The organism is Microbacterium sp. AC035 (genome assembly GCF_979258485.1).
The window spans coordinates 1,359,866-1,417,536 of sequence record NZ_OZ409858.1 but is presented as its reverse complement, the minus strand read 5'-3'; the positions used below and the strand labels follow the sequence as shown (position 1 = coordinate 1,417,536).

51 protein-coding genes, 3 rRNA genes and 1 riboswitch (1 of these 55 cut by a window edge) are annotated in these 57,671 nt (G+C 66.8%); of the genes, 48 read left to right on the top strand and 6 right to left on the bottom strand.

The window, feature by feature from the left end:
• Positions 1–69: 69 nt before the first annotated feature.
• The 24 genes from infC to argH all read left to right on the top strand — a co-directional run bounded on the left by infC (position 70) and on the right by argH (position 25,282).
• Positions 70–720 (top strand): translation initiation factor IF-3, encoded by a 651-nt coding sequence (infC, locus tag ACZ0AA_RS06870; protein ID WP_079113185.1) that lies wholly within the window; start codon positions 70–72, stop codon positions 718–720.
• Between the two features lie 72 nt (positions 721–792).
• Positions 793–987, top strand: coding sequence for a 50S ribosomal protein L35 (gene rpmI / locus ACZ0AA_RS06865; RefSeq protein WP_036278714.1), 195 nt, complete (start codon positions 793–795; stop codon positions 985–987).
• Between the two features lie 32 nt (positions 988–1,019).
• Positions 1,020–1,406, top strand: a complete 387-nt coding sequence (rplT, locus tag ACZ0AA_RS06860; RefSeq protein WP_029262486.1) for a 50S ribosomal protein L20 — start codon at positions 1,020–1,022, stop codon at positions 1,404–1,406.
• Between the two features lie 102 nt (positions 1,407–1,508).
• Entirely contained in the window at positions 1,509–2,321 is an 813-nt protein-coding gene (locus ACZ0AA_RS06855; protein ID WP_400864885.1) for a TrmH family RNA methyltransferase, read from the top strand.
• Between the two features lie 76 nt (positions 2,322–2,397).
• Positions 2,398–3,066, top strand: a complete 669-nt coding sequence (locus ACZ0AA_RS06850; protein ID WP_463512491.1) for a response regulator transcription factor — start codon at positions 2,398–2,400, stop codon at positions 3,064–3,066.
• Positions 3,067–3,072: 6 nt separating this feature from the next.
• Positions 3,073–4,449, top strand: a complete 1,377-nt coding sequence (locus ACZ0AA_RS06845; protein WP_463512490.1) for a sensor histidine kinase — start codon at positions 3,073–3,075, stop codon at positions 4,447–4,449.
• Positions 4,446–5,426, top strand: a complete 981-nt coding sequence (locus ACZ0AA_RS06840) for a TAXI family TRAP transporter solute-binding subunit (protein ID WP_463512489.1) — start codon at positions 4,446–4,448, stop codon at positions 5,424–5,426. Before ACZ0AA_RS06845 ends, ACZ0AA_RS06840 begins: the two co-directional genes overlap by 4 nt.
• Positions 5,427–5,778: 352 nt before the next feature.
• Positions 5,779–6,528, top strand: a complete 750-nt coding sequence (locus ACZ0AA_RS06835; protein ID WP_400864873.1) for an amino acid ABC transporter ATP-binding protein — start codon at positions 5,779–5,781, stop codon at positions 6,526–6,528.
• 46 nt (positions 6,529–6,574) lie between these two features.
• A complete protein-coding gene (locus tag ACZ0AA_RS06830; RefSeq protein WP_042536552.1) occupies positions 6,575–7,483 on the top strand; it encodes a glutamate ABC transporter substrate-binding protein in 909 nt (302 codons plus the stop codon).
• Positions 7,484–7,543: 60 nt separating this feature from the next.
• Positions 7,544–8,200 (top strand): amino acid ABC transporter permease, encoded by a 657-nt coding sequence (locus ACZ0AA_RS06825; RefSeq protein WP_042536554.1) that lies wholly within the window; start codon positions 7,544–7,546, stop codon positions 8,198–8,200.
• The gene (locus ACZ0AA_RS06820; protein ID WP_400864868.1) at positions 8,197–9,123 is read left to right on the top strand and encodes an amino acid ABC transporter permease; all 927 of its coding nucleotides are present in this window, start codon (positions 8,197–8,199) and stop codon (positions 9,121–9,123) included. The genes ACZ0AA_RS06825 and ACZ0AA_RS06820 overlap by 4 nt, the downstream gene beginning before the upstream one ends.
• A gap of 21 nt (positions 9,124–9,144) precedes the next feature.
• Positions 9,145–9,780: a hypothetical protein gene (locus tag ACZ0AA_RS06815; protein ID WP_463512488.1), complete on the top strand. Its 636-nt coding sequence runs from the start codon at positions 9,145–9,147 to the stop codon at positions 9,778–9,780.
• Between the two features lie 50 nt (positions 9,781–9,830).
• Positions 9,831–10,871: a phenylalanine--tRNA ligase subunit alpha gene (pheS, locus tag ACZ0AA_RS06810; protein ID WP_463512487.1), complete on the top strand. Its 1,041-nt coding sequence runs from the start codon at positions 9,831–9,833 to the stop codon at positions 10,869–10,871.
• Positions 10,871–13,375 carry a phenylalanine--tRNA ligase subunit beta gene (gene pheT, locus ACZ0AA_RS06805; RefSeq protein ID WP_463512486.1) on the top strand — a complete coding sequence of 835 codons (2,505 nt, stop codon included), beginning with the start codon at positions 10,871–10,873 and terminating at the stop codon, positions 13,373–13,375. Before pheS ends, pheT begins: the two co-directional genes overlap by 1 nt.
• A 128-nt stretch (positions 13,376–13,503) precedes the next feature.
• Positions 13,504–14,220: a DUF402 domain-containing protein gene (locus ACZ0AA_RS06800; RefSeq protein WP_463512485.1), complete on the top strand. Its 717-nt coding sequence runs from the start codon at positions 13,504–13,506 to the stop codon at positions 14,218–14,220.
• Between the two features lie 64 nt (positions 14,221–14,284).
• Entirely contained in the window at positions 14,285–15,250 is a 966-nt protein-coding gene (locus tag ACZ0AA_RS06795; RefSeq protein ID WP_463512484.1) for an NAD-dependent epimerase/dehydratase family protein, read from the top strand.
• A gap of 23 nt (positions 15,251–15,273) precedes the next feature.
• A riboswitch (TPP riboswitch) is annotated at positions 15,274–15,367 on the top strand.
• Complete coding sequence (gene thiM / locus ACZ0AA_RS06790) at positions 15,358–16,206, top strand: hydroxyethylthiazole kinase (RefSeq protein WP_463512483.1); 849 nt, start codon at positions 15,358–15,360, stop codon at positions 16,204–16,206. (Overlaps the previous riboswitch by 10 nt.)
• Positions 16,203–18,353, top strand: a complete 2,151-nt coding sequence (locus ACZ0AA_RS06785) for a bifunctional hydroxymethylpyrimidine kinase/phosphomethylpyrimidine kinase (RefSeq protein ID WP_463512482.1) — start codon at positions 16,203–16,205, stop codon at positions 18,351–18,353. Before thiM ends, ACZ0AA_RS06785 begins: the two co-directional genes overlap by 4 nt.
• Positions 18,354–18,597: 244 nt before the next feature.
• Positions 18,598–19,650: an N-acetyl-gamma-glutamyl-phosphate reductase gene (argC, locus tag ACZ0AA_RS06780; RefSeq protein ID WP_463512481.1), complete on the top strand. Its 1,053-nt coding sequence runs from the start codon at positions 18,598–18,600 to the stop codon at positions 19,648–19,650.
• Entirely contained in the window at positions 19,647–20,804 is a 1,158-nt protein-coding gene (gene argJ, locus ACZ0AA_RS06775) for a bifunctional glutamate N-acetyltransferase/amino-acid acetyltransferase ArgJ (protein ID WP_463512480.1), read from the top strand. Before argC ends, argJ begins: the two co-directional genes overlap by 4 nt.
• Positions 20,801–21,718 carry an acetylglutamate kinase gene (gene argB / locus ACZ0AA_RS06770; RefSeq protein WP_400864837.1) on the top strand — a complete coding sequence of 306 codons (918 nt, stop codon included), beginning with the start codon at positions 20,801–20,803 and terminating at the stop codon, positions 21,716–21,718. The genes argJ and argB overlap by 4 nt, the downstream gene beginning before the upstream one ends.
• Positions 21,715–22,926, top strand: coding sequence for an acetylornithine transaminase (locus ACZ0AA_RS06765; protein ID WP_463512479.1), 1,212 nt, complete (start codon positions 21,715–21,717; stop codon positions 22,924–22,926). The genes argB and ACZ0AA_RS06765 overlap by 4 nt, the downstream gene beginning before the upstream one ends.
• The gene (gene argF, locus ACZ0AA_RS06760; protein ID WP_400864831.1) at positions 22,923–23,852 is read left to right on the top strand and encodes an ornithine carbamoyltransferase; all 930 of its coding nucleotides are present in this window, start codon (positions 22,923–22,925) and stop codon (positions 23,850–23,852) included. The genes ACZ0AA_RS06765 and argF overlap by 4 nt, the downstream gene beginning before the upstream one ends.
• On the top strand, positions 23,852–25,282 hold the full coding sequence (gene argH / locus ACZ0AA_RS06755) for an argininosuccinate lyase (protein WP_463513830.1): 1,431 nt from the start codon (positions 23,852–23,854) through the stop codon (positions 25,280–25,282). Before argF ends, argH begins: the two co-directional genes overlap by 1 nt.
• A 123-nt stretch (positions 25,283–25,405) precedes the next feature.
• Here argH and ACZ0AA_RS06750 read toward each other — a convergent pair whose 3' ends face one another.
• The gene (locus ACZ0AA_RS06750) at positions 25,406–25,993 is read right to left on the bottom strand and encodes a DUF1349 domain-containing protein (RefSeq protein WP_463512478.1); all 588 of its coding nucleotides are present in this window, start codon (positions 25,991–25,993) and stop codon (positions 25,406–25,408) included.
• 59 nt (positions 25,994–26,052) lie between these two features.
• On the opposite strand from ACZ0AA_RS06750, the gene ACZ0AA_RS06745 reads away from it, so the two are divergent.
• The 4 genes from ACZ0AA_RS06745 to ACZ0AA_RS06730 all read left to right on the top strand — a co-directional run bounded on the left by ACZ0AA_RS06745 (position 26,053) and on the right by ACZ0AA_RS06730 (position 29,830).
• Positions 26,053–26,697 carry a SatD family protein gene (locus tag ACZ0AA_RS06745; RefSeq protein ID WP_400864825.1) on the top strand — a complete coding sequence of 215 codons (645 nt, stop codon included), beginning with the start codon at positions 26,053–26,055 and terminating at the stop codon, positions 26,695–26,697.
• Complete coding sequence (locus tag ACZ0AA_RS06740; protein WP_463512477.1) at positions 26,694–27,584, top strand: hypothetical protein; 891 nt, start codon at positions 26,694–26,696, stop codon at positions 27,582–27,584. Before ACZ0AA_RS06745 ends, ACZ0AA_RS06740 begins: the two co-directional genes overlap by 4 nt.
• A gap of 53 nt (positions 27,585–27,637) precedes the next feature.
• On the top strand, positions 27,638–28,939 hold the full coding sequence (gene tyrS, locus ACZ0AA_RS06735; RefSeq protein WP_463512476.1) for a tyrosine--tRNA ligase: 1,302 nt from the start codon (positions 27,638–27,640) through the stop codon (positions 28,937–28,939).
• Positions 28,940–29,032: 93 nt separating this feature from the next.
• Positions 29,033–29,830, top strand: coding sequence for a DUF4184 family protein (locus ACZ0AA_RS06730; protein ID WP_463512475.1), 798 nt, complete (start codon positions 29,033–29,035; stop codon positions 29,828–29,830).
• Here ACZ0AA_RS06730 and ACZ0AA_RS06725 read toward each other — a convergent pair.
• Entirely contained in the window at positions 29,731–31,143 is a 1,413-nt protein-coding gene (locus tag ACZ0AA_RS06725) for a CoA transferase (RefSeq protein WP_463512474.1), read from the bottom strand. The genes ACZ0AA_RS06730 and ACZ0AA_RS06725 overlap by 100 nt on opposite strands.
• 595 nt (positions 31,144–31,738) lie before the next feature.
• On the opposite strand from ACZ0AA_RS06725, the gene ACZ0AA_RS06720 reads away from it, so the two are divergent.
• The 3 genes from ACZ0AA_RS06720 to rrf all read left to right on the top strand — a co-directional run bounded on the left by ACZ0AA_RS06720 (position 31,739) and on the right by rrf (position 36,998).
• A 16S ribosomal RNA gene (locus tag ACZ0AA_RS06720) occupies positions 31,739–33,263 on the top strand.
• A gap of 408 nt (positions 33,264–33,671) precedes the next feature.
• Positions 33,672–36,775, top strand: a 23S ribosomal RNA gene (locus tag ACZ0AA_RS06715).
• A gap of 106 nt (positions 36,776–36,881) precedes the next feature.
• A 5S ribosomal RNA gene (gene rrf / locus ACZ0AA_RS06710) occupies positions 36,882–36,998 on the top strand.
• Together the 16S, 23S and 5S rRNA genes form the textbook arrangement of a ribosomal RNA operon.
• A 45-nt stretch (positions 36,999–37,043) precedes the next feature.
• Here rrf and ACZ0AA_RS06705 read toward each other — a convergent pair.
• Positions 37,044–38,507, bottom strand: a complete 1,464-nt coding sequence (locus ACZ0AA_RS06705; protein WP_463512473.1) for a hypothetical protein — start codon at positions 38,505–38,507, stop codon at positions 37,044–37,046.
• Between the two features lie 102 nt (positions 38,508–38,609).
• On the opposite strand from ACZ0AA_RS06705, the gene ACZ0AA_RS06700 reads away from it, so the two are divergent.
• The 17 genes from ACZ0AA_RS06700 (at position 38,610) to ACZ0AA_RS06620 (ending at position 55,157) form a co-directional block, all read left to right on the top strand.
• Entirely contained in the window at positions 38,610–39,464 is an 855-nt protein-coding gene (locus ACZ0AA_RS06700; protein WP_463512472.1) for a hypothetical protein, read from the top strand.
• Positions 39,464–40,501: an HAD-IIA family hydrolase gene (locus ACZ0AA_RS06695; protein WP_463512471.1), complete on the top strand. Its 1,038-nt coding sequence runs from the start codon at positions 39,464–39,466 to the stop codon at positions 40,499–40,501. The genes ACZ0AA_RS06700 and ACZ0AA_RS06695 overlap by 1 nt, the downstream gene beginning before the upstream one ends.
• 63 nt (positions 40,502–40,564) lie before the next feature.
• The gene (locus ACZ0AA_RS06690; RefSeq protein ID WP_290161889.1) at positions 40,565–40,741 is read left to right on the top strand and encodes a hypothetical protein; all 177 of its coding nucleotides are present in this window, start codon (positions 40,565–40,567) and stop codon (positions 40,739–40,741) included.
• Positions 40,738–41,535, top strand: coding sequence for a TlyA family RNA methyltransferase (locus ACZ0AA_RS06685; protein WP_463512470.1), 798 nt, complete (start codon positions 40,738–40,740; stop codon positions 41,533–41,535). Before ACZ0AA_RS06690 ends, ACZ0AA_RS06685 begins: the two co-directional genes overlap by 4 nt.
• Entirely contained in the window at positions 41,532–42,446 is a 915-nt protein-coding gene (locus ACZ0AA_RS06680; protein WP_400859589.1) for an NAD kinase, read from the top strand. Before ACZ0AA_RS06685 ends, ACZ0AA_RS06680 begins: the two co-directional genes overlap by 4 nt.
• On the top strand, positions 42,443–44,134 hold the full coding sequence (gene recN, locus ACZ0AA_RS06675) for a DNA repair protein RecN (protein ID WP_463513829.1): 1,692 nt from the start codon (positions 42,443–42,445) through the stop codon (positions 44,132–44,134). The genes ACZ0AA_RS06680 and recN overlap by 4 nt, the downstream gene beginning before the upstream one ends.
• A gap of 17 nt (positions 44,135–44,151) precedes the next feature.
• Positions 44,152–45,849 (top strand): CTP synthase, encoded by a 1,698-nt coding sequence (locus ACZ0AA_RS06670; protein ID WP_400859591.1) that lies wholly within the window; start codon positions 44,152–44,154, stop codon positions 45,847–45,849.
• An 80-nt stretch (positions 45,850–45,929) separates the two neighbouring features.
• On the top strand, positions 45,930–46,508 hold the full coding sequence (locus tag ACZ0AA_RS06665) for an NUDIX domain-containing protein (RefSeq protein ID WP_400859593.1): 579 nt from the start codon (positions 45,930–45,932) through the stop codon (positions 46,506–46,508).
• Between the two features lie 2 nt (positions 46,509–46,510).
• Positions 46,511–47,413, top strand: a complete 903-nt coding sequence (gene xerD / locus ACZ0AA_RS06660) for a site-specific tyrosine recombinase XerD (protein WP_463512469.1) — start codon at positions 46,511–46,513, stop codon at positions 47,411–47,413.
• A 160-nt stretch (positions 47,414–47,573) separates the two neighbouring features.
• Complete coding sequence (locus ACZ0AA_RS06655; RefSeq protein WP_463513828.1) at positions 47,574–48,407, top strand: ParA family protein; 834 nt, start codon at positions 47,574–47,576, stop codon at positions 48,405–48,407.
• Between the two features lie 91 nt (positions 48,408–48,498).
• Entirely contained in the window at positions 48,499–49,302 is an 804-nt protein-coding gene (locus ACZ0AA_RS06650) for a segregation and condensation protein A (RefSeq protein ID WP_463513827.1), read from the top strand.
• Positions 49,292–49,906, top strand: coding sequence for an SMC-Scp complex subunit ScpB (gene scpB, locus ACZ0AA_RS06645; protein ID WP_400859597.1), 615 nt, complete (start codon positions 49,292–49,294; stop codon positions 49,904–49,906). Before ACZ0AA_RS06650 ends, scpB begins: the two co-directional genes overlap by 11 nt.
• A 73-nt stretch (positions 49,907–49,979) precedes the next feature.
• The gene (locus tag ACZ0AA_RS06640) at positions 49,980–50,768 is read left to right on the top strand and encodes a pseudouridine synthase (RefSeq protein ID WP_400859599.1); all 789 of its coding nucleotides are present in this window, start codon (positions 49,980–49,982) and stop codon (positions 50,766–50,768) included.
• Positions 50,765–51,910 carry a prephenate dehydrogenase gene (locus ACZ0AA_RS06635; protein ID WP_463512468.1) on the top strand — a complete coding sequence of 382 codons (1,146 nt, stop codon included), beginning with the start codon at positions 50,765–50,767 and terminating at the stop codon, positions 51,908–51,910. The genes ACZ0AA_RS06640 and ACZ0AA_RS06635 overlap by 4 nt, the downstream gene beginning before the upstream one ends.
• Positions 51,903–52,577 (top strand): (d)CMP kinase, encoded by a 675-nt coding sequence (gene cmk / locus ACZ0AA_RS06630; protein ID WP_463512467.1) that lies wholly within the window; start codon positions 51,903–51,905, stop codon positions 52,575–52,577. Before ACZ0AA_RS06635 ends, cmk begins: the two co-directional genes overlap by 8 nt.
• On the top strand, positions 52,570–54,090 hold the full coding sequence (der, locus tag ACZ0AA_RS06625; protein WP_311259174.1) for a ribosome biogenesis GTPase Der: 1,521 nt from the start codon (positions 52,570–52,572) through the stop codon (positions 54,088–54,090). Before cmk ends, der begins: the two co-directional genes overlap by 8 nt.
• Before the next feature lie 89 nt (positions 54,091–54,179).
• Positions 54,180–55,157 carry an NUDIX domain-containing protein gene (locus ACZ0AA_RS06620; RefSeq protein WP_463512466.1) on the top strand — a complete coding sequence of 326 codons (978 nt, stop codon included), beginning with the start codon at positions 54,180–54,182 and terminating at the stop codon, positions 55,155–55,157.
• A 144-nt stretch (positions 55,158–55,301) separates the two neighbouring features.
• On the opposite strand, the gene ACZ0AA_RS06615 is transcribed toward ACZ0AA_RS06620, so the two are convergent.
• The 3 genes in view from ACZ0AA_RS06615 to ACZ0AA_RS06605 are tightly spaced (at most 38 nt apart) and all read right to left on the bottom strand, a layout consistent with a single transcriptional unit that may run on beyond the window.
• Positions 55,302–56,759, bottom strand: coding sequence for an HNH endonuclease signature motif containing protein (locus ACZ0AA_RS06615; RefSeq protein WP_463512465.1), 1,458 nt, complete (start codon positions 56,757–56,759; stop codon positions 55,302–55,304).
• Positions 56,760–56,797: 38 nt separating this feature from the next.
• Entirely contained in the window at positions 56,798–57,184 is a 387-nt protein-coding gene (locus ACZ0AA_RS06610) for an RNA-binding S4 domain-containing protein (RefSeq protein ID WP_463512464.1), read from the bottom strand.
• Positions 57,184–57,671: the 3' portion of a lysoplasmalogenase family protein gene (locus ACZ0AA_RS06605; RefSeq protein WP_463512463.1), read on the bottom strand. The gene runs 181 nt beyond the window's last position; the window shows 488 of its 669 coding nt (coding positions 182–669); its start codon lies beyond the right edge, outside the window; it ends in the stop codon at positions 57,184–57,186. Before ACZ0AA_RS06605 ends, ACZ0AA_RS06610 begins: the two co-directional genes overlap by 1 nt.

Sequence of the window (57,671 nt, the reverse complement as noted above, 5' to 3'; positions counted from 1 at the left end):
GTCTGAATGCCGGTGGGTGGGGGACGATTCTGATTTCGCCCGGGATGCTGACTGCGTCCTGGTGGCTGAATCCCATCGTCTAAGGAGTTACGCATCAGCGATCCCCGCACCAATGAGCGCATCCGCGTCCCCGAGGTCCGCCTCGTCGGTCCCGCGGGTGAGCAGATCGGCGTCGTCCGCATCGAGGCGGCGCTGCGCCTTGCGCAGGAAGCCGACCTCGACCTCGTCGAGGTCGCACCGAACTCGAAGCCGCCCGTGGTCAAGATCATGGACTACGGCAAGTTCAAGTACGAAGCCGCCCAGAAGGAGAAGGAAGCTCGCCGCAACCAGGCGAACACCATCCTCAAGGAGGTTCGCTTCCGCCTGAAGATCGAGGCGCACGACTACACGACCAAGCTCAAGCGCGCCGAGGGCTTCCTCAAGGCCGGTGACAAGGTCAAGGCAATGATCCTGTTCCGCGGTCGCGAGCAGTCGCGGCCCGAGCAGGGCGTCCGCCTCCTCCGCAAGTTCGCCGAGGATGTCGCCGAGCTCGGAACCGTCGAGTCGAACCCGACCATCGACGGTCGCAACATGGTCATGATCGTGGCTCCGCTCAAGAGCAAGTCCGAGGCCAAGCAGGAGCAGAACGCGGTTCGCGACGCGCAGCGCGCAGCGAACAAGCAGGCCGCCCGCGAAGCCAAGAGCGACACTGACGCACCGGCCGAGGCCGCAGCGGAGTAACTCCCGCCCCCAGACTCCCGCACCGCGGGTTGACACCGTCGCCTGAGAAGGCGCCATACGAAGGAAGAGAAGATGCCGAAGCAGAAGACCCACTCGGGTGCTAAGAAGCGCTTCAAGATCACCGGCAGCGGCAAGCTGAAGAAGCAGCAGGCCGGTATGCGCCACAACCTCGAGCACAAGTCGAGCCGGCGCACCCGTCGTCTGAACCAGGACCAGGTGCTCTCGAAGGCTGACACCAAGACGGCCAAGAAGCTTCTCGGCCGCTGACGCGCCCGACGCACGAATAGGAACACAGGAAAATGGCAAGAGTCAAGCGGGCGGTAAACGCCCACAAGAAGCGCCGGGTCATCCTCGAGCGCGCAAAGGGTTACCGCGGTCAGCGTTCGCGCCTGTACCGCAAGGCCAAAGAGCAGGTCATCCACTCGCTGGTCTACTCGTACCGTGACCGTCGCAAGCGCAAGGGCGACTTCCGTCGTCTCTGGATCCAGCGCATCAACGCCGCTGCACGCCAGAACGGCATCACGTACAACCGCTTCATCCAGGGCCTCGGTCTCGCGGGTGTCACTGTCGACCGTCGTATGCTCGCCGACCTCGCGGTCAACGACGCAGCGACCTTCACGACGCTGGTCGAGACGGCGAAGAAGGCTCTGCCCTCTGACGTCAACGCTCCGAAGTCCGCTGCGTAAGCAGCTCTTCACCACAGAGGACGCTCTCCTTCGGGAGGGCGTCCTCTGTCGTTCGCCGGGCGTTTGCGCAGGAACGGCCCTGCCGTTCTCTAGACTGTGAACGTGCTGGAGAACCCCCGTTCGCCCCGAGTCCGTGCCGTCGCCAAGCTGACCAAGCGCAGCGCGCGAGCGGAGACAGGGCTGTACCTCCTCGAAGGGCCTCAGGCGGTTCGAGAGGCGCTGATCTACAGCCCTGAGGCGATAGTCGAGCTGTTCGCGACGCCGACAGGCTGGGAGAAGCACCCGGACATCCGCGCGAAGGCAACGGATGCCGGCATCGATGTCGAGTACGTGACCGAGTACGTGCTGAACGCGATGGCCGACACGGTCACGCCGCAGGGACTCGTCGCCGTCGTCCGGCAGGCGCCCACCTCCGTCCGCGACATCTTCGCGGGCTCTCCGCGTCTCGTGGCGATCTGCGAGGAGATCAGAGACCCGGGAAATCTCGGGACGATCATCAGGGCCGCCGATGCCGCGGGGGCCGACGCCGTCGTGCTCACCGGACGCACGGTCGACCCTTACAACCCGAAGGTCGTGCGTGCCACGACAGGGTCGCTGTTCCACCTGCCCGTGTCGGTGGGTGCCGAGCTCGCGGATGTGGTCGAGAAGGCGCACGCCGCAGGTCTCCGCATCCTCGCTGCCGATGTGAAGGGCGACGACCTTCTTCGCGCACGAGCCGACGGAGTCCTCGCCGAGCCGACGGCGTGGCTGTTCGGCAACGAGGCGCGCGGACTCGAGGATGATGCGCTCGCCCAGGCCGATCAGGTGCTGAAGCTGCCGATCTTCGGCCGAGCAGAGTCGCTGAATCTGGCCACTGCGGCGAGTGTCTGCCTCTACGAGAGCGCGTTCGCACAGCGGGCGGCAACCTCGGCCTGATCGCGGCCGGCCAGGCGGGCTTTCGCTCTGCTGGTAGGTTTATGCCTGCTCGAGCGGAGAAGGGGACCCAGGGTCGATGCAGATTCTGATCGTGGAGGACGACGAGCGCGTCGCCGCTGCACTCGAGGCGTTCCTCGCCCGATCGGGATACGCGACCGTGCGCGCGGCGGACGGCGCATCCGCCCTCCAGCAGCTGGGTGCGGACACCGAGGTGGTGCTTCTCGATCTCGGTCTGCCCGACGTCGACGGCATCGATCTCTGCCGCCGGATCCGCGGTCGCTCGGAGGTGCCGATCGTCATCGTGACAGCACGGAACCAGGTCACGGAACGCATCAGGGGACTGCGGGCCGGAGCTGACGACTTCGTCATCAAGCCGTACGACGTGCACGAGCTCCTGGCTCGCATCGAGGCCGTCACCCGCCGTTCGCGACCGGTGCGACCGGAGTCCGAGGCGCGTGTGCGGCTGCAGGACGGCGATGTGGAGTTCGACCTCGTGGGCCGGCAGGTGCTCATCGACGGGGCTCCGATCGAACTCACCCGCAAGGAGTTCGACATCGTCGCCGTGCTCGCCCGATACCCCGGCGTGGCCGTGCCGAAGGAGAGACTCATCCGTGAGGTGTGGAACACCGACTGGCGCGGCTTCGGACACTCTCTCGAGGTGCATGTCGGCGCGATCCGCAAGAAGGCGGGCCGTCGACATCTGATCGAGACCGTGCGCGGTGTCGGCTACCGGCTGGCTGGGTAGCCGTCGATGCGCAGACGTCTGGTCGTCGTGTTCCTCGTGCCTCTCGTCGCGATCCTGCTGTCGCTCGGCGGTGCGACGGCGTGGAGTGCGACCCGCAGCATCCAGCAGGCGTTCTACACCGAGCAGCTCGGAGACCTCGGGTACTTCGTGACGAGCGCGCGACAGGCGCTGCGGTCGGGGAGCGCGACGGTGATCGACGCTGAGGTGAGGCGCTTCCACGAGGTGTACGGGATCGACGTCGTCGTCTTCGATCTCGCCGGCGGCGTGTGGGCGTCGGGAGCGGACACGGCCGAGGTGCTGCCCGACGACGACGCCGCACGAGTCGGCCTCGCTCTTTCCGGGCGGCGTGCTGAAGCTCCTGAACCGGTGTTCCCCTGGATCGCGGCGGAGTCCTCCCTCGTCGAGCCGGTCTTCGATGACGGCGACGTCATCGGCGCTGTCATGCTCTCCGCAGACGTCGAGGCGCCGAGGACCGAGATCCTGCGACAGATCCTCGTGCTGACGGCGGTGTCGACGGTGTCGATCGGGTTGGGCGTGCTGCTCGTGTTCCAGCTCGCTCGCTGGGTGCTCTCTCCGGTGCGCCGTCTCGATGAGGCGATGATCGCGATCGAGCGCGGCGAGATGGACGCCAGGGTCGCGGAGGACACCGGTCCACCGGAGCTGCGCCGGATGACCCGCGTCTTCAACGGCATGGCGGATGAGATCGAGCGCGTCATGACGCGGCAGCAGGAGTTCGCTCTGAACGCCTCGCATGAGCTCCGCAATCCCCTCAATGCCCTTCTGCTGCGTGTCGAGCACCTCTCGACCGGCCTGGACGACGACTGGAAGGACGACATCGAGGAGACCAGGGAGGAAGGGCGCCGCATGGCGCGCATCCTCGAGACGCTCCTCGGACTCGCGCGAGGCGGACGATCAGACACCACGATCTCGGCTGTCGACCTCACGACTCTCGCGGCCAGACGCGCCGATGCCTGGAGTCAGGTGGCGTCCCACCGGGGGATCCGGACAGTCTCGATCGGGGTCGACCCGGTGATGAGCATCACCGATCGTACGATCGTCGAGAGCGCGCTCGATGCTGTCATCGACAACGCGGTGAAATTCTCTCCCCCCGACTCCGTGGTCGAGATCGGATCGCACCGCGGCGACGGACTGTGCGCGCTGACCGTCCGCGATCACGGCCCAGGCCTCACACGGGAGCAGGCCGCGAACGCCGCCGATCGATTCTGGCGGAGTGACGACAGCGGCGGGGTGCCCGGCTCAGGCCTCGGCCTGGCGATCGCGACCGACCTCCTGGAGGTGATCGGCGGGGAGCTGAGGGTCGACACACCGGAGGACGGCGGACTGCTGGTCTCACTGCTGCTGCCGGACGGAGCTGCGGAATGAGCCGGCATGGCATGCGCGGCGCTCGCTGGCGCAGGATCGCGGCCGCGGCGGCGGTACTCGTGCTCGCGGGCACGGGCAGCGCCTGCAGTGCTCGATCGGCCGAATGGGGCGACTCTCAGTACGAGATCGCCGGAGGGGGATCGAACGGGGTGTACTACGCCTACGGTGCGGAGGTCGCTCGCGAGCTCTCGGAGTCGCTGGGCGTCAGCGCGGCCGTGGTCGAGACCGCCGGGTCGGTCGACAACCTCGTGCGAGTGAGCTCAGGGGAGGCGCTCCTCGGCTTCGCGCAGGGGGATGCCGCGGCAGACGCGGTCGCGGGTGCCGGGGCCTTCGACGAGGCGCTGCCGGTGCAGGCCGTCGCGCGCCTGTATGACGAGTACCTCCACGTGGTCGTGCGCGCCGATTCGGACATCGTCGAACTCGGAGACCTCGCAGGGAAGACCGTGTCGCTCGGCGCGGAGAACTCCGGCGTCAACGTCATCGCCGCACGAGCCCTGGATGCTGCAGAGGTCGACATCACGTCGATCGAGGATCCCCAGCTCGACCTCAGCGAGTCGATCAGTGCGCTCGAGGGATCGAGCATCGACGGATTCTTCTGGGTGGGCGGCATCCCGACGCCCGGCATCGCCGAACTGGCGAAGACGGCCCCCGTGCGCCTGGTGCCGGTGGAGCAGAGCTGGGTCACTGCGATCAACACGCGCTACTCCGACGCGTACCGTCCGTCCGACTTCCCCGTGGGCCTCTACGGACTCGACGAGTCGGTGCCGACGATGGCGGTCCCGAACTATCTGGTCACCTCCTCCGACACTCCGGACGGCGTCGTGCGAGACGTGCTCACGAGCCTCTTCGACGCCCGCACGGAGATCGCACAGCGGGTGCCGGTCGCTTCTCTGCTCGACCGCAGGCAGGCGATCTTCACCGGGCCGGTCGACCTGCACCCCGGCGCGATCGAGTACTACCGAGACCAGCGCGACTGAGGCCTCAAGAAATCCTCAAGAAGTGTCATGCCGGCATGCCGCTCTGCCAATCTGGGGGTCGATCGCGCACGATTCGACGGAGAATTCAGATGCCACAGAGCCCACGCCCTTCACTCGGGCGCGCTCGCGGTCATTCTCGGGGATCGTCGTGCGATCGGATCCGGTCGGAGGCTTGCTGCCACGTTCTACTCGGGGGAGGAACGGAGCAGCAGGGACGCCCCCACGGTCCGCGGGGGCGGACCGTGGGGCACTCCGGCGTTCGGGCTGATTCGGCCCCTTCGCGTGGTTACGAACGTGTAAATGTCGACGCATCAATGTGGAGCCACGTGATCGACCTGGCTAGTTTGGAGAAATGATGACCTCTGGTAAGCCTCTCGTCGTGGTCGACAACGTCCAGAAGCACTATGGCGACTTCCAGGCACTCACGGATATCGACCTCACCGTGAACGCCGGCGAGGTGGTCGTGGTGATCGGCCCCTCCGGCTCCGGCAAGTCGACGCTGTGTCGCACGATCAACCGGCTCGAGACGATCACGAGCGGCACGATCAGCATCGACGGCAAGGCGCTGCCGGCTGAGGGCAAGGGGCTCGCGAACCTGCGAGCCGACGTCGGCATGGTGTTCCAGTCGTTCAACCTCTTCGCGCACCTCACGATCCTCGAGAACGTCACGCTCGGCCCGATCAAGGTCCGCGGCATGAAGAAGGCCGATGCCGACAAGGAGGCGATGATGCTGCTCGAGCGCGTCGGCGTCGCCCAGCAGGCGTCCAAGCTCCCCGCCCAGCTCTCGGGCGGACAGCAGCAGCGCGTCGCGATCGCCCGTGCGCTCGCCATGCAGCCCAAGGTCATGCTCTTCGACGAGCCGACCAGCGCGCTCGATCCCGAGATGATCAACGAGGTCCTCGACGTCATGGTCGAGCTGGCCCGCGACGGCATGACGATGATCGTCGTCACCCACGAGATGGGTTTCGCGCGCAAGGCCGCCAACCGAGTCGTGTTCATGGCGGACGGGAAGATCGTCGAAGAGGCGACCCCCGAGGAGTTCTTCACCCACCCGAAGAGCGACCGCGCCAAGGACTTCCTCTCCAAGCTCCTCACGCACTGACGAGCTTCACAGACCTTTGCACACACAGCACACGAAGGAGACGCACATGCGACGCACACGCACACTGGCAGGAATCGGGATCGCGACGGTGGCACTGTTCGCGCTGACCGCCTGCAACAGCGGCAGCCCGTCCGACCCCGGCGCCGGAACCGGCGGCGACGAGGGCGAGGACTCCACCTGGTTCGAGGTCGCCGAGGACGTCCAGCTCGAGGGCAGCCCGACGTTCGACGCCATCCAGGAGCGCGACAAGGTCGTCGTCGGCGTCAAGGAGGACCAGCCAGGTCTCGGCTACCTCGACGTGACGACGGGGGAGCGCACCGGCTTCGACGTCGACATCGCCCGCTGGATCGCCGCCTCGCTCGGCTACGACGAGGACAAGATCGAGTTCAAGCCGATCGCTTCGGCGAACCGCGAGCAGGCGATCACGAACGGTGACATCGACTACTACGTCGGCACCTATTCGATCAACGACAAGCGCAAGGAACTCATCGACTTCGCCGGTCCGTACTTCATCACCGGCCAGGGACTCCTGGTCGCCGCTGATGCTGACGACGCCGAGGCGCTCGAGGACTTCAACGGCAAGACCGTCTGCTCTGCGACCGGCTCGACGCCGATCCAGAACATCAAGGCGAACTTCCCCGAGATCAAGACGCAGGAGTACGACCTGTACTCCGCGTGCGTCCAGGACCTCATCGACGGCAAGGTCGACGCGGTGACCACCGACCAGGCGATCCTGATCGGCTACGCAGCGCAGTACCCGGACGACGTCAAGGTCACCGGCGGCCTCTTCACCGAGGAGCGCTACGGTGTCGGCCTCACGAAGGGCGACGACGCGCTGCGCACGCACATCAACGAGCTCTTCACCGACAACGGCGACATCTGGCAGGCGATCTTCGACGCGAACCTCGGTTCCAGCGGCATCGAGGTCGAGCAGCCCGAGGTCGACGCGTACTGATCGACATGGGCGGCCCTCCTCGGGAGGGCCGCCCACCCATTCTGAAGAAGGGAGGGTGGCGTGGACGTCATCTTCGGCAACCTCGACCTGTGGGGACAGGCGATCAGCAACACGCTGATCGTGTTCTTCGCCGGCGGGATCATCGCGCTGATCCTGGGCCTCATCGTCGGGGCGATGCGTGTCTCCCCGGTGCCCATCGCGCGCGGCGTCGGCACGGTGTACGTGAACACCGTGCGCAACACCCCGCTCACCCTCGTCTTCTTCTTCTTCATCTTCGGTTACCCGCAACTCGGGCTTCCCGATCTGTCGAACCTCGTGCTCGGCATCCTCGCCATCGGCATCTACACGGCGACGTATGTCGCCGAGGTGCTGAGAGCCGGAATCAACACGGTGCCGGTCGGCCAGGCTGAGGCCGCTCGAGCGATCGGGCTGCCTTTCGGCCAGGTGATGGGCCTTGTGATCCTCCCGCAGGCCTTCCGATCGGTGGTTCCGCCGATGATGAGCGTCTTCATCGCTCTGCTCAAGAACACGACCGTCGCAGCCGGATTCTCGGTCGCCGAGCTCGCGGCGCTGCGGTCGACGATCAACGACTCGGCCGACCGCCCCGGCAACCCTATGGAGGTCCTCCTCTGGGTCGCGGTGGTGTTCGTCGCCCTGGTGCTGCTGTTGAGCTGGCTGCAGCGATATCTCGAGAACCGATGGAGGATCGCGCGATGAGCTCTGTACTGTACGACGTCCCCGGACCCCGGGCGATCGCCCGCAACCGGGTCATCGCGGTCGCCACCATCGTCCTCGTCCTGGTCGCTGTCGGCTTCATCGTCCTTCGGATGGTGGAGACGGGGCAGTTCTCGGCTGAGAAGTGGTTCGTGTTCACGTTCTCCAACGTCTGGATGGGCATCTTCAAGGCGCTGGGCAACACGCTCGCCGCGTTCGCCCTGGCGGCGGTGCTCAGCATCGTCGTCGGGTTCGTGCTCGCGATCGGGCGCCTCTCGGAGCACGCCTGGGTACGGATCCCGGTGACTGCGATCACCGAGCTGTTCCGTGCCGTGCCGGTGCTCGTCTTCATGATGCTGCTCTATTACGGGCTTCCCGTGGTCGGCATCAAGATGGACCCGTATTGGGCGGTCGTCATCGCGCTGATGGCATACAACGGCTCCGTGCTCGCAGAAGTGCTCCGGGCCGGTATCGAGTCCCTGCCCCGAGGGCAGAAAGAGGCCGGTTACGCGATCGGACTCCGCAAGAGCGGAGTCATGCGTCTCATCCTGCTGCCGCAGGCGATCCGGGCGATGCTCCCGGTGATCGTCGCCCAGCTGGTCGTGACGATGAAGGACACCGCGCTCGGATTCATCATCACCTACCCCGAGCTGCTGTACTACGCGAAGCAGCTGACGTCGCAGCAGGGTCGCCCGATCCTGCAGTCCGCCTTCGTCATCGGCGGCATCTACATCATCATGTGCCTCATCCTCTCGGGCATCGCGAAGTGGGTGGAGATCAGCACCCGTCGTTCGCCGAAGGTCAAGGCGATCCAAGCGGCGGCAGACCCCCGTCAGCACGGAGATGGCACCGACACCGAGCTCATAACTCTGCAGCGTCGCGGCAGCGGTCTGGATGGCACCGCGGGCGGGGGCGGCGCGATCTGATCGTCTGACAGGCTTGTGGCCGTGAAAGTCGAACCCGTCTCCGCCTATCCGTCTGCGACGAGCCGAACGCTCGCGGAGTGGCTGGATGCCGATCTGGCCGCGTTGCATGGGTCGGAGTGGCGGTCCCGGCTGCGTGAGATCGCCGATGCACGAGCGATGCGTCGAGGCATGTGGGCATCGTTCCTGGCGATCGGCTCGTCAGCCGTGGTCCTCGGTGCGGTCCTGCTGGCGGTAGGCGCCCCGCCGTCCGCGTATGTGCCGACGATGATCGTCGGCGGCCTCATCGCCGCCGCCTCCGGTCTGTTCCTCGCACGCGTGAGACGCTGGCTCCCGAAACCCGGCACGTCGTACACGACCCGGGGTGCCGGCTCGCTCGGAGGCGGCCTCGTCGCCGCAGCGAGCCTCTTCGGTGCGATCAACGTCTTCCTGATTCCCGGGATCGTCTCCTCGGTCGATCCGGTGCCGCTCCTCGTGCTCGACGCCGGCGTCGCACTCGTGCTCGTCTCGGCGTTCGTGATCCCGGCCGCGATCATCGGTCGGGGACGGCAGACGCTGCGCCGCGAGGTGAAACGAGACCAGCAACTCGCGGCGGCGCTCGAGCGCGATCGGGTCACCTGGGTGCCCCGGACCGCGGTGCCGATGTTCGGCCCGCTCTGACCCTGGCACTGAGGTAGGAGCAGTCCACGGCCCCGGTAGACTCCTGTCTCGTGTCTGAGTCTCCCGAAATCACCCCGGAAGCGGTCGAAGCCGCCGTCGCGGCCGCGCTCGAAGCGATCGCCGCGGCAGCCGATACCACCGAGCTGAAGGCGGCGAGAGCCGCTCACGTCGCTGACGGCTCTCCGCTCGCCGTCCTGAACGCCTCGATGCGGCAGGTGGCTCCTGAGAACAAAGCGGCCTTCGGCAAGCTCGTCGGCCAGGGGCGCGGCCAGGTCACCAAGGCTCTCGCGGCGAAGGAGGACGAGCTGGCCGCCGCCGAGGTCGCCGCGCGTCTCGAATCCGAGCGCATCGACATCACCGCTGTTCCTTCCCGCACGCGCGTCGGTGCTCGGCATCCGCTGACCCTGCTCAGCGAGCAGATCTCCGACATCTTCGTCGGCATGGGCTGGGAGATCGCGGAAGGGCCTGAGCTCGAGCACGAGTGGTTCAACTTCGACGCCCTGAACTTCGACGTCGACCACCCCGCTCGTCAGGAGCAGGACACCTTCTACGTCGACCCGCCCTCGCGGCACCTCGTGATGCGCACGCACACGAGCCCCGTGCAGGTGCGCTCGATGCTGGAGCGTGACGTGCCGATCTACGTGCTCTGCCCTGGTCGCGTCTACCGCACCGACGAGTTCGATGCGACGCACCTCCCCGTCTTCACGCAGTTCGAAGGCCTGGTCGTCGACAAGGGCATCTCGATGGCGCACCTCAAGGGCACGCTCGACCACGTCGCGCGCCAGCTCTTCGGACCGGAGGCCAAGACGCGCTTCCGCACGAACTTCTTCCCCTTCACCGAGCCGTCGGCAGAGCTCGATCTGTGGCACCCGACCTTCAAGGGCGGCGCCCGGTGGATCGAGTGGGGCGGCTGCGGCATGATCAACCCGAACGTGCTCCGCGCGGCCGGGATCGACCCCGACGTGTACAGCGGCTTCGCGTTCGGCATGGGCGTCGAGCGGGGACTCATGTTCCGCAGCGATGTGCAGGACATGCGGGACATGGCAGAGGGCGATGTCCGTTTCAGCGAGCAGTACGGGATGGTGGTGTGATGCGCGTCCCGCTTTCGTGGCTGCGTGAATACGTCGATCTGGCAGCGGATGCGACGCCCGAGGACGTTCTGGCGGCGATGGTCACCGTCGGATTCGAGGAAGAGGACATCCACCGCTTCGAGATCTCGGGTCCCGTGGTGGTCGGACAGGTGGTCTCCCTCGAGGGCGAGCCCCAGTCGAACGGCAAGACGATCAACTGGTGCCAGGTCGACGTCGGCGAGGCGAACGGCGGCATCCGCGGGATCGTCTGCGGAGCGCACAACTTCGTCGCCGGCGACAAGGTCGTGGTGACCCTGCCGGGTGCTGTGCTGCCCGGGCCGTTCCCGATCGCCGCACGCAAGACCTATGGTCATGTGTCCGACGGCATGATCGCCTCCGCGCGTGAGCTGGGTCTGGGCGACGAGCACAACGGCATCCTCGTGCTCGCTGATCTCGGAATCGACGCCCCGGTGGGCACCGACGCGATCAGCCTGCTCGGTCTCGACGATGTCGCGGTCGAGATCAACGTGACGCCCGACCGCGGGTACGCGTTCTCGCTCCGCGGCGTCGCGCGCGAATACTCGCATGCGACCGGAGCGACATTCCGCGACCCGGCGGAGCGAGACTTCGCCGAGCTCCAGCCCGGAACCGGTCACACCGCGATCGTCGACGACGCCGCCCCCGTGCGCGGCCGCGTCGGCGCGAGCGAGTTCGTCACCCGTGTCGTCCGCGATGTCGACCCGTCGCGCCCGACCCCGCCGTGGATGATCGCGCGCCTGTCGCTCGCCGGCATGCGCTCGCTCGGCATCCTGATCGACATCACCAACTACGTGATGCTCGAGCTCGGCCAGCCGCTGCACGGATACGACCTCGACAAGCTCGCCGGTGGCATCACGGTGCGCCGCGCGACCCCTGGCGAGAAGATGACGACTCTCGACGGCCAGGAGCGAAAGCTCCATGTCGAGGACCTGCTCATCACCGATGGGTCGGGACCGATCGGTCTCGCCGGCGTGATGGGCGGCGGCACCACCGAGATGAGCGACACCACGCACAATGTGCTGATCGAGGCGGCGACGTTCGACCCCGTGACGATCGCTCGCACCGCACGTCGACACAAGCTCCCGAGCGAGGCGTCAAAGCGCTTCGAGCGGGGCGTCGACCCGCTCGTTCCCTTCGTCGCCGCTCGTCGGGCCGCCGACCTGATGGTGGAGTTCGCCGGGGGCACGCTCACCGAAGAGGGCGGCGCGCTGTTCGCCGAGATCTTCGTCGCCGACATCGAGCTGCCGAGAGGATTCGTGCAGGGGCTCATCGGCGTCGACTACTCCGACGACGAGATCGTCGGTGCGCTCACGACGATCGGCGCCGAGGTCACCGAGGCGGATGCCGGCTGGACCGTGATCCCGCCGACCTGGCGCCCCGACCTCACCGACAAGTGGTCGCTCGCTGAAGAAGTGGCGCGCATCCACGGCCTCGACCGCATTCCGTCGGTGCTGCCGACGCCTCCCTCCGGCCGTGGCCTGACGCCGCACCAGCAGGGGCGCCGTCGCGTCGCCGACGCACTGGCGGCTGCGGGGCTCGTCGAGACGCCCTCGTTCCCCTTCACCACCGAGGTCGAGAACGACCTGCACGGTTCGGCGTCGGGAGAGCACCTGCCCAGCATCCGGCTCGCGAACCCGCTCGATGGCTCTGCTCCGTTCCTGCGTCGCTCGCTCATCCCCGGGCTGCTGCAGACCGCGCACCGCAACATCTCGCGCGGCCTCACCGACCTCGCGCTGTTCGAGACCGGAGTCGTGTTCCTGCCCGAGCCCGGTGTCGAGTACGGCACCGATGAGGTTCCGCCGCTCGGCGTCCGTCCGTCGGACGAGACCCTCGCCGCACTGAACGCGTCGATCCCGCCGCAGCACCGCCACGTCGCGGCACTGTTCACGGGCAACATCGTCGCACGACAGCCCGGCCGCCCCGCCGAGCCGTCCGGACTGTCGGAGGCGCTGGACGCCGCTCGTGTCATCGCGGCTGCTGCCGGCGTGGACATCGATGTGGCACAGAGCGAACGCGCGGCACTGCACCCCGGCCGCACCGGCGTACTCGTGGTCGGCGACGTCGAGGTCGGATACGTCGGAGAGCTTCACCCCGACGTCGCAGCGGGTGCCGACCTGCCGGGTCGCGCGACCGTGCTCGAGCTCGACCTCGACGGCATCCTCTCTCTCGGGGGAGGCCGTGCTGTCGCCGCGTCACTGTCGACCTTCCCCGCGGCGACGCAGGATGTGTCGCTGGTGCTGGGCGCCGATGTGTCCGCGGGCGCCGTCCGTGCCGCACTCGAAGAAGGCGCCGGCGCTCTCCTCGAGGCGATCCGACTCGTCGACGACTACCGCGGCGACGGCGTCGCAGAGGGCCAGAAGAGTCTCACCTTCGCACTGCGGTTCCGCGCGGACGACCGCACGCTGACCGCGGCGGAGGCGACAGAGGCGAAGCTCGCGGGCGTCGCTGTCACCGCCGAGCGCTTCGGCGCGACTCTGCGCGACTGACCCATCGTTTCGCGAGCCGCACCCCGAGGGGAGCGGCTCGCGAAGCGGTGGTCGCGGCGTCGGATCTGGATGCGATCGCCCCGCCGAGCCGACCCGAATCCTGCGGGTGCCCGAGGTAGCGTGTCGTGATGAGCATCCTTCCCCACAGCACGCCTGCGGCGGTTCCCGACGGTGTCCGCCCGATGGGCGAGGCGCCCTTCCTCGAACCGGGCGATCAGATCGCCTGGCACTACAGGAAGCCGGGCTGGCAGCCCGGAGACGCGTCGACGATCACGCCCATGCGAGTGGTCCGCGACGATGAGCACGGCCTCGTCGCCTGGCTCGCGCCCGGAACCCTCCAGGAAGGGCAGGGCACTCCTGCAGGCGAGCGCGTCCGGACGGTTCCGCTCGATCGACGATGGCTGGAGCCGCGGACGCGAATCGTGGAGGAGTGGTGGGGCAACGGCATCCTGAGGATCGCCCCCGCAGGCGCCGCGTGGTCGGTGTGGCTCTTCTGGAGCGACGTGAGCGGTTCGGACTGGGAGTTCGCCGGCTGGTACGTGAACCTCGAGAACGCGCATCTGCGCACCGACCACGACACCTATTCGTCCGACCACATCCTCGACGTGGAGATCGAGCCGGACGGTCGAGTGCATCTGAAAGACGAGGACGAGCTGATCGCGGCCGTCGAGCAAGGCCGCCTCACATCCGAGCAGGCGGCGCAGATCGAGCGGCACGCGGACGCGGCGATCGAGTCGTTCCGTGATGCAGACTGGCCGTTCGCCGAGGAATGGCGCGAGTGGCGCCCGGATCCCTCGTGGACCGTCCCGGAGCTGACAGGGCTGTCCGACCTGCGCACGCGCTGAACCAGGTATCCGCCGTGAGCGGAAGCCACTTCCCCTCACGGACGGATGCTGATGCCATGGGTGCATGACAGATGTGCTGATCCTCGGTGGAACGGGCTGGTTGTCGAGCCGGATCGCCCGACGGATGCTGGTGAACGGAGCGACCGTGATGTGCCTCGCCCGGGGCGGACGTCCGTCTCCCGAGGGAGCGAGCCTCGTGCTGGCCGACCGGGACGATCCCACGGCGTACGATGCCGTGTCGGGTCGGGACTGGGACCACGTGATCGACATCTCGTCGACTGCCGCTCACGTCGAGGCGGCGGTGGCCGTGCTCGGGGAACGGGCCGCCCGCTGGACCTACGTCTCATCGATGTCCGTGTACTCCGACGACACGACGGTGGGAGCCGATGAGACGGCGGCCGTGCACTCGTCGGCGGAGCCCGGTGACGAGTACGAGTACGGTGCGCAGAAGGTCGCGGCCGAGAACGCCGTGCGCGGGCTGGGCGAGCGAGCGCTGATCGTGCGCCCCGGGCTCATCGTCGGCGAGGGCGATCCGAGCGATCGTTTCGGATACTGGGCTGCGGCTTTCCTGCGCGCGGTCGATGGACCCGTTCTGCTTCCGCGCACCGAGGGGCGCGACGTGCAGGTGATCGACGTCGACGATCTCTCGGAGTTCGTCGCCACCACGCGCGCCATCGGGGTGGTCAACGCGATCGGCGACCGGCATCCGCTCGCCGAGGTGCTCGCGACCGTGCGGCGGAGCACCGGACACGGAGGCGACGCGGTGATGGTCGATGACGAATGGCTGATTGAGAACGGCGTCGAGTACTGGGCGGGGGAGCGTTCGCTGCCCCTGTGGCTGCCCGCCGACATGACCGGCTTCATGACCCGCGCCAACGCCCGGTATCGCGCCGCAGGCGGCACCCTGCGACCGCTCGACGAGACCGTCGCGGCCGTCGTCGCCGACGAACAGGAGCGAGGGATCGATCGCGACCGGCGCGCCGGCCTCACCCGCGCCGAGGAACTCGAGCTGCTGCAGCGACGAGGATGACCGTGGGGCGTCGCTAGACTTCGAGCAGTGACACGGGGTGCCGCATCCGCGGCTGAGAACAGACCCGTCGAACCTGATCTAGTTCGTACTAGCGAAGGGATGTCGCATTGAGCGATCGTCTGCGTCCAGAATCCGAATCGACCCTGGTGGCCTCGGCCGCCGAGCTGCTGTCCGCGCTCCGTGAGTCACCACCGCTGACCCACTGCATCACCAACACCGTCGTCACGGGCTTCACAGCCAACGTGCTGCTGGCTCTCGGGGCAGCACCCGCGATGGTCGACATCGTCGACGAGGCGGGTCCCTTCGCGGGCGTCGCATCCGGAGTGCTGATCAACCTCGGGACTCCGACCCCCGAGCAGCGGGCCGCGAGCCTCGAAGCCGTCGCCGGTGCCGCCGCCGCGGGTACTCCCTGGGTGCTCGATCCGGTCGCGATCGGTTCGCTGCCCGTGCGCACCGCGCTCGCGCACGACCTCGTCGCCTCGCGCCCCACGGCGATCCGCGGGAACGCCTCCGAGATCCTCGCCCTCGCAGGCCTCACTGCCGGAGGTCGGGGGGTCGATGCCACCGACACCACGGATGCCGCCTCCGACGCCGCCCTCGCGCTCGCCGCCCGTCACGGCTCGGTCGTCGCCGTCTCGGGACCCGTGGACCTGATCACCGACGGTCGCCGTGTCATACGGATCGCGAACGGCGACGAACTGCTCACCAGGGTCACCGGCGGCGGGTGCGCACTGGGTGCCGTCATGGCCGCGTTCCTGGGGGTCGCGCGCACAGCCGGGACAGATGCGCTGACCGCGGTCGCCTCCGCGAGCCTCGTCTACACGATCGCCGCCGAGCACGCCGCCGCACGGGCTTCGGGTCCCGGCAGTTTCGCGGTCGAACTCCTCGACGCGCTCGCGTCGGTGGTGCCCGCCGACATCGCTGCCGCGGCACGCGTTGAGGAGCGTGTGCTGTGATCGCGGATCTCTCGCTGTATCTGGTCACCGACCCGGACCTCTGCGGGGAACGCGGTGTCGTCGAGACCGTCCGTCGTGCCGTCGACGGGGGTGTGCGCATCGTGCAACTGCGGGACAAGACGGCGACGGATGCCGAGACCACGGCGCAGCTCGTCGAGCTCTCCCGCGTGATCGACGGTCGTGCACTGCTGGTCGTGAACGACCGCCTGGACGCTGCCCTCGCCGCGCGGGAGCAGGGCGCGCGGGTCGATGGCGTGCATCTCGGGCAGGGGGATGCGTCGGTGCTGCGCGCGCGCGAAGCTCTCGGCGCCGAGGCGCTCATCGGCCTCACGGCGAACAGCCGGAAGCACTTCGAGGCTGTGCGCGCGCTGCCGCCCGGCACAGTCGACTATCTGGGCGTCGGCGTCATCCGCCCCACCAGCACCAAACCCGACCACCCGCCGGCCCTCGGCGTCGAGGGCTTCCGTGCCCTCGTCGCGACGACCGTGCTCCCGTGCGTGGCGATCGGAGGGGTGGGCATCGACGACACCGAGCGGCTGCGGGCTGCGGGGGCGGCCGGCCTCGCCGTGGTCTCGGCGCTGTGCGCGGCCGCGGACCCGGCCGAGACCGCAGAGGCGTTCGTGCGTCGCTGGCGCGCGGCGGGTACACCGCGGGTGCTCAGCATCGCCGGGAGTGACCCGTCCGGCGGAGCGGGGATCCAGGCCGACCTCAAGTCGATCGCGGCGAACGGCGGCTACGGCATGGCTGCGCTCACCGCGCTGACCGCCCAGAACACCACCGGCGTGCGGGGTGTTCACGTGCCACCCGCGACCTTCCTGCGGGAGCAGCTCGACGCGATCTCCGACGACATCGTCGTCGATGCGGTCAAGATCGGGATGCTCGCGAACGCCGATGTCATCCGCACTGTCGCCGACTGGCTCGATGCCGTTCGGCCGCCGATCGTCGTCCTCGATCCCGTCATGGTCGCCACCAGCGGCGACCGGCTGCTCGACCAGGATGCCGAGGCGGCACTGCGCGAGCTGCTCCGGCGTGCGCACGTCGTGACTCCCAACCTCGGCGAGCTCGCCGTGCTGGTCGGGCGGACGATCTCGGGATGGGGCGACGCGCTCGCCGCAGCGGAGGACCTGTCGACGGCGACCGGGGTGGCGGTTCTCGTCAAGGGCGGGCACCTCGACGGGGACGACGTCCCCGATGCGCTCGTGGACGCCGCACGGGGCGTGCGGCGCGAGTTCCCGGGCCGTCGGATCCGCACCGCGAACACCCACGGCACGGGGTGCTCGCTCTCGTCGGCGCTGGCCACACTTCTGGCTCGCGGCGAGACGGCCGTCGACGCCGCCGCCTCGAGCCGAACGTGGCTGCGCGAGGCACTGCACGAGAGCGCGGCGCTGCGCGTCGGGCGTGGTCACGGACCGGTCAGCCACTTCTCGGGTCTGTGGGAGCGCGGCGGGCTCGAGACGAGACCGACGCCGGAGCAGGTCCGTGCCGCGTGGTGGGCACGCACGGCCGACGTGAGGGCGGGGATCGACGACCTTCCCTTCATCCGCCGCTTGGCCGACGGCACTCTCGCCCGGGAGCCGTTCCTGTTCTACCTCGCGCAGGACGCCCTGTACCTCCGTGAGTACGCCCGTGTGCTCGCCGAAGTCTCACGCCTCGCTCCGACTCCTCTCGAGCAGGCGTTCTGGGCGCGCTCCGCCGAGGGGGCGATCATGGGCGAACTCGAGCTGCATGCATCGTGGCTGACCCCGGGTGAGGGTGTGGATGCGGCGATGTTCTCCGTCGCTCCCGCTCCGGCGACCGTCGCGTACCTCGACCACCTGCGCTCCGTGGCGTTCGGCGGTGATTACGCCGAGCTCGTCGCCGCGGTGCTGCCGTGCTTCTGGCTCTACACCGACCTCGGGCAGCGGCTGCACGCGGGGGAGTTCGGCGAGTACGCGCAGGATCCCCGGCATCCGTACGCGTCCTGGCTCGCGACATACGCGGACCCGGCGTTCGAGGATGCGACGGATCAGGCGATCGCCCTGGCTTCGGCGGCCGCGGCGACCGCCGCCCCGGCCGCACGGGATCGGATGCTCCGCGCCTTCGAGGTGTCGAGCGCCCACGAGCTCGCCTTCTTCGCCGCACCGTTCACATCTGCTGCCTCTGCATGACGGACCGGATTTGCGCATGCCGCGACGAGCGCGCTATCGTCGCGGCATGCCTTCGGCCGCCACCGCAACTCTGACGCTCGCTCCGAGCGTCATCGCCGTGCGCCGACGCCGCAGCGGCCGCCGACTCTAGGCGACCCTGCGCTTCTGCCTGCGTACGCACGGCGGTCGAGTGCCGGTGTCGCCGCCCCGGTTCCCGACACTGCACCCCGCGTTCGACGAGGGGTCCGACCGTTAAGGTAGAAGCATGACGTACTCCGTCGCCGTCTCCGGCGCATCCGGCTATGCGGGCGGCGAGATCCTGCGCCTCCTCGCGTCTCATCCCGACATCGAGATCCGCACCGTGACGGCTCACTCGAACGCCGGCCAGCCGCTCGTGCAGCATCAGCCGCACCTGCGGTCGCTCGCGCACCTCACCCTGCAGGACACCACACCCGAGACACTCGCAGGTCACGACATCGTGTTCCTCGCCCTGCCGCACGGACAGTCCGGGCAGTACACGGACGCGCTCGGCGACACCCCGCTCGTGATCGATGCGGGAGCGGATCACCGACTGACGTCGCAGGATTCCTGGGATGCCTTCTACGGCGGGGACTTCCACGAGCCCTGGGCCTATGGCGTCCCCGAGCTCCTCGTCGGCGGTGTCAAGCAGCGCGAGACGCTGCGCGATGCGAAGCGGATCGCCGCGCCCGGCTGCAACGCCTCGACCGTGAGTCTGAGCCTCGCGCCGGGCGTCGCTGCAGGTGTGATCGACCCGGGGGACATCGTGTCGGTACTCGCCGTCGGTCCCTCTGGTGCGGGGAAGAGCCTGAAGACCAACCTGCTCGCGAGCGAGATCCTCGGCAGTGCCAACCCCTATGCGGTCGGCGGCACCCACCGGCACATCCCCGAGATCCGCCAGGCGCTCGCCGCGGCATCCGGTGCAGCACCCGACGGAATCCGCATCTCCTTCACCCCTGTGCTCGTTCCGATGTCGCGGGGAATCCTCGCCACCTCGACCGCTCCGATCGTCGATGGCGTCAGCGACGCGGAGATCCGGGCTGCGTGGGAGAACGCCTACGGTGACGAGACGTTCGTGCAGCTGCTGCCCGCCGGTCAGTTCCCGCGCACGGCGGATGTCCTCGGCGCCAACACCGCGCTGATCGGTCTCGCGATCGATCGTGCCGCGAACCGCGTGACCGTGGTCACCGCCGTCGACAACCTCGTCAAGGGCACCGCAGGCGCTGCCATCCAGTCCATGAACCTCGCGCTGGGACTTCCCGAGTCCCGCGCCCTCTCAGTGAACGGAGTCGCACCGTGAGCGTCACCGCCCCCGCAGGATTCGAGGCGGCCGGAGTCGCCGCCGGCCTCAAGTCGACCGGCAAGCCCGATGTCGCCGTGGTCGTCAATCGCGGCCCGCGCAAGGTCGGCGCCGCCGTGTTCACGAGCAACCGTGCCAAGGCCAACCCGATCATCTGGTCGCAGCAGGCGGTGGCGGACCGTATCGTAGAGGCCGTCGTGCTCAACTCCGGGGGAGCGAACTGCTTCACCGGCAGCTTCGGCTTCCAGACGACGCACCAGACCGCCGAGAAGGCGGCCGAGCTGCTCGGCGTCAGCGCCGGCGACGTGCTCATCTGCTCGACGGGCCTGATCGGCGTGGGCGACGAGGTCTTCCGCGGCAAGGTGCTCGCGGGCACCGAGCAGGCGATCGCCGAGCTGTCGGCCGACGGTGGCGAGGTCGCGGCTGAGGCCATCATGACCACCGACAGCGTCTCGAAGACCGCCGTCGTGAGCAGGGACGGCTGGACCATCGGCGGCATGGCGAAGGGCGCGGGCATGCTCGCACCGGGCCTTGCGACGATGCTCGTGGTCATCACGACGGATGCCGTGCTCGAGCCTCTCGAGGCCGACGCCGCACTGCGGTTCGCGACGGGCACGACCTTCGATCGGCTCGACTCCGACGGCTGCATGTCGACCAACGACCAGGTCACGCTGCTCGCCAACGGCGCCTCCGGGGTGACTCCCGACCTCAAGCACTTCTCGGCGGCCCTCGCCGAGCTCTGCCTCGAGCTCGCGGTCAAACTGCAGGGCGACGCCGAGGGCGCGAGCCACGACATCACCATCGAGGTGCGGCACGCCGCCACCGAGGGCGAGGCCGTCGAGGTCGGTCGCTCGGTCGCTCGCAACAACCTCTTCAAGGCCGCCATCTTCGGCAACGACCCGAATTGGGGGCGCGTGCTCGCCGCGATCGGCACCACGAGCGCCCAGTTCGACCCGTACGACGTGGATGTCTGGATGAACGGGGTGCGCGTGTGCAGCGAGGGCGGCCCTGACCGTCCGCGAGAAGAGGTCGACCTCACCCCTCGCGCCACGCACCTCGTGATCGACCTCAAGGTCGGCGAGGCCACTGCGACGATCCTCACCAACGATCTGACCCACGACTACGTGCACGAGAACAGCGCCTACGCCTCATGACCGATATCCAGGACACCACGCCTGACGTCGCCGCCGTCAAGGCCGCGACGCTCATCGAGTCGCTCCCGTGGCTGAAGAAGTTCCGCGATCAGATCGTCGTCGTCAAGTACGGCGGCAATGCGATGGTCTCGGACGAGCTCCAGGAGGCCTTCGCACAGGACATCGCCTACCTGCGGTACGTCGGCGTGCTGCCGGTCGTCGTGCATGGAGGCGGACCGCAGATCTCCGACATGCTGCAGCGCCTCGAGATCCCGAGCGAGTTCAAGGGCGGCTACCGCGTCACCAACACCGAGGCGATCAGCGTGGTGCGCATGGTGCTCACCGGTCAGGTGAACCCGCAGCTCGTTTCCAAGATCAACTCGCACGGTCCGATCGCGACCGGGCTCAGCGGTGAAGACGCGGGGCTGTTCGGCGGGCGCCGTCGCGGTGTCGTGATCGACGGCGAGGAGATCGATCTCGGTCGTGTCGGCGACGTCGTGGAGGTCGACCCGACGCCCGTGCTCGATCACCTCGCGGCGGGACGCGTGCCCGTCGTGTCGAGCATCGCGCCCGACCTCGATCATCCCGGCCAGTCGCTCAACGTGAACGCGGATGCTGCGGCTGCCGCCCTCGCGGTGGCGCTCAACGCTCGCAAGCTCGTCATCCTCACGGACGTACCGGGCCTCTACGCAGACTGGCCCAACCGCGACTCTCTCGTGTCGCACCTCACCTCGGACGCTCTCATCGAGATGCTGCCGACCCTCGAGTCAGGCATGATCCCGAAGATGAAGGCCTGCCTGGACGCTATCGAGGGCGGTGTCGACGCCGCCGCCATCATCGACGGACGCGTGCCGCACTCGGTGCTCGTCGAACTCTTCACCAGCAAGGGAATCGGAACAGAAGTGGTCATGGGAAGCGCAGGAGTGAAGGCATGAGCAACTGGCAGGATGACGCAGCGAGCGATCTGGTCCTCAACGCAGGGCCTCGACTGGCCATGCTCACCCGGGGCGAAGGCTCGTATCTCTGGGACTCCGAGGGCAAGCGTCACCTCGACTTCCTCGCCGGCATCGCCGTGACCTCGCTCGGTCACGCGCATCCGGTGTTCGTCGAGGCGGTCTCGAAGCAGGCGGCGACTCTCGCGCACGTGTCCAACTACTTCGCCACGCCCTCGCAGCTCGCGCTCGCCGCTCGGCTCAAGCGCCTCGCCGGCGCCGGTATCGACGGTCGGGTGTTCTTCTCGAACTCGGGCGCCGAGGCGAACGAGGCCGCGTTCAAGCTCGCCCGTCTGCATGGCGGAACCGAGAAGCCGCGCATCATCGCTCTCGAGAACGGCTTCCACGGACGCACCATGGGGTCGCTCGCGCTCACAGCGAAGGCGTCGATGCGCGCGCCTTTCGAGCCGATGCCCGGGGGTGTCGAGCACATCCCCGCGACGATCGAGGCGCTCGAGGGCGCGATCGACGACCGTGTCGCAGCCGTCATCGTCGAGCCGATCCAGGGCGAGGCCGGTGTGGTCGAGCTGCCGGACGGATACCTGCAGGCCGCTCGCTCTCTCACGCTGAAGCACGGAGCCCTGCTCATCGTCGATGAGATCCAGACCGGTGCAGGGCGCACGGGCGCGTGGTTCGGTTTCAGCCACGAGGGCATCACCCCCGACGCCATCACGCTCGCGAAGGGCATCGGCGGCGGCTTCCCGATCGGCGCGCTCGTCACGTACGGCGCCGCGAGCTCGCTCTTCACACCGGGGTCGCACGGTTCCACCTTCGGGGGCAACCCGCTCGCGACCGCTGTCGCCGACGCAGTGCTCTCGGAGATCGAGAGCGCGGGGCTCGTCGACAACGCCGCCCGCCGTGGCGACGAGATCCGCGAGATCATCTCCGGGATCGGTTCGCCTCTCGTCACGGGAATCCGTGGTCGAGGGCTCCTGATCGGAGTGGCGCTCGGCGCCCCCGTCGCGAACGACGTGGTCGCCGCTGCTCAGGAGCGCGGTCTCATCGTCAACGCAGCCAACCCCGAGACCGTGCGCATCGCGCCGGCGCTCACCATCGGAGACGCCGAACTCGATGAGTTCCGTGAGCTCTTCGCCGCGTCGCTCGCCGACGTCCAGGCATCCCTCACCGAATCCGGAAAGGCCCTCGCATGACCCGCCACCTGCTGCGTGACGACGATCTGACCCCCGCAGAGCAGGCGGAGATCCTCGATCTCGCCATCGAGCTGAAGAAGGACCGCTGGGCGAACAAGGCCCTCGCCGGCCCGCAGACGGTCGCAGTGATCTTCGACAAGTCGTCGACCCGCACACGGGTCTCCTTCGCGGTGGGCATCGCCGACCTCGGAGGCTCGCCCCTGATCATCTCGACCGCGAGCAGTCAGCTGGGCGGCAAGGAGACTCCGTCCGACACCGCGCGGGTGCTCGAGCGTCAGGTCGCGGCGATCGTCTGGCGCACGTACGCGCAGGCAGGTCTCGAGGAGATGGCCGCCGGCACCACGGTGCCCGTCGTCAACGCGCTCTCCGACGACTTCCACCCGTGCCAGCTGCTCGCCGATCTCCTCACGATCCGCGAGCACAAGGGAGACCTCAAGGGCCTCACGCTGACCTTCTTCGGGGACGGCCAGAGCAACATGGCTCACTCCTACGCACTGGCCGGTGTGACGGCGGGCATGCACGTGCGCATCGCCTCGCCCGCCGACTACGCGCCGCGCGCGGACGTCGTCGAGGCCGCCGACCGCCGTGCGGCCGAGACCGGTGGGTCCATCACTCTCTACACCGACGCCGTCGAAGCCGCGGCCGGGGCGGACGTCGTGGTCACCGACACCTGGGTGTCGATGGGCAAGGAAGAGGAGAAGCTCGCACGCATTCGTGATCTCGGTGGCTACAAGGTGACGCCCGAGACGATGGAGATCGCCGACTCCGAGGCCATCTTCATCCATTGCCTCCCCGCCGACCGAGGCTACGAGGTCGACTCCGAAGTCATCGACGGACCGCAGAGCGTCGTCTGGGATGAGGCGGAGAACCGTCTCCACGCGCAGAAGGCACTCCTCGTGTGGCTGCTCGACAAGAAGGACGCATGATGGCCGACTCGAAGAACGAAGGCACGAACGAAGGTGCGCTGTGGGGTGCTCGCTTCGCGAGCGGACCCTCACCCGAGCTGGTCGAGCTCAGCCGCTCTACGCACTTCGACTGGGTGCTCGCACCGTATGACATCGCCGGATCCCACGCCCACGCGACGGCACTCGCGGCCGCCGGATACCTCGAGCCCGACGAGGCGGCGAAGATGCACGAGGGGCTCGATGCCGTGGCGCGCAAGGTCGCCGACGGCACGCTGCAGCCCGTCCCCTCGGATGAGGACGTGCACGGAGCTCTCGAGCAGGCTCTGATCGCCGAGCTCGGGCCCGAGCTCGGCGGACGTCTTCGTGCCGGCCGCAGCCGCAACGATCAGATCGCCACACTCGTGCGGATGTACCTGATCGACCATGCTCGGGTGATCGCGCGAGACCTCCTGCGCGTCATCGACGCCCTCGTCGCACAGGCGGAGGCTCACCCCGACGCGATCCTGCCCGGACGCACGCACCTGCAGCACGCGCAACCGGTGCTCCTCGCACATCACCTGCAGGCCCACGGCTGGCCGCTCGTGCGCGAGCTCGAGCGCCTCGTCGACTGGCGTCGTCGCGCCGGTGTGTCACCCTATGGCGGGGGAGCGCTCGCGGGCTCGACGCTCGGCCTCGATCCCGCGCTGGTCGCGTCGGAGCTCGGACTCGACCGCCCGGCCGAGAATTCGCTCGACGGGACCTCGGCGCGTGACGTCGTCGCCGAATTCGCGTTCATCACGGCGATGACCGGGGTCGACATCTCGCGTCTGAGCGAGGAGATCATCCTCTGGAACACTCGCGAGTTCGGCTTCGTCACCCTGCATGACGGGTACTCGACCGGCTCGAGCATCATGCCGCAGAAGAAGAACCCCGACATCGCGGAGCTCGCTCGCGGCAAGTCGGGGCGCCTGATCGGCAACCTGTCGGGGCTGATGGCGACGCTCAAGGGACTTCCGCTCGCATACAACCGCGATCTGCAGGAGGACAAGGAGCCGGTCTTCGACTCGGTGCAGACCCTCGAGGTCGTGCTCCCTGCTTTCGCGGGGATGATCGCGACGCTGCGCTTCGACACCGAGCGCATGGCCGCTCTCGCGCCCCAGGGCTTCTCGCTCGCGACCGACGTCGCCGAGTGGCTCGTGAAGCGCCGCGTGCCGTTCCGTGACGCCCACGAGATCTCCGGCGCGCTGGTGCGTGCCTGCGAAGAGCAGGGCATCGGCCTCGAAGACGCCTCCGACGAGCTGCTGATCTCGGTGTCGCCCCATCTGGTGCCCGAGGTGCGCGAGGTGCTGACCATCGAAGGATCCGTGGCCTCGCGCACGGGCGTCGGCGGAACGGCTCCTGTCCGGGTCGCCGAGCAGCGTGCAGAACTGGTCGCGAGAGCACAGGCCGCCGCGCACGCTCTGGGTCTCTAGCCGACGGCATCCGAAGCGCGGCGATCGGCATGATCGCAGAACGGCCCGCGGAGCTCTCGTCGAGAGTGTCCGCGGGCCGTTCTGCGCTTTGTGGAGCGTTCGCTCCGTGGGTGTCCGTGGCGCTCAGTGCAGTGCGACGTCTGCAGCCGAGCGCGTCCAGCGCGTGAAGCGCACGACGAGTCCGGAGCGGGTGGGGCCCGCGAGGAACGGGCCGGCGGATGCTGTCGCCGTGCCGTCGAACGGTGCCACCCGCACCAGGCGCCATTCGCCCTCGCCCGCGCGTGCACGCACGATCACGGCATCCGACCACCGGCTCACGCGGACCGTGATCTCGCTGCCGTGCCATTCGTCGACGTAGCCGACCGACCAGTCCGAGCGGACGTCGGTGACGACGGCCCCCAGCCCCAGGTGCCCATCGGCATACTCGACGCCGGTCTTGATCCAGCGCTCGTCGTCGATGCGCACGAAGACGCCGGCCTGGTCGAACTGTCCGTCCCACGGCGCGCGGAACGATACGTCCATCGCCTCGCCCACCGCGAGGGGAGCGAGCAGCGCGTGCTCGGTGTCGTGCACGAATCCGTAGGCGGTGTGCCGCCAGGCGTCGCTGCCTTCGACGGCGGTCGCGTCCAGGTGGTCGTCGTCGACGGCGAGGTGAGCGGGTTCGTGGGTCCAGGAGCCTTCGGCCCAGGGGATGATGTCTGATTCAGGCATGTTCCCATGCTATAACCAAATAGGGCATAAATGAAAGTTATTCGTGATACGGTTATCACATGGTCATCGCCGTACTCGCCGACATCGTGGGCTCTCGTCAGCTCGACGATCGGTCGGCGGCGCAGCGCATCCTCGACGACACGATCGCTCGCGTCGAGCAGCAGCTGCCCCTCGCGCATCATGCGCTGACGCCCACGGTAGGGGATGAGCAGCAGGGCGTCTACCTCGAACTCCCGGACGCGATGGTCTCACTGCTCATGATCCAGCTCGCGCTTCCCGACGGTATCGCCTTCCGGTTCGGGATCGGCATCGGTGACGTGCGCTCGGTCGACTCCGTGCACGGCGAACTCGCCGACGGACCGGGGTGGTACGCGGCGCGCGCCGCGATCGAGACCGTGCACGCGAGGGAGAGTCGCACCGTGCCGCGCACGCGCACGTGGATTGTCGGTGCTCCCGGGCAGGATGAGGTCATGGACAGCGTGATCGCCGCATCGAACGCCTACCTCCTCGTCCGCGACGAGCTGGTCGGGTCGATGAACGAGCGTGAACGCCGCCTGACCTACGGACGCCTGATCGGCAGATCGCAGCACGACCTCGCGGCCGAAGAGGGCATATCGCAGCCCAGCGTCTCGAAGTCGTTGCGAAACGCCGGCAGCGCAGCCCTCATCGAAGGGGTCGCCGCACTGAGAGGGACGGGCGCATGATCGTCGCCGGATTCATCCTGCTGGCTGTGGGCTCAGCCGATCTCGTCCGCCAGTTCGCTCCGCATCGATGGATCGGCTACCTCACCGTCGCGGTGATCCTCCTTCTGCTCGGCAGCGTGAGCGACGCGCTGCTGCCCATGATCCTCGGACTCGGGGTGGGTGCTCTGTGGGTGTGGTGCATGCCGTCCGAAAGACGCGCACCACTCGGGTTCTGGCCCGCCGTGCTGCTGGGTGTGCTGAGCATCGGATCGGTCGTGTGGTTGGGTGCTCGCACGGATGCCGGTCTGATCGGTTCCGTGTGGAGCGTGCGCTCCCCGTTCGGAGAGGTGCCGTTCGATCTCGCGATCCTCACCGTGGGCACGGGGGTGTTCCTCCTGGAATCCGCGAACCTCGTGGTCCGTGCCGCGCTGGACGGCGAACACACCTGGCGTCCCGCCGAGCTGCGACGACCCGCGGTGCTCGACACCGCGGACTCCCAGGTGGCTGCGTCCGACGCCCCGGTCGCGCATCCGGTCGTCCCCGGCGTTCAGGCGGACGAGGGCGCGACCGGAGTGATCGGCGTCGGTGCTTCAGAGTCGGCGACGGCAGAGCAGGCAGACCCGGCGGGCGATGTCGACGCCGTGCCCCCACGCGATCCCCGAGCCGGGTTCAAGGGCGGCCGGCTGATCGGTCCGCTCGAACGAATCCTCGTGATGCTCCTCACCCTGGCCGCCGCGTATCCGATTCTCGCCGCGATGCTGGCAGCCAAGGGAATCGTCCGCTTCCCCGAGATCTCGCGCGACGGCGAGACCGGGGCGCGAGCCGAGTACTTCCTCGTCGGCAGCCTCGTGAGCTGGGTCATCGGGCTGGGCGCGGCCTTCCTGGTGTGGTGGGCGGCGCACAGCTGATCGGTCGTGGTCGCGGCGATTCACGTGCCCCGACCGCTGATAGCCTGGGGCGCGTGTCGAATTCCGCTCTGACGACCGCCCCGCCGGCGATCGACCCCACGTTCGAGAACGTGTGGGACGAACTGCTGTGGCGCGGCCTCGTCCACGTGTCCACTGACCAGGAGGCGCTGCGCGCCCTTCTCGCCGGGGACCCGATCACGTATTACTGCGGTTTCGACCCGACAGCTGCCAGCCTGCACCTCGGAAACCTGGTGCAGCTGCTGACGCTGCGCCGCATCCAGCTCGCCGGCCACAAGCCGCTCGGCCTCGTCGGCGGCTCCACCGGTCTGATCGGCGACCCTCGGCCCACGGCGGAGCGCACGCTGAACACACGCGAGACGGTGGAGGAGTGGGTGGGGCGCCTGCGGACGCAGGTCGAGCGCTACCTGAGCTTCGAGGGCGAGAACGCCGCACGCATCGTCAACAACCTCGACTGGACGGCGCCGCTGTCGGCGATCGACTTCCTGCGCGAGATCGGCAAGCACTACCGTGTGGGCACGATGCTCAAGAAGGATGCTGTCGCCGCGCGTCTGAACTCGGATGAGGGCATCAGCTACACCGAGTTCAGCTACCAGATCCTGCAGGGGATGGACTTCCTCGAGCTGTACCGGCAGTACGACTGCGTTCTGCAGACGGGTGGTTCCGACCAGTGGGGCAACCTGACCAGCGGCACCGACCTCATCCGTCGCGCCGAGGGGGTGTCCGCGCACGCGATCGGCACACCGCTGATCACCAACAGCGATGGAACCAAGTTCGGCAAGAGCGAGGGCAACGCGATCTGGCTCGATGCCGAGATGTGCAGCCCCTACCGGATGTACCAGTTCTGGCTCAGCACGGCGGACGCCGACGTGATCGAGCGGCTCAAGGTGTTCACGTTCCTGACTCGCGCCGAGATCGAGGAGTACGAGGCTCTCGTCGAGTCCGAGCCGTTCCGTCGTGCGGCGCAGAAGCGCCTCGCGCTCGAGGTCGTGGCGACCGTCCACGGAATCGATGCGACAGCCGCCGTGATCGCGGCATCCGAAGCGCTGTTCGGTCAGGGTGACCTGGCCGCGCTCGACGCGTCGACGCTGCGCACCGCCCTCGAAGAGCTCCCGCACGCGACAGTCGACGCCGGTTCGCCGGTGGTGGATGCGCTCGTCGCCACCGGGCTGGTCTCCAGCCTGTCCGAAGCGCGCCGCGCGATCAGTCAAGGCGGGGTGTCGCTCGACGGCGAACGCGTCGAGGACGACTCGGCCACTGTGCAGGGAACTCTGCCCGGCGGGGTCTCCGTGCTCCGTCGTGGCAAGAAGACCCTTGCAGGAATCTTCCTCGCCTGAGGATCCGTCGTTGATCGCGTGACGGCGGTCGTCCGAGGAACCTCGGGCGACCGCCGTCACGCATCTCATCGCCACAGCTCGTCAGGAGAGCCGATGCCGTTCACGCCGAGTCACGCGCTGGTCGCCCTGCCCTTCATCCGCACCCCGCTCGTGCCGGCAGCGATCGCGATCGGCGCCATGACTCCGGATCTTCCGCTGTTCCTGCGGGGAATCGGCCTCCAGTACTCGTTCACCCACACGTTCGGCAACGTCCTCTGGACCGCGCTGGTCGCCTTCGCGCTGTTCCTGGTCTGGCGAGTGGTGCTGCGGCCGGCGGTCGGCGAGCTGTCGCCGCGCTGGCTGGCTCGGCGACTGCCCGCCGGCTGGTCGGAGTCCGGCATCGGGGCTGCGAGAGCGGCTGTCGGCGTCGGGGCGCAGAACCGGCTCTATCCGGTCTGGCTCGCAGCGTCGCTGGTGCTGGGCGTTCTGACGCACATCGTCTGGGATCTCTTCACGCACGAAGGGCGATGGGGAGTGGATGCGCTCCCCGCTCTTGACGACATGTGGGGGCCGCTCACCGGGTACAAGTGGCTGCAGCACGGATCGAGCGTGATCGGGCTGCTCGTCATCGGCATCTGGGCCATCCGCCGGCTGCATCGTGCTGACGAACGCGAAGGCGTAGAGCGGGTGATCCCAGGGGCCGTCCGAGCCGCATGGTGGCTGTCGCTTCCCGTGGTGCTCGTCACTGCGTGGCTCCTCGGATACGCGGCATACGGACCGTTCACCGAGCAGTTCACGTATCAGCATCTGGCCTATCGGATGCTGCCGCCGGCGTGTGCGCTGTGGGGTGCGCTCACGTTCGCGCTCTGTCTCTCGCTGCCGCTGTTCCGACGCGTTCGCCAACGCGGCTGATCGGATCCCCAGCCGTGGGGAGCGGCGAACGCCAGGCCGGGAAGCACAGACGCGGCAGTGGTGACCGTCTGTCCGTCGACCTCGAACGTGGCCGTGTGGGCGGCGAGATCCGGCTCCCGCATCGCTTCCGGCTGGGAGGACCGCGGCATTCCCAGAAGCTCGGCCGCGACCCGACGCAGTGAGGTTCGCACCACCCATCCTCCGCCCTCACGCCGTTGACGTTCGCGCAGCAAGAGGACTGCGGTCGCGAGGAGATACCCGGCACTGTGGTCGAGAGCCTGTGCAGGCAGAACTCCGGGGCGGTCCCCGTCGAGGGTCTCGATCATGGCGATACCGGACTCGGCCTGCACCAGACTGTCGAATCCGGCGCGGGACGGCTCGTCGATGCCCCACGCACTGAGTTGGGCGATCACGAGGTTCGGATGGCGTTCGAGCAGTGCCGAGGCCGAAAGACCGAGCCGATCGAGGGATGCCGGGCGGTACCCCAGAACCAGCACGTCGGCCGCTGCGAGCAGTTCCTCGAACCGATCGGTGCCGGCGTCGAGCAGTGCAGATCTCTTGCCATGACCGGTATCGAAATGCTGCCAGTCGGGTTCGACCAGATGCGGAGGGTCGAGGCGAAGCACGTCAGCGCCCAGAAGTGCGAGAGTGCGGGTGCAGACGGGGCCGGCGATCACCCGGGTGAGGTCGAGCACCCGCACCCCGGCGAGCGGCGCGTGACGATCTCGATCATCGGACACGTGGTGTCCGTCACGAGGGGACGGGCCCATCCGCTCGACCTCGAGCAGGGGAGCAGCGCGCAGGCGCGCATCGTGGTTCGGGTTCTCCGGAAGCACGGGAACGGCGAGTCCGCGCGCCGACGCGATCCGATCGACCGCTTCAGCGGTCGTCAACGGGAGGATGGTGGCGCGCACATCGTCGATGTCGTCGCCCGCCGCGAGGCCGAGCCCGGTCCGGAGGCGCCTCGCGTGGTGCGGATAGTTTCCGTGGGTGCGGATCCATCCGTCGGATGCGCGGAAGAACCCTGAGTACGGCGACCAGACATCCGGTGGGAGACCGTCGATGGTGAGAGCCCGATCACTCCGATAGGCGACGGCGATGCGGTCGGGGTCGGGAAGGGCGCGGATGCCGGAAGCCATGCACACGGCGCGCACGCTCGCCCACGCAAGATCTCCGGTCGCCAGGCGTGACGGAAGAGGCACGGGACGCGGGGGTGGGGTGCCGATGTCGGCGACGTCGGGCTCGATGCCGAGGTCTGCCCACACCCTCTGCAGCAGCACGGTGGCGGGGGAGGGATTCATGGGCTCGTTCACGCTGCGATCGTACTCGTGGCACCGATCGGGACGGAATACCGCCGCTGGACTGGGAAAAGCCGCGCCGGGGTGGGCAACGACACGCCCGGGGGTGGTGGCCCGATTTGCCAGAAGCCCGGAACCCACGTAACTTATTACTTGTTCGCCCCACAGGGAAGCGGAGGAGCCAAGAGCTTCACCCCCCTCAAGCGGAGAACCACCTCCCGATCCACTCACTTGTGAGAACAGACGCCTGCGTCTAGGATGGGAGATCCACCCCATCTGCGGCTGTCACCGGCTGCGCAGCGGATCCAAGATCCGCACGGCGCGCTGATTTGACAAGCGGGACGGGATGGCTAAGATAGAGAAGTTGCCCTTCGGGCCTGGTTGTGATGACTGGGTCGTGGGAGCATCCGATCCTTGAGAACTCAACAGCGTGCACTTGTCAAATGCCAAATTATCCTCGTCTAGCTTCGGCTGGGTGAGAATTCCTTTGGATCAAAGACCAACCTCCTTGTGGGGTTGGCATTCGGATGAAGTCAGCAATGAATTTGTCTCTTTGGTCAGCATCAAACTCGCTGCGTCACCGTTTTCCCGGTGTCGTATGCATTTCTTTTTTACGGAGAGTTTGATCCTGGCTCAGGATGAACGCTGGCGGCGTGCTTAACACATGCAAGTCGAACGGTGAACACGGAGCTTGCTCTGTGGGATCAGTGGCGAACGGGTGAGTAACACGTGAGCAACCTGCCCCTGACTCTGGGATAAGCGCTGGAAACGGCGTCTAATACTGGATACGAGTAGCGACCGCATGGTCAGCTACTGGAAAGATTTATTGGTTGGGGATGGGCTCGCGGCCTATCAGCTTGTTGGTGAGGTAATGGCTCACCAAGGCGTCGACGGGTAGCCGGCCTGAGAGGGTGACCGGCCACACTGGGACTGAGACACGGCCCAGACTCCTACGGGAGGCAGCAGTGGGGAATATTGCACAATGGGCGCAAGCCTGATGCAGCAACGCCGCGTGAGGGATGACGGCCTTCGGGTTGTAAACCTCTTTTAGCAGGGAAGAAGCGAAAGTGACGGTACCTGCAGAAAAAGCGCCGGCTAACTACGTGCCAGCAGCCGCGGTAATACGTAGGGCGCAAGCGTTATCCGGAATTATTGGGCGTAAAGAGCTCGTAGGCGGTTTGTCGCGTCTGCTGTGAAATCCGGAGGCTCAACCTCCGGCCTGCAGTGGGTACGGGCAGACTAGAGTGCGGTAGGGGAGATTGGAATTCCTGGTGTAGCGGTGGAATGCGCAGATATCAGGAGGAACACCGATGGCGAAGGCAGATCTCTGGGCCGTAACTGACGCTGAGGAGCGAAAGGGTGGGGAGCAAACAGGCTTAGATACCCTGGTAGTCCACCCCGTAAACGTTGGGAACTAGTTGTGGGGTCCATTCCACGGATTCCGTGACGCAGCTAACGCATTAAGTTCCCCGCCTGGGGAGTACGGCCGCAAGGCTAAAACTCAAAGGAATTGACGGGGACCCGCACAAGCGGCGGAGCATGCGGATTAATTCGATGCAACGCGAAGAACCTTACCAAGGCTTGACATATACGAGAACGGGCCAGAAATGGTCAACTCTTTGGACACTCGTAAACAGGTGGTGCATGGTTGTCGTCAGCTCGTGTCGTGAGATGTTGGGTTAAGTCCCGCAACGAGCGCAACCCTCGTTCTATGTTGCCAGCACGTAATGGTGGGAACTCATGGGATACTGCCGGGGTCAACTCGGAGGAAGGTGGGGATGACGTCAAATCATCATGCCCCTTATGTCTTGGGCTTCACGCATGCTACAATGGCCGGTACAAAGGGCTGCAATACCGCGAGGTGGAGCGAATCCCAAAAAGCCGGTCCCAGTTCGGATTGAGGTCTGCAACTCGACCTCATGAAGTCGGAGTCGCTAGTAATCGCAGATCAGCAACGCTGCGGTGAATACGTTCCCGGGTCTTGTACACACCGCCCGTCAAGTCATGAAAGTCGGTAACACCTGAAGCCGGTGGCCTAACCCTTGTGGAGGGAGCCGTCGAAGGTGGGATCGGTAATTAGGACTAAGTCGTAACAAGGTAGCCGTACCGGAAGGTGCGGCTGGATCACCTCCTTTCTAAGGAGCATCTGACTCTTCGGAGTCCAGAACCCAGATCGAAGGCATACGTTCTTCGCTGGGAGCTCATGGGTGGAACATTTGACATGGTGCGAAGGATGAAGGTTTCTCTTAGTACACCGCTTGCGGTGGGAACGGGGAGGGTTTCGGAGGTCGCATCTGCACGCTGTTGGGTCCTGAGGGACCGGATGCGATCTTCGGATCGTTTCTGTACCTCTGGGCCTCTTGTTGTTTCCCCTGTGGGGGAGGTGAGAAGGGGTACCGCCCGTACTTTGAGAACTACACAGTGGACGCGAGCATCTTGCAGCCGGCTTCGGTCGGTTGCACAAGATGATCTTAAAGATCATTAGTCAATTTCAAGCCAGGCCTTTGTGTCTGGTGTCGATTCTGATTCAAACTCATGTGATTTATCAAGTCTTTAAGAGCAAACGGTGAATGCCTTGGCATCTGGAGCCGAAGAAGGACGTAGCAATCTGCGATAAGCCTCGGGGAACTGATAAGCAAGTTTTGATCCGAGGGTGTCCGAATGGGGAAACCCCGCTGGGCGGCGTGCCGACCTAGTGACTCCCGCCTGAATATATAGGGCGGGTAGAGGGAACGTGGGGAAGTGAAACATCTCAGTACCCACAGGAAGAGAAAGCAACCGCGATTCCGTTAGTAGTGGCGAGCGAAACCGGAACAGGCTAAACCTAGCGTGTGTGATAGCCGGCAGGCGTTGCACGTTGGGGGTTGTGGGACTTTTCAGTCATCTCTGCCGAGATGGCGGCGTTACAAGAAGGTATAGACGAACGGTCTTGAAAGGCCGGTCATAGAGGGTGACAACCCCGTAGTCGAAATGCCTCCCTTGGCGCGAAGAGTATCCCAAGTAGCACGGGGCCCGTGAAATCCCGTGTGAATCTGTCAGGACCACCTGATAAGCCTAAATACTCCCAGATGACCGATAGCGGACAAGTACCGTGAGGGAAAGGTGAAAAGTACCCCGGGAGGGGAGTGAAATAGTACCTGAAACCGTTTGCTTACAAACCGTTGGAGCAGCCTTAGTAGCTGTGACAGCGTGCCTTTTGAAGAATGAGCCTGCGAGTTAGCGATATGTGGCGAGGTTAACCCGTTGAGGGGTAGCCGTAGCGAAAGCGAGTCTGAATAGGGCGATTCAGTCGCATGTCCTAGACCCGAAGCGAAGTGATCTATCCATGGCCAGGTTGAAGCGACGGTAAGACGTCGTGGAGGACCGAACCCACTTAGGTTGAAAACTGAGGGGATGAGCTGTGGATAGGGGTGAAAGGCCAATCAAACTTCGTGATAGCTGGTTCTCTCCGAAATGCATTTAGGTGCAGCGTTGCGTGTTTCTTGCCGGAGGTAGAGCTACTGGATGGCCGATGGGCCCTACAAGGTTACTGACGTCAGCCAAACTCCGAATGCCGGTAAGTGAGAGCGCAGCAGTGAGACTGTGGGGGATAAGCTTCATAGTCGAGAGGGAAACAACCCAGACCACCAACTAAGGTCCCAAAGCGCGTGCTAAGTGGGAAAGGATGTGGAGTTGCCTTGACAACCAGGAGGTTGGCTTAGAAGCAGCCACCCTTGAAAGAGTGCGTAATAGCTCACTGGTCAAGTGATTCCGCGCCGACAATGTAACGGGGCTCAAGCACGCCACCGAAGTTGTGGCATTGACATTATTGGTAGGCCTTCGTGGTCCAGCCGTGTTGATGGGTAGGAGAGCGTCGTGTGGCCAGCGAAGCGGCGGTGTAAACCAGCCGTGGAGGCTACACGAGTGAGAATGCAGGCATGAGTAGCGAAAGACGTGTGAGAAACACGTCCTCCGAAAGACCAAGGGTTCCAGGGTCAAGCTAATCTTCCCTGGGTAAGTCGGGACCTAAGGCGAGGCCGACAGGCGTAGTCGATGGACAACGGGTTGATATTCCCGTACCGGCGAAGAACCGCCCAAGCTAATCCAGTAGTGCTAAGTGTCTGAATCCCAGTGACTGATCCCTTCGGGGTGACGCGTTGGGCCTAGCGCACGACCCCATTCTGGTGCGGTTAGCGTATTAACAGGTGTGACGCAGGAAGGTAGTCCAGCCGGGCGATGGTTGTCCCGGTGCAAGTGCGTAGGCCGAGAGATAGGCAAATCCGTCTCTCACATAGGCTGAGACACGATGCGGATAGAAAGTGGATGATCCTATGCTGCCAAGAAAAGCATCGACGCGAGGTTCAAGCCGCCCGTACCCCAAACCGACTCAGGTGGTCAGGTAGAGAATACCAAGGAGATCGAGAGAATCGTGGTTAAGGAACTCGGCAAAATGCCCCCGTAACTTCGGGAGAAGGGGGGCCTTCGGCGTATTAGGACTTGCTCCGAAAGCGTTTGGAGGCCGCAGAGACTAGTGGGTAGCGACTGTTTACTAAAAACACAGGTCCGTGCCAAGTCGCAAGACGATGTATACGGACTGACGCCTGCCCGGTGCTGGAAGGTTAAGAGGACCGGTTAGCCGCAAGGCGAAGCTGAGAATTTAAGCCCCAGTAAACGGCGGTGGTAACTATAACCATCCTAAGGTAGCGAAATTCCTTGTCGGGTAAGTTCCGACCTGCACGAATGGCGTAACGACTTCCCAACTGTCTCAACCGCGAACTCGGCGAAATTGCATTACGAGTAAAGATGCTCGTTACGCGCAGCAGGACGGAAAGACCCCGTGACCTTTACTATAGCTTTGTATTGGTGTTCGGTGTGGCTTGTGTAGGATAGGTGGGAGACTGTGAAGCATGGACGCCAGTTCATGTGGAGTCATTGTTGAAATACCACTCTGGTCACTCTGGATATCTAACTTCGAACCGTAATCCGGTTCAGGGACAGTGCATGGTGGGTAGTTTAACTGGGGCGGTTGCCTCCCAAAAAGTAACGGAGGCGCCCAAAGGTTCCCTCAACCTGGTTGGCAATCAGGTGTCGAGTGTAAGTGCACAAGGGAGCTTGACTGTGAGACTGACAGGTCGAGCAGGGACGAAAGTCGGGACTAGTGATCCGGCAGTGGCTTGTGGAAGCGCTGTCGCTCAACGGATAAAAGGTACCTCGGGGATAACAGGCTGATCTTGCCCAAGAGTCCATATCGACGGCATGGTTTGGCACCTCGATGTCGGCTCGTCGCATCCTGGGGCTGGAGTAGGTCCCAAGGGTTGGGCTGTTCGCCCATTAAAGCGGTACGCGAGCTGGGTTTAGAACGTCGTGAGACAGTTCGGTCCCTATCCGCTGCGCGCGTAGGAAATTTGAGAGGATCTGACCCTAGTACGAGAGGACCGGGTTGGACGAACCTCTGGTGTGTCAGTTGTTCCGCCAGGAGCACCGCTGATTAGCTACGTTCGGGATGGATAACCGCTGAAAGCATCTAAGCGGGAAGCCGGCCTCAAGATGAGATTTCCATACCTTCGGGTGAGAGGCTCCCAGCCAGACTACTGGGTTGATAGGCCAGATGTGGAAGTGCAGTAATGCATGCAGCTGACTGGTACTAATAAGCCGATGACTTGATAACACACCGTTTGTTGGTGCTACGCGTCCACTGAGTGGTTCTCGATGTACGGTCGAGAACCGCATGACAATGACTTTGTTATGTGTTTTGATTGAAACATCTATAGTGTTTCGGCGGCCATAGCGTGAGGGAAACGCCCGGTTACATTCCGAACCCGGAAGCTAAGCCTCACAGCGCCGATGGTACTGCAGGGGGGACCCTGTGGGAGAGTAGGACACCGCCGGACTTCTTTTAAGCAAATGGCCACCCATCGTTGGGTGGCCATTTTGCGTTAACAACATCTAGAACAGGGAGCATCATGCCGGAAGAGGAAGAGCGCCGTCCGCGTCGCAACGACGACAATGGATCGCGCGGTCACCGACCTTCCGGGGGACGCTCTGATCAGAACCGCAGCAGCGGTCCGCGTCGTGATGACGCGCCCCGACGCGAGGGTGGCTATAACCGAGATGGTGGTGCCCCTCGTTCCGGTGGGTACAGCCGTGATGGTGGCGCTCCGCGCCGTGATAACGACGCTCCGCGCTCCGGTGGGTACAACCGCGACGGCGGGGCGCCGCGTTCGGGTGGGTACAACCGTGACAACCGCGATGGTGGTGCTCCTCGCTCTGGTGGTTACAACCGTGACGGCGGCGCTCCTCGTTCGGGTGGGTACAACCGTGATGGTGGTGCACCCCGTTCGGGTGGGTACAACCGTGATGGTGGTGCTCCGCGCCGCGATGGCGACGCACCTCGTTCGAGTGGCTATAACCGCGACAGTGCTGCTCCTCGTTCGGGTGGGTACAGCCGTGATGGTGGTGCACCCCGTTCGGGTGGGTACAACCGTGACGGTGGTGCCCCGCGCCGTGACGGCGACGCTCCTCGCTCTGGCGGCTACAACCGTGACGGTGGTGCGTCGCGTTCGGGTGGGTACAACCGTGACAACCGTGACGGTGGTGCTCCTCGTTCCGGTGGGTACAACCGTGACGGTGGCGCTCCGCGCTCTGGCGGCTACAACCGTGACGGCGGTGCCCCGCGCCGCGATGGCGACGCTCCCCGTTCCGGTGGGTACAACCGTGATGGTGGTGCACCGCGCTCGGGCGGCTACAACCGTGACGGCGGTGCCCCGCGCCGCGATGGCGACGCTCCCCGTTCCGGTGGGTACAACCGTGACGGCGGCGCTCCGCGTTCCGGTGGGTACAACCGTGATGGTGGTGCACCGCGTTCCGGTGGGTACAACCGTGACGGCGGTGCCCCGCGCCGCGATGGCGACGCTCCCCGTTCCGGTGGGTACAACCGTGACGGCGGCGCTCCGCGCTCGGGCGGCTACAACCGTGATGGTGGTGCTCCGCGTTCCGGTGGGTACAACCGTGATGGTGGTGCACCGCGCCGCGATGGCGACGCTCCCCGTTCCGGTGGGTACAACCGTGATGGTGGTGCTCCGCGTTCCGGTGGGTACAACCGTGACGGTGGTGCTCCGCGCTCGGGCGGCTACAACCGTGACGGTGGTGCCCCGCGTCGCGATGGCGACGCCCCGCGCTCTGGTGGGTACAACCGTGACGGCGGTGCCCCGCGCCGCGACGGCGACGCCCCCCGTTCCGGTGGCTACAACCGCGACGGCGGAGCCCCTCGTGCCAGCGGCTACAACCGTGACGGTGGACAGGACCGCGACTCGTCGCGTTCCTACCCGCAGCGCGGGGGAGCGGGTCGCGAACGTCCGATTCAGGCTGATGGGGATCGGCCGCGTTTCAACGACCCGCACATCCCGGACGAGGTCACGGCCCGGGACCTGCACACCTCTGCCCGCAACGAGCTGAAGACTCTCAGCAAGGAGAACGCGGAGCTGGTCGCGCGTCACCTCGCCATGGCGTCTCAGCTCATCGATGAGGATCCGGCGCGCGCACACGAGCATGCTCTCGCTGCTTCTCGCCGTGCCGGCCGTATCGCGATCGTCCGCGAGACGCTCGGGATTACTGCATACGCGACTGGAGACTTCGCTCTGGCCCTTCGCGAGCTGCGCACATACCGTCGCATCTCCGGTAAGGACGACCAGATCGCGCTGATGGTCGACAGCGAGCGTGGAATCGGTCGCCCCGACCGCGCGCTCGAGACCGGTCGTGCCGTCGACCGCGCTGCACTCACCACCCCGGTTCGTGTATCTCTGGCGATCGCGATGTCGGGTGCGCGCCTCGATCAGGGAGACCTCGAGCTCGCGCTCGGCGAACTCGAGATTCCCGAGCTCGACCCCGATCGCGCGTTCGAGTGGAGCCCCGCGCTGTTCGCTGCCCGTGCAGCGGTGCTCGAGGATCTCGGACGAAACGACGAAGCCGAGTTCTGGGCACACCGCGCAGAGGTGGCTGCCGAGGCACTCGGTGTCGACGAGGCGGGTGACGAGGAGATCCTCATCGAGGACGGCCTCATCGAAGGCGACTTCGAGGATGCTGATGCTGGTGCTGGTGCTGATGCTGATGCTGGTGCTGGTGCTGGTGCTGGTGCTGGTGCTGGTGCTGATGCTGATGCTGATGCCGAGGTGGATGATGCTGACGCGGACGGCGAAAATGCTACTGACGTCGATGTTGCTGACGCCGACGAGCCTGAGCCGTCCATCGACGACGAGGTCCGTGAGCTGCTCGGCGAAGACGACGCTGACGCCGACGACTCGAACGCGAGCGACACGGACGCGGGCTCCGCAGCATCCGAGTCGCCGAAGGAGGCGTAGTGGGGCTGTTCTCCAAGAAGCCCGCGTTGCGCACCCCGCTCGTCGGCGTGGACGCCGTGCTGGCTGATCTGGATGGCGTCGTCTACGCGGGCCCTGGTGCTCTGCCGCATGCGGTGGAGAGCCTCAACGCCGCGGCGTCGACCGCGCGGCTCGGGTACATCACGAACAACGCGTCGCGTACCGACGCGTCGGTCGCCGAGCACCTGAGCAGTCTGGGTCTCGACGTGGCACCCGCTGACGTGATCACCAGTCCGCAGGCCGCGATGCGGCTGCTGGCCGGTATCGTCCCGCCACCCGCCACACTTCTGATCGTGGGCGGAGCAGGACTCGTCGACGAGGCGGAGAAGGCGGGCTACACCGTCACTCGCAGCGCCGAAGATGCTCCGGATGCCGTCGTACAGGGCTTCGCCCCCGAGGTCGCGTGGACGGATCTCGCCGAGGCGGCTTTCGCGCTGAAGGTCCCGGAGGAGGAGGGCGGCATCCCGTGGATCGCCACCAACACCGATTGGACGATCCCGCGGGAGCGCGGCGTCGCCCCGGGCAACGGGACGCTCGTGTCTGCTGTGCACACAGCGATCGGCCGGCTCGCCACCGTCGCCGGCAAGCCGGAGACCCCGATCTTCGAAGAGGCGACAGAGCGATTCGGGGCGAAGAAGCCGCTGTTCATCGGCGACCGCCTCGACACGGACATCCTCGGGGCTGTCCGTGCAGGAATCGACTCTGCATTGGTGCTCACCGGCATCGATCGACCGAAGCACGTGCTCGCCGCGCCTGAGGGGTCGCGCCCGAAGTACATCCTCAGCGACCTTCGCGAACTGCACCAGCCGTACCCGGAGGTGACGTCGAAAGACGGCGTCCACTCGGTCAACGCCGCATCCGTGCGTGTCGTCGGCGCCGACGTCGAGATCATCGCGGAGGGAGATTCGCAGATCGATCTGCTTCGTGCCGGCGCATCCGCGATCTGGGCCTCCGGAACACCGGTGTTCGTGCTGCGAGTGCCCGAGCGCCTCTACGACGACCCGTTCCATCGGCCCTGACCGGCGTGCGTCGCGTCGCCGTGCCTCCGCCGACGTGTCGGCGCCGCCGCGTACAGTAGAAGCGTGAGCGATGAGACGACGAACGCACCGACCGACGGTCTGTGGAGTCGCCTGCGCCTGATCGAGGGGCAGCCTCTCGCTGCCAGGGCAGACGCATACTCCGGGCTGCATGACGAACTGTCCCGCCGCCTCGACAGCGGTGCGAAGCTCGACCAGCGCGACGCGCCGGGCTCCCGATGACGCGACTCGACGCCGCCCTCGCCGCGCGAGGTCTCGCTCGCTCGCGCACGCACGCGGCGACGCTCATCGCGGGCGGTCTCGTGAGCATCGACGGTCGCCCCGTGGTGAAGGCCTCGACGCCGGTCGCAGACTCCGCGGAGATCACCGTCGCCGGCGCCGATCATTACGTCGGTCGGGGAGCACACAAGCTGATCGCCGCTGTCGACGGATTCGGAATCTCCGCCGAAGGCCGCCTCGCGCTGGACATGGGTGCATCCACCGGCGGCTTCACACAGGTGCTTCGTGAGCGCGGAGCGCGGCGTGTTCTCGCCGTCGACGTGGGGCACGACCAGATGGCCGCAGCCGTGGCATCCGACGCCGGCGTCGTGGTCGTCGAGGGCTACAACGTCCGCCACATGACTCCCGAGAACCTGCAGGAGGTCACTGGCGAACCGGAGGCTCCCGACCTCATCGTCGGCGATCTGTCGTTCATCTCCCTCGAGCACGTGCTGCCTGCGGTCGCCTCGGTCGCCGCGGCGAGTGCAGACATCGTCCTGCTCGTGAAGCCGCAGTTCGAAGTCGGCCGCACCGCGGTGCGCGGTGGACTCGTCACCGATCCGGCCACACGGGCGGACGCGGTCGCGCGGACAGCGTGGAGCGCGTGGGATGCCGGACTGAGCATGCTCGGCATCCTGACCTCGCCGATCCTCGGAACGCACGGCAACTCGGAGTATCTCCTGCACCTCGCGCCGGGGCGCGGCAGCGATCCGTCAGAATGGTCAGACCGCATCAACGCACTGGCAGGGAGACGATGAACGAGCGCAACATCCTGGTCGTCGCCCACGCCGGCCGGGAGGCCACCGTCGAGGCAGCCCGCAAGGTCGTCGACGAACTCCGCGGTGCCGGCGCGCGCCCGGTGCTCCCACCCGATGAGAGCGGCGATCTGCGAGCCGTCGACCCCCATTTCGCCGATGTCGACATACTCGGCGAGACGGTGCAGCAGGACGAGCTCGAACTCGCGATCGTACTCGGCGGCGACGGCACGATCCTGCGCGCCGCCGAACTGGTGCGCGGCTGCTCGGCCCCCGTGCTCGGCATCAACATGGGCCACGTCGGATTCCTCGCCGAGATCGACCGGGACGACATGGATGCCGCTGTGCGGCGCGTCATCGATCGCGACTACGAAGTCGAAGAGCGCCTGGCGCTGTCGGTGCGCGTCAAAGACGTCGACGGTGCCGTCGTGTACGAGACCTTCGCGCTCAACGAGGCCACGGTCGAGAAAGCCAGCCGAGAGCGGATGATCGAGGTCGTGCTCGAGATCGACGGTCTTCCCCTGTCGAGCTTCGGCTGCGACGGCATGGTCGTGTCCACGCCGACCGGATCGACGGCCTACAACTTCTCGGCGGGCGGACCGGTGATCTGGCCCAGCGTCGAGGCCATCGCGGTCGTGCCGCTGTCGGCTCATGCGCTGTTCGCCAAGCCGCTCGTGGTCAGCCCCGACGCTGCCGTGGCCATCGAGATGCTCGAGGGCACGTCGGGCTCCGGCATCCTCTGGTGCGACGGCCGCCGCTCGCATGACCTGCCTCCGGGCGCACGTGTCGTGGTGCGCAAGTCCTCGCGTCCGGTGCGTCTGGCGCGCCTGCACCCCACGGAGTTCACCAATCGACTGGTGCGCAAGTTCCAGCTGCCGGTCGCCGGATGGCGCGGACAGGGGGCGGCCTCGTGATCGAGGAGATGCGGATGCAGGGACTCGGCGTGATCGCCGACGCCGTGCTGCCCCTGGGCGCCGGATTCACCGCGATCACCGGCGAGACCGGCGCGGGCAAGACCATGGTCGTGACCGGCCTCGGGCTGCTGCTCGGGCAGCGGGCCGACTCCGGAGCCGTACGAGCCGGTGCGGCACAGGCATCCGTTGCTGGTGTGTGGATCGTGCCTGAGACGGGCGACGTCGCCGACATCGTCGCCGATGCCGGGGGAGATCTCGAGCCTGCAGGCTCCGGGGTCGCTGAGCTGTACGTCTCCCGCACATTGAGCGCCGAGGGCCGCAGCCGCGCGAGCGTCGGAGGACGCGCGGCGCCGGCGGGAGTGCTGTCTGCTCTGGCCGAGGAGCTGGTCGTCGTGCACGGTCAGTCCGAGCAGCTGAGGCTGCGCTCCTCCGCGGCGCAGCGCGATGCCCTCGATCGCTTCGGAGGCGCGCCGATCGCCAAGGCGCTGGACGCCTACACGTCGTCGTTCACGCGGTGGCGCGAGCTGGATGCCGAGATCGCCGACATCACCGAGAACCGCGACCGCCGAGCCGAAGAGGCATCACGCCTCCGCGAAGCGCTCGCACTCATCGAGGCCGCTGCTCCCGAACCGGGGGAGGACGTCGAGCTGTCCGCGCGGGCAGAACGTCTGGCGAACGCCGAAGAGCTGCGACTGGCCGCCACTCTCGCGCACAGCGCCCTCTCGAGCGAAGAAGGCGAGCCGGATGCGTCCGCTCTGATCGCCGAAGCCCGTCGGGTGCTCGAGCGCGTCTCCGACACCGCTCTCACCGACATCTCGGCCGCTCTCGCCGACATCGGCTACCGCATCGCCGATGTCGCAGGGCAACTCTCGGCCTACCTCGCCGATCTCGATGAGACAGGACCGCACGAGCTGGCGGCCGTCGAAGAGCGACGGGCAGCTCTGGGCACTCTGATCCGCGCGCACGGTTCTTTGGATGAGGCTCTCGAGCTCTGGCAGACGGGATCGACGAGGCTCGCTGAGCTCGACGACGACGGCGAGCGACTCGAGCGCCTCGAAGCCGAACGCGATGCCGCCCGTACGGATCTCGATGCACATGCTGAGGCCCTGACGGCGGAGCGCACAGCGGCTGCCTCTCGGCTCGGCGTAGCCGTCAGCGAGGAGCTCCACGCGCTCGCGATGCCGGATGCGACCCTCGAGGTCGCGGTGACACCGGGCACGGAGAGCGCGCACGGTCGCGACGACGTCGCCATCCTGCTCGCACCCCACCCGGGGGCCGAGCCCCGCGCTGTCGGCAAGGGTGCGTCGGGCGGTGAGCTCTCGCGCGTGATGCTCGCGATCGAGGTCGTCATCGCCGGAACCGACCCCGTGCCGACCTTCGTGTTCGACGAGGTCGATGCCGGCATCGGCGGTGCCGCGGCGATCGAGGTCGGCCGACGACTCGCCCGACTTGCAGAGAAGTCCCAAGTGATCGCGGTGACGCACCTCGCTCAGGTCGCCGCGTTCGCCACCAACCATCTCTCGGTCGTCAAATCCAGCGACGGCGCAGTCACCGCATCGAGTGTCCGCCGTCTCGAGGGGCAGGAGCGCGAGGCCGAGATGGCCCGACTGCTGTCCGGATTGACCGATTCGGATGCCGCCATCACCCACGCCCGAGAACTTCTCAGCCTCGGCACCCTCACCTCCTGATAGGATCGAAGCCCGTGATGAACTCTTCTTCTGCGGGGCCCAAGAACGACACGACCAAGCACATCTTTGTGACGGGTGGTGTCGTTTCGTCTTTGGGTAAAGGGCTGACTGCCGCAAGCCTCGGCAACCTCCTCACGGCCCGCGGACTCCGCGTCGTGATGCAGAAGCTCGACCCGTACCTCAACGTCGATCCGGGCACCATGAACCCGTTCCAGCACGGCGAGGTCTTCGTCACGGACGACGGCGCCGAGACCGACCTCGACATCGGACACTACGAGCGGTTCCTCGACATCAACCTGTCCGAGGCCGCCAATGTCACGACCGGCCAGATCTACTCTCAGGTGATCGCCCGCGAGCGCCGCGGCGAGTACCTCGGCGACACCGTGCAGGTCATCCCGCACATCACCGATGAGATCAAGCGCCGCATGCGGCTGCAGGCGACCGAAGACCCGCGTCCTGACGTGATCATCACCGAGGTCGGCGGCACGGTCGGCGACATCGAGTCGCAGCCGTTCCTCGAGTCGGCTCGTCAGCTCCGCCACGAACTCGGCCGCGACAGCGTGTTCTTCGTGCACGTGTCGCTGGTTCCGTTCATGGGGGCGTCCGGCGAGCAGAAGACCAAGCCGACGCAGCACTCCGTCGCGGCTCTCCGTCAGGTCGGCATCCAGCCCGACGCGCTCGTGCTGCGCAGCGACCGCCCGGTGAGCGAGAGCAACCGCAACAAGATCGCTCTCATGTGCGACGTCGACGCCGAAGGCGTCATCAACACGGTCGACCTGCCGAGCATCTATGACATCCCGTCGACGCTCAACGACCAGGGTCTCGACTCGTACATCGTGCGACGCCTCGGTCTCGATCAGAAGGCCGCCGATGAGGTCGACTGGACGCGCTGGAGCAAGGTGCTGCACGCCGTGCACAACCCCAAGCACGAGGTGACCATCGGTCTGGTCGGCAAGTACATCGACCTGCCCGATGCGTACCTCTCGGTGACCGAGGCGCTCAAGGCCGGCGGTTTCGCTCAGGAGACCAAGGTCAACATCCGCTGGATCCCGTCGGACCGCTGCGAGACCCCTGAGGGTGCGAAGGAGCAGCTCGGCGAGCTCGACGGCATCTGCGTCCCCGGTGGATTCGGCATCCGCGGCATCGAGGGCAAGCTGGGGGCGCTGAAGTTCGCGCGCGAGCAGGGCATCCCGACGCTCGGCCTCTGCCTCGGCCTGCAGTGCATGGTCATCGAGTATGCCCGTGACGTGGCCGGCATCGCCGACGCATCCTCGAGCGAGTTCGATCCGCAGACCACGGAGCCCGTCATCGCCACGATGGCCGAGCAGGTCGAGATCCTCGACGGCGGCGACCTCGGCGGCACCATGCGTCTCGGTCTCTACCAGGCCGCACTCGCCGAGGGATCCCTGGCGCGTGAGCTGTACGACGCACCCGAGGCCTCGGAGCGCCACCGTCACCGCTACGAGGTCAACAACGCCTACCGTGCGCGTCTCTCCGAGGCCGGTCTCGTGTTCTCCGGCGTGAACCCCGAGCTCGATCTGGTCGAGTACGTCGAGCTGCCGCGCGACGTTCACCCGTACTACATCGCGACGCAGGCGCACCCGGAACTCCGTTCGCGTCCGACGGCGCCGCACCCGCTGTTCCGCGGGCTGGTCGGAGCCGCGATCGAACGTCACCGCTCCAGCGAGCTGTTCGACGTCGAAGCCGATGCGTGAGTTCGGCGGAGCCGATGCGTGAGTTCGGCGGAGCCGATGCGTGAGTTCGGCGGAGCCGATGCATGAGTTCGGCGGAGCCGATGCCTGAGTTCGACGACCTGCGCGACGAACCCTTCGAACCGGAGGTTCTGCGCAGCGATCTCGTATACGAGGGTGCCGTGTGGAACGTCCGCGACGATCGGGTGCGGTACGGCGACGGAGAGATCCGCCGCCAGTACGTCGCGCACACGGGCGCCGTCGCGATCCTCGCTCTGGATGACGAGGGGCGGGTGCTGCTGATCCAGCAGTACCGGCATCCGATCCGTCACCGCGACTGGGAGCTGCCTGCCGGGCTGCTCGACGTGGCTGGCGAGGAGCCGCTCGAGGCCGCTCGACGCGAGCTCGCCGAAGAGGCGGATCTGGTCGCGGCGCACTGGGAGCCGCTCGTCTCGACGTGGACGACTCCCGGCGGGAACGACGAGCTCATCCACGTCTTCCTCGCCACCGGCGTCTCAGCGGCGCAGAACGCGCATGCTCGTGAGGACGAAGAGGCTGACATCCGCGTGGAGTGGATTCCGCTCGACGCCGCGGTCGCAGCGGTCCTCGACGGGCGGATGCGCAACGGCATCCTCGGCATCGGCGTGCTCGCGGCCGCGCAGAGGCTGCGCGACCGGAGCTGAGCATGCAGCTCGATCGAGCGTTGGACACCTATCTGCGCCACGTCACGATCGAGCGCGGTCTCAGCGATCACACGATCGCCGCGTATCGTCGTGATCTCGGTTCCTACGTCGAATGGCTGGATGCCGAGGGCATCACCGACACGGCGGAGATCAGCGCGGCCGTCGTCGGGCGGTTCATCGCCGATCGATCGGGCGCCGATCCTTCCCCGGCCGCGACGAGTCTTGCGCGGCTGCAGTCGTCCGTGCGCGGGTGGCACCGATTCCTGGCGCGTGAAGGCATAGAACAGGATGATCCGAGCGGCCGTCTTCGTCCGCCGAAGGCCCCTCGTCGCCTGCCCAAGGCGTTGACGATCGACCAGGTCGAGCGCCTGCTCGGCGCACCCAGCGCCGAAGATCCGATGGGGATCCGTGACAGGGCCCTGCTCGAGCTGCTCTATGCGACCGGCGCTCGAGTGTCCGAGGCCGTCGGTCTCGACGTCGACGACCTCGCCCACGGCGATGTGCTGCGCCTTCGTGGCAAGGGGTCGAAGGAGCGCATCGTGCCGATCGGCTCGTTCGCTCGTGTCGCGGTGGATGCGTATCTCACCAGGGTCCGCCCGGGGCTCGCGGCGAGGGGGCGAGCATCGGCCCGGCTCTTCCTCGGTGCACGCGGCGCCCCGTTGTCTCGACAGAGCGCATGGCTCATCATCCGCGCGGCGGCGGAGCACGCGCACATCACCGCCGAGGTGTCGCCGCACACGCTGCGGCACTCGTTCGCGACACACCTGCTGCAGGGCGGCGCCGACGTGCGTGTCGTGCAGGAGCTGCTCGGTCACGCCTCGGTCGCGACGACGCAGATCTACACCCACGTGTCGGTAGACACCCTGCGCGACATCTACGCCACATCGCACCCGCGCGCACGCTGAGACAACGGCGCACGAGGCGAAATCGCGGGATCGCCGGGGCTGAGGCGGTGATCCCGTCGGTCGATCGGTAGACTCGACCGAGCACGAAAGAGCAGGAGAATCGGTGGCTGAGAACGCGGCGAAGTCCAGGGCGAAGACGTCGAAGAACGACGACACCCCCATGGGACCCACCGGGCGTCCCTATCACGGCTTCGCGACCCCTGAACCGCTCGCCTCGCACGGGCCCGCACGCATCATCGCGCTGTGCAACCAGAAGGGCGGCGTCGGCAAGACGACGACCGCGATCAACCTCGCAGCGGCCCTCGCCGAATACGGCCGCAAGGTGCTTGCAGTCGACTTCGACCCGCAGGGTGCCCTGTCCGCCGGACTCGGCATCCAGACGCACGACGTGCCGACCGTGTACGACCTGCTGCTCGACACGAAGCGCGATGCCCACGACGCGATCGTGCCTTCGGGTGTCGACGGTCTCGACGTGATGCCCGCGAACATCGATCTGTCCGCCGCCGAGGTGCACCTCGTGAACGAGGTCGCCCGCGAGACGATCCTCGCGCGTGTGCTCCTTCAGGTGGCGGGGGAGTACGACGTCATCCTGATCGACTGCCAGCCTTCGCTCGGTCTGCTCACGGTGAACGCGTTGACCGCGGCTCATGGCGTCATCATCCCGCTCGAGTGCGAGTTCTTCGCGCTTCGTGGTGTGGCGCTCCTGATCGAGACCATCGACAAGGTGCGAGACCGGCTGAACCCGTCGATCACGATGGACGGCCTTCTCGCCACCATGTACGACCCGCGCACGCTGCACTCGCGTGAGGTTCTCGAGCGTGTGGTCGAGGCGTTCGGCGACGATGTCCTGGAGACGGTGATCGGTCGCACGGTCAAGTTCCCGGATGCGTCGGTCTCCGGTGTGCCGATCACCGAGTTCGCTCCGGAGCACGCTGCCGCGCAGGCGTACCTGCGGCTGGCGCGGGAGCTGGTCACCCGTGGCGCTGTCGCCTGAGCTCGAGCCGTCAGACACACCGGCTCAGTCCGACACACCGGCTCAGTCCGTCTCGCCAGCAGAAGCGGCATCGGATCTCGATGTCGAGGTGATGGAAGAGGCTTCCATCTCGGACGCCGGATTCCGCGTCTCGCTGTCGAACTTCGACGGTCCGTTCGATCTGCTGCTGAACCTCATCTCGAAGCACGAGATGGACATCACCGAGGTGTCGTTGAGCGCTGTCACGAACGAGTTCATCGCGTATCTCAAGGAGCTCGACGACGATGAGGAGCTCGACCAGGCCTCGGAGTTCTTGGTGGTCGCGGCGACGCTGCTCGATATGAAGGTGGCCGGTCTGCTTCCGCAGGGCGAATTGGTGGATGCCGAGGCCGTCGCGCTCCTCGAAGCCCGAGACCTGCTCTTCGCGCGCCTTCTGCAGTACCGCGCATTCAAAGAGGTGTCTGCCTGGTTCGCGCGCTGCCTGCAGCGCGAGGATCGGCGCCACGCGCGTGCAGTGAGGCTCGACGAGAAGCACCGGCGGAAGACGCCTGAGCTCGTCTGGTCACTCAGCGCCGATGATTTCGCTGCACTCGCTCTCCTGGCGTTCGCGCCGAAGGAGATCCCGCATGTGGGACTCGATCACCTGCACGCGCCGCTCGTCAGCATCCGCGAGCAGGCAGCCATCGTCGTCACGCTGCTTCGCGCTGCGGAGTCGGTGAGCTTCCGCGAGCTCGTCGCGGGCGTCAGCGAGCCGGGAATCGTGGTCGCGAGGTTCATCTCCGTGCTGGAGCTCTACCGGCACGCCGCCCTCTCCTTCGAACAATTGGAACCGCTCGGCGAGCTGACGCTGCGCTGGGCCGCCGACTCCTGGTCGGACGAGACACTGGCATCGCTGGGAGCCGACTATGACCGATGATGTGACTGAAGCGACGACCGGCGCTGCGACCGAGGACATAGTGCGCGAGTCGCCGCTGTCCGAGCGAATCGAGGCGATTCTGCTCATCATCGACGAGCCGATCGGCCTCGTCGCCCTCGCTGCGGCCGTGGGCTCGCCGGTGGCGGCTGTGCGGCAGACGATCGAGACGCTCGTCGACGACTACGACGGCAAGGGCCAGGGCCCGCGTCGGGGCTTCGAGCTGCGCGAGGTCGGCGGCGGATGGCGCCTCTACGTACGCGAGGACCACGACGACGTCGTCGCGGAGTTCGTCGGCGGGCAGGCGCCGGCGCGGCTTTCTCAGGCGGCCCTCGAGACGCTTGCCGTGATCGCCTACAAACAGCCGGTCACGCGCAGCCAGGTGGCGTCGATCCGAGCAGTGAATGTCGACTCGGTCGTGCGCACGCTGCTTGCTCGAGGCCTCATCACCGAGCTGTTCGCAGACTCCGAGACCGGTGCGATCAACTACGGCACGACAGATGAGCTCCTGCAGCATCTGGGCATCAACTCGCTCGACGAGCTGCCACCGATCTCTCCTCTGCTCGACGACGGCGCAGACGGTTTCGACGAAGGGACCATCCGATGATCTCGGTCGGTTCGATGACGTCCGCACGGGCGGATGCGATGCACAGATTCAGTTTCAACGAAGGGACCATCCGATGAGCGGCTTCGAGACACCAGAGGGCATCCGCCTGCAGAAGGTGCTGTCGGCGGCGGGCGTGGCCTCACGACGCGTGATCGAGCAGTACATCGTCGAGGGACGCATCCGGGTGAACGGGCAGACCGTCACCGAGCTCGGACGCCGCGTCGACCCCGAGACCGACCTCATCGACGTGGACGGCACCGCGGTGCAGCTCGATGTGTCGAAGCGCTATGTGATGTTGAACAAGCCGACTGGAGTGGTCAGCAGCCTTCGCGACGAGAACGGCAGGCCCGATCTGCGCGTCTTCACCGACGACTACGAGGAGCGCCTGTACAACGTCGGGCGACTCGATGCGGAGACCAGCGGGCTGCTCGTCCTGACGAACGACGGCGACCTCGCACACGTGCTCGCTCACCCGTCGTTCGGCGTCACCAAGGTCTACATCGCGAAGGTCGAGGGCGAGGTCACCGCGCAGACGATCTCGAAGCTAACCAAGGGCATCGATCTGGACGACGGTCCGATCGCGGCGGACAAGGCGCGCCTGCTCGACACCTCTCGTGGGTCGAGTCTCGTCGAGCTGACGCTGCACTCCGGACGGAACCGGATCGTCAGAAGGATGCTGGCGGCCGTCGGCCATCCGGTGACCGAACTCGTTCGCCGCCAGTTCGGTCCGCTGCACCTGGGAACCCTCCCGGTTGGGAAGACCCGCGAACTGACTAAAATCGAACTCGGCGCACTCTTGACTCTGTCGCGCCGTGATTCCGGTGTCGCCGAGGCGCCAGGCGAGCAACAGGAGAACGAGTGACCGATACGACGAGTGCGCCCGCGGGGGCTCGGAGTTCTGTCGCGCCGCGAACCGCGGCCAGGCTCTCCGGCACCGTACGGGTGGTCGGCGCCGGTCTGCTCGGCGCGAGCATCGGTCATGCACTTCGCGCCAAGGGCGTGGATGTGGTGCTCGCCGACACTTCGCCGGCGCAGCTGCGCCTCGCGATCGACTACGGAGCGGGCCGCTCGGCCGCCGAAGACGATTCGCCAGCACTGATCGTGGTCGCCGTGCCGCCCGACGTCACGGCCGATGTCATCGAGTCGGAATTGACTCGTTTTCCGCACGCCGTCGTCACGGACGTGGCGAGCGTCAAACTCGAGCCCTTCCACAGTCTGCAGCGACGCGGAGTCGATCTGACCCGTTACATCGGCTCACACCCGCTCGCGGGGCGCGAGCGCGGCGGCGCGATCTCCGCGCGTGCAGACCTGTTCATCGGACGCCCGTGGGTCGTCTGCCGTGACGCCGACACCAAGGCAGCAGATCTCGCGCTCGTCGAGGCACTCGCTCTCGACGTCGGGGCGATGCCGCTCGAGATGACTCCGGAGGAGCACGACCGCTCGGTGGCGCTCACCTCTCACGTTCCTCAGGTCGTCGCGAGCCTGCTCGCCGGACGGCTCGCCGAGGCGGATGAGGGTGCGCTGCGGCTCTCCGGCCAGGGCGTTCGCGACACGACCCGCATCGCGGCATCCGCCCCTGAGCTCTGGGTGCAGATCCTCGGAGCGAACGCCGGGCCGGTGGTCGAGATCCTCGACGCTCTGGCATCCGACCTCCGGGAAGTGTCCGACGCGCTGCGCGCGCCCGAAGCTCCTGGCGCTCGGCGCGTGGTCGCCGAGACGATCCGACAGGGCAATGACGGTGTCGAGCGTCTTCCGGGAAAGCACGGACAGAACCAGCGGTTCGAGTCTCTCGTCGTGATGATCGACGACACGGCAGGACAGCTCGGTCGTCTGTTCGGCGAGCTCGGAGAGCTCGGCGTCAACGTCGAGGACCTGCGTCTCGAGCACTCACCGGGCGCACAGTTCGGGCTCGCCGAGATCAGTGTCGAGCCCGCAGCGCTGCACGGCGCGATCACCGGACTCCAGGAACGCGGCTGGCGGATTGCAGGGACGACCAATGACTGACTTCATCGCGATCGACGGACCCGCAGGTTCCGGCAAGTCCAGTGTGTCCAAGGCAGTCGCCCGCACTCTGGGCTTCGGCTACCTCGACACGGGATCGGCGTATCGCGCCCTCGCCTGGCATGTGCAGGATCGAGGGGCCGATACGGCGGATGCCGCTGCGGTGCTCGACGCCGTCGCCGACTTCCCTGTGCGACTCGGTCTCGACCCCGACGATCGCACGGTGCGCGTCGGCGATGTCGACGTCACGGACGCGATCCGCGAACCCTCCGTCTCGGGCGCCGTCAGCGGCGTCGCCCGTGTCCCCGAGGTGCGCGACCAGGTCAACCGTCTGTTCCGCACCCTCGTCGCAGAGGCGCCCTACCCGGCGGTCGTCGTCGAGGGGCGCGACATCACCACCGTGGTTGCACCTGACGCCCCGGTGCGCATTCTTCTCACGGCTGCACCCGAGGTGCGCGCCGCACGACGTGCCGGCGAACTCGCCGGCGAGAACGCCGAGACCGTCGCGGCCGCACTGCACAAGCGCGACGCTTCAGACAGCGCCGTCGTCGACTTTCTGAACGCCGCAGAAGGCGTCGAGGTCGTCGATTCGACGGAGCTCGATTTCACACAGACCATCGACGCCGTCCTCGCGGTGATCGAACGAACCCGAGGAGTACACCATGGCTGACGACGAATACGAAGGCGGCCCCGACCAGCTCGCCGAGAAGATGGCGCAGCTCGACGAGCAGCTCGCCGAGGCACGTGCGGAGACGCTGCGCGCGGGCCTCGCCGACTACGACCTCGACGATGAGGATGCCGCGCTCCTCGCCGGCATCACGATGGGCGAGGACGGCATCCAGTTCTTCCCCGCATTGCCGGTGGTGGCGATCGTCGGTCGCCCGAACGTCGGCAAGTCGGCGCTCGTGAACCGCATCCTCGGCCGCCGCGAGGCCGTCGTCGAGGACACCCCCGGCGTGACCCGCGACCGCGTGACGTACAAGGCCGAGTGGGCCGACCGTCGCTTCTCGCTCGTCGACACCGGAGGTTGGGAGCCCGACGCACGAGGCATCGACCGCTCGGTCGCCGCGCAGGCGGAGGTCGCGATCGACCTGGCCGATGTCGTGCTGTTCGTCGTCGACGCGATGGTCGGCGCCACGTCGACCGACGAGCACGTCGTGAAGATGCTGCGCAAGAGCGGCAAGCCCGTCTTCCTCGTCGCGAACAAGATCGATGACGCCCGCCAGGAGCCGGAGGCAGCAGCCCTCTGGAACCTCGGTCTCGGTGAGCCTCACCCGGTCTCGGCCATCCACGGTCGTGGTGTCGCAGACCTGCTCGACGCGCTGCTGAAGACGCTCCCCGATGTCTCGGCCGTCGCGAAGGCCGAGATCGGCGGACCGCGTCGCGTCGCGATCCTGGGTCGGCCGAACGTCGGCAAGTCGTCACTGCTCAACAAGGCCGCCGGCGAAGAGCGAGTGGTCGTCAACGACCTGGCCGGCACGACCCGCGACCCCGTCGATGAGATCGTCGAGCTCGGCGGCAAGCTGTGGCGTCTGGTCGACACCGCCGGCATCCGTCGCCGCGTGCACATGGCCCAGGGCGCCGACTTCTACGCCTCGCTGCGTACATCGGCCGCGCTCGAGAAGGCCGAGGTCGGTGTCGTCGTCCTCGACGTGTCCGAGTCGATCAGCGAGCAGGACGTTCGCATCATCGACCTGGTGCTGGAGTCCGGGCGTTCGCTCGTGCTCGCGTTCAACAAGTGGGATCGCCTGAACGACGACGACCTCGAGAACGCTGATCGTCGTCGCTACCTCGAGCGTGAGATCGAGAAGGACCTGGCGCACGTCGCCTGGGCCCCTCGCGTGAACATCTCGGCGAAGACCGGCCGCCACCTCGACAAGCTCGTCCCGGCGCTAGAGACCGCCCTGACGAACTGGGACCGTCGCATTCCCACCGGCAAGTTCAACGCGTTCCTCGCCGAGCTGGTCGCGGAGCACCCGCACCCGCTGCGAGGAGGCAAGCAGCCGCGCATCCTGTTCGGCACGCAGGCGTCGACTCGGCCGCCGACGTTCGTGCTGTTCACGACCGGGTTCCTCGACCCGGGATACCGTCGATTCATCCAGCGCCGCCTGCGCGAGCTCTATGAATTCGACGGAACGCCCATCGTCATCAACATGCGAGTGCGCGAGAAGCGTCAGCGCTGAGCCGCAAGCCGGGTCACACGTGCGCGCAGCTGTTGCCTCGTGTGACCCGGATGCGTGCCGATCCCCTGATGCTGTGACAGGCTGAAGGGGTGACTGTCGTACCTCCCGCCGCAGGCGAGCCCCGCCGCCCCGATGGGCCCCGGAACCCTGGAGACGCCTGGGTGATCGCCCCGTCGGGAGAGAAGTACTGGGGGCGTTTCGGCGCCGCGGGCCTGCTGGCGTTCGACCCCGACCGTGGAATCCTGCTGCAGCACCGCGTCTCATGGAGCCACTTCGGCGGCACCTGGGGACTGCCCGGCGGTGCGATGCACGAGGACGAGAGCGCGATCGTCGGCGCTGTGCGTGAGGCGCAGGAGGAAGCGGGGGTGCCCGATGGTTCCGTGCGACCGCGGTTCACCAGTGTGCTCGATCTCGATGTGTGGTCGTACACGACCGTCATCGCCGACGTGGTGCGCCCGTTCGAACCGGTGATCAGCGACCCGGAGAGCGTGGCACTCGAATGGGTGCCGGTGGACGAGGTCGACTCTCGACCTCTGCACCCCGGTTTCGGCGGCGCCTGGCCGGCGCTTCGTGCCCTCCTCGAGGTTCGTCCTTCGCTCGTCGTCGATGCCGCGAACGTGGTCGGCTCAGTGCCGGACGGGTGGTGGAAGGATCGCGCGGGTGCGGCAAGTCGTCTCGCTTCGCGGCTCGAGGGTCTCGCCGTGCCTGCGTCAGACCTCGGGCTGAGGGGAACCCTCTGGTTCCCGCAGATCGCCCTCGTCGTCGAGGGGCAGGCGCGCGGGATCTCCACGCCGTCGTCATCGTCATCGTCTGGTGCTGGTGCTGGTGCTGGTGCTGGTGCTGGTGCTGGTGCGGAGGCCCCCGAACTGCTTCCAGCGGGAGGGGTGTCGATTGTGCGCGCAGACGCGACAGGCGACGATGCGATCGTCACCGAGGTCGAGCGAAGATCTCGCGCGGGACAACACGTCGTCGCCGTCACGAGCGACCGCGAGCTGAAGAACCGTGTCGTCGCGGCCGGCGCCGCGCACGTGCTCTCCGCCGGCTGGCTGTTGGGTGTGCTGCCGTAGCAGGCTTGACCGCCTGCAACTGTGATGGCTCCCGTAGGGGCGGCTGCAGCCGCAACCGCTCCCGCCGAGACGGTTCTCCAGTCGCAACAGCTGCGGGCGTGACGGCGCTCGCTGGATGGCTCCACACGGAGCGCGTCGTCGCGATCAGACGAACATGACCCGTCGACGAGGCGGGTCTGCGTAGTCTCTGCCGAGCGGACTGGTCCAAGTAACAGTTCCATCGGGAGTCTGACGGGCCGTCCACCGATGCCGTTCATCGATGTCGGGGTGTTTGAGTGAGTGGTGGGTGGTGCAGAAGTGGCTGAGGTTGTCGATGCGTGTCCGTCCGCCGCGAGCGTGGTCATGGTTGTGGTCGATCTCGCAGCGGTGCACCGGCATCCTGCACCCGGGGAACCTGCAGTGTTCGTCTCGCGCTCGAAGGAAGCGTTTCATCTGCGCTGTGGGGGAGTAGGAATCGGTCTCTGTCACCAGGCCGCTCGCATCGAGGAAAAGGCGCGACCATCCGGTGCAGTGCCCCGCGAGTCTGCGCGCGACATCGGGATCGAGTGGTCCGTGTCCGTCGAGCTCGGCGGGGCGGTCGTCATCTCCGGCGAGAGTGCTCGCAGCGACCGTAACCTGAATGCGGGCCGAGACATTCTCGAGTCCTGTGCCGTTCGCTCGGCTCGGATCAGAGGAGAGCAGCAGATCGGACAACAGATCGGCGCGGATCTGATCGAACGTGCGGGTATCGCCGGCGAGGTGCTCGATGTCGGGACTCGCCGGGTCGGTCATCGGATCGATCAGGTCGGCGAGCGGATCGGTGACGAAGGTGCCGTCGGCGGCGATCACTCCGGTCTCGAAGTACGCGTCGTACCGGGGATCTTCGGGGGAGAGATCGGAGAGGCGGAGGGAGGCCTCGGACTCGTCGTCGAGCGGCGCGAGGATCGGCTCCCGCTCGTCGCGGGTGTGGGCGATGTGTCGAGCCATTCGCGTGAGGCGATCGGAGATCGCCACGGCGACCCACTCAGGCAGAATCGCCGTGAGAGCAGCCAGGCCATCGCCGACCGACCTGACGGTGACACAGCGTTCGGCCGTCGCGCGCCGCTGGGTCTCGACGACGGTCTCGCCCACGAGACGGGCCGCGACCTTGCGAGCGTGGGGCTTCGTGCGCGACGCGGTGTCCTGCTCGGCGACAACGATCACTGCGGCCTCGTAGAGTCCCATCGTCGCGGCTTCCACGCGTCCGTCGCGGATCGCATCGTCGACGATCTCGCTGGCTCGTACGATCTCACGCGCATGGTGCGCACTGATCGAGCCCGCCGCAAAGGAGGCGAACACGGCAGGCAGTGCCCGTGACAGGGTGCGCGCATCGGTGAACGCGTACTCGACGGAACCCTTCGGGATATGCCCCGTCGCGGAGTACTCCGCGATCATCGAGCGATAGATCGCGTCACGGTGGTGGGGGCTCTCGGAGACGTCGGTGTCGTGCACGCGGATGCGCTCGACGAGGAGCGCGTACGACTCGGCTTCGAGGGCCGCGATCTGGCGCCGCGTGGCGAGCCAGTCATCGAGCAGGCGGCGGCGCTCCTCAAGATCGAGGTCGAGATCAGTGCGCTGAGCCATATCCTCAGTGTAGAAGATATGTTCGAATCAGACCAGCGTCAGCCCTGGAATATGCCGTCATCCTCGTATCCTCGACCCCGCAGCTTGTCGATGTCGCGTCGCTCGCGTTTAGTGGGTCGACCCGCACCTCGATCACGCAGTCCGAGAGCGGCCTGAGGCTCGCGTTCCGGTGTGCGGTCCTCATAGGCGAGTGCCGCGACCGGCGCGGCGACGCGTTTGACGAGCAGCTGGCGAACGATGAGGATCCGATCGAAACCGGCGATCCGCACACGAAGCTCGTCACCGATCCGCACGTGCTGTGCGGCCTTCACCTTGTCTCCGTTCACGCGCACATGCCCTGCGCGGCATGCAGTCGTGGCGGCCGAGCGCGTCTTGTAGACGCGGATCGCCCAGAGCCAGCTGTCTACCCGTGCGGCATCGGCCATCAGGCACCTCGCTTTCTCAGCGTGATCAGGGCGCCGGCGATGATCAGGCCCTGACCGACCGTGTAGGTGGCCATGATGGTCGGGCTGCCCCAGGCCGGGAGCGAGCCCGGAAGGAAGAGCCGGAGTGCCAGCAGGGTGTCACTGGCGAGGAAGAAGGCGCCTCCGATCGCAATGAGCGGATGGCAGCGAGTGGAGAATGCCGCGGTGGCACCGAGGACAAGGCCATAGATCGCGACGGCGATCAGCAGACCGCCGGCATGCGGCCCCACGAAGGTCACCATCGCCACCCACCATGCGGCGTAGACCAGCGCCCACCAGGGCATCCGGCGCAGGGCGAGGTGGCGGACGAAGAGGGTGATGTATGCCAGATGCGCGATGCCGAAGAACATCAGCATGAGTGGCACCTCCGGCGCGGCCGGGAAGAGTGCGCCCGCGCTGTCGCCGAGCCACGAGAACGCTATCGCCGCGAGAATCAGCGCCCCTGCCG

What these genes read in the sequence shown, in the direction of transcription:
- rpmI (WP_036278714.1), top strand. Translation starts at nt 793, where the DNA reads ATGCCGAAGCAGAAGACCCACTCGGGTGCTAAGAAGCGCTTCAAGATC.
- rplT (WP_029262486.1), top strand. Translation starts at nt 1,020, where the DNA reads ATGGCAAGAGTCAAGCGGGCGGTAAACGCCCACAAGAAGCGCCGGGTC.
- ACZ0AA_RS06850 (WP_463512491.1), top strand. Translation starts at nt 2,398, where the DNA reads ATGCAGATTCTGATCGTGGAGGACGACGAGCGCGTCGCCGCTGCACTC.
- ACZ0AA_RS06845 (WP_463512490.1), top strand. Translation starts at nt 3,073, where the DNA reads ATGCGCAGACGTCTGGTCGTCGTGTTCCTCGTGCCTCTCGTCGCGATC.
- ACZ0AA_RS06840 (WP_463512489.1), top strand. Translation starts at nt 4,446, where the DNA reads ATGAGCCGGCATGGCATGCGCGGCGCTCGCTGGCGCAGGATCGCGGCC.
- ACZ0AA_RS06835 (WP_400864873.1), top strand. Translation starts at nt 5,779, where the DNA reads ATGATGACCTCTGGTAAGCCTCTCGTCGTGGTCGACAACGTCCAGAAG.
- ACZ0AA_RS06830 (WP_042536552.1), top strand. Translation starts at nt 6,575, where the DNA reads ATGCGACGCACACGCACACTGGCAGGAATCGGGATCGCGACGGTGGCA.
- ACZ0AA_RS06820 (WP_400864868.1), top strand. Translation starts at nt 8,197, where the DNA reads ATGAGCTCTGTACTGTACGACGTCCCCGGACCCCGGGCGATCGCCCGC.
- pheT (WP_463512486.1), top strand. Translation starts at nt 10,871, where the DNA reads ATGCGCGTCCCGCTTTCGTGGCTGCGTGAATACGTCGATCTGGCAGCG.
- ACZ0AA_RS06800 (WP_463512485.1), top strand. Translation starts at nt 13,504, where the DNA reads ATGAGCATCCTTCCCCACAGCACGCCTGCGGCGGTTCCCGACGGTGTC.
- ACZ0AA_RS06795 (WP_463512484.1), top strand. Translation starts at nt 14,285, where the DNA reads ATGACAGATGTGCTGATCCTCGGTGGAACGGGCTGGTTGTCGAGCCGG.
- argC (WP_463512481.1), top strand. Translation starts at nt 18,598, where the DNA reads ATGACGTACTCCGTCGCCGTCTCCGGCGCATCCGGCTATGCGGGCGGC.
- argB (WP_400864837.1), top strand. Translation starts at nt 20,801, where the DNA reads ATGACCGATATCCAGGACACCACGCCTGACGTCGCCGCCGTCAAGGCC.
- ACZ0AA_RS06765 (WP_463512479.1), top strand. Translation starts at nt 21,715, where the DNA reads ATGAGCAACTGGCAGGATGACGCAGCGAGCGATCTGGTCCTCAACGCA.
- argF (WP_400864831.1), top strand. Translation starts at nt 22,923, where the DNA reads ATGACCCGCCACCTGCTGCGTGACGACGATCTGACCCCCGCAGAGCAG.
- argH (WP_463513830.1), top strand. Translation starts at nt 23,852, where the DNA reads ATGGCCGACTCGAAGAACGAAGGCACGAACGAAGGTGCGCTGTGGGGT.
- ACZ0AA_RS06750 (WP_463512478.1), bottom strand. Translation starts at nt 25,993, where the DNA reads ATGCCTGAATCAGACATCATCCCCTGGGCCGAAGGCTCCTGGACCCAC.
- ACZ0AA_RS06745 (WP_400864825.1), top strand. Translation starts at nt 26,053, where the DNA reads ATGGTCATCGCCGTACTCGCCGACATCGTGGGCTCTCGTCAGCTCGAC.
- ACZ0AA_RS06740 (WP_463512477.1), top strand. Translation starts at nt 26,694, where the DNA reads ATGATCGTCGCCGGATTCATCCTGCTGGCTGTGGGCTCAGCCGATCTC.
- ACZ0AA_RS06730 (WP_463512475.1), top strand. Translation starts at nt 29,033, where the DNA reads ATGCCGTTCACGCCGAGTCACGCGCTGGTCGCCCTGCCCTTCATCCGC.
- ACZ0AA_RS06700 (WP_463512472.1), top strand. Translation starts at nt 38,610, where the DNA reads ATGGCGTCTCAGCTCATCGATGAGGATCCGGCGCGCGCACACGAGCAT.
- ACZ0AA_RS06685 (WP_463512470.1), top strand. Translation starts at nt 40,738, where the DNA reads ATGACGCGACTCGACGCCGCCCTCGCCGCGCGAGGTCTCGCTCGCTCG.
- ACZ0AA_RS06680 (WP_400859589.1), top strand. Translation starts at nt 41,532, where the DNA reads ATGAACGAGCGCAACATCCTGGTCGTCGCCCACGCCGGCCGGGAGGCC.
- ACZ0AA_RS06670 (WP_400859591.1), top strand. Translation starts at nt 44,152, where the DNA reads ATGAACTCTTCTTCTGCGGGGCCCAAGAACGACACGACCAAGCACATC.
- ACZ0AA_RS06665 (WP_400859593.1), top strand. Translation starts at nt 45,930, where the DNA reads ATGCCTGAGTTCGACGACCTGCGCGACGAACCCTTCGAACCGGAGGTT.
- xerD (WP_463512469.1), top strand. Translation starts at nt 46,511, where the DNA reads ATGCAGCTCGATCGAGCGTTGGACACCTATCTGCGCCACGTCACGATC.
- ACZ0AA_RS06655 (WP_463513828.1), top strand. Translation starts at nt 47,574, where the DNA reads ATGGGACCCACCGGGCGTCCCTATCACGGCTTCGCGACCCCTGAACCG.
- ACZ0AA_RS06650 (WP_463513827.1), top strand. Translation starts at nt 48,499, where the DNA reads ATGGAAGAGGCTTCCATCTCGGACGCCGGATTCCGCGTCTCGCTGTCG.
- scpB (WP_400859597.1), top strand. Translation starts at nt 49,292, where the DNA reads ATGACCGATGATGTGACTGAAGCGACGACCGGCGCTGCGACCGAGGAC.
- ACZ0AA_RS06640 (WP_400859599.1), top strand. Translation starts at nt 49,980, where the DNA reads ATGAGCGGCTTCGAGACACCAGAGGGCATCCGCCTGCAGAAGGTGCTG.
- cmk (WP_463512467.1), top strand. Translation starts at nt 51,903, where the DNA reads ATGACTGACTTCATCGCGATCGACGGACCCGCAGGTTCCGGCAAGTCC.
- der (WP_311259174.1), top strand. Translation starts at nt 52,570, where the DNA reads ATGGCTGACGACGAATACGAAGGCGGCCCCGACCAGCTCGCCGAGAAG.
- ACZ0AA_RS06615 (WP_463512465.1), bottom strand. Translation starts at nt 56,759, where the DNA reads ATGGCTCAGCGCACTGATCTCGACCTCGATCTTGAGGAGCGCCGCCGC.
- ACZ0AA_RS06610 (WP_463512464.1), bottom strand. Translation starts at nt 57,184, where the DNA reads ATGGCCGATGCCGCACGGGTAGACAGCTGGCTCTGGGCGATCCGCGTC.